The sequence below is a fragment of the Echinicola rosea genome (genome assembly GCF_005281475.1).
GTDB lineage: Bacteria > Bacteroidota > Bacteroidia > Cytophagales > Cyclobacteriaceae > Echinicola > Echinicola rosea.
In genome coordinates, this window is the sequence record NZ_CP040106.1 from 6,000,001 (window position 1) to 6,057,671 (window position 57,671).

The 57,671-nt window shown below is 43.9% G+C and carries 48 protein-coding genes and 1 tRNA gene (2 of these 49 only partly in view); 18 read left to right on the forward strand and 31 right to left on the reverse strand.

Annotated features, from left to right (window positions below; all coding sequences use genetic code 11):
* From FDP09_RS23390 to FDP09_RS23405, 4 genes are all read right to left on the reverse strand, one after another.
* Nucleotides 1–465, reverse strand: partial view of an adenylosuccinate synthase gene (locus tag FDP09_RS23390; protein ID WP_137404850.1) — the beginning only. The gene continues 807 nt to the left of window position 1, outside the view; only the first 465 of its 1,272 coding nucleotides appear in the window; the start codon lies at nucleotides 463–465; its stop codon lies beyond the left edge, outside the window.
* Between the two features lie 126 nt (nucleotides 466–591).
* The gene (locus FDP09_RS23395) at nucleotides 592–936 is read right to left on the reverse strand and encodes an STAS domain-containing protein (protein WP_137404851.1); all 345 of its coding nucleotides are present in this window, start codon (nucleotides 934–936) and stop codon (nucleotides 592–594) included.
* Nucleotides 937–1,051: 115 nt separating this feature from the next.
* The gene (locus FDP09_RS23400) at nucleotides 1,052–1,519 is read right to left on the reverse strand and encodes a Fur family transcriptional regulator (RefSeq protein ID WP_137404852.1); all 468 of its coding nucleotides are present in this window, start codon (nucleotides 1,517–1,519) and stop codon (nucleotides 1,052–1,054) included.
* Nucleotides 1,520–1,590: 71 nt separating this feature from the next.
* On the reverse strand, nucleotides 1,591–3,813 hold the full coding sequence (locus tag FDP09_RS23405; protein ID WP_137404853.1) for a RelA/SpoT family protein: 2,223 nt from the start codon (nucleotides 3,811–3,813) through the stop codon (nucleotides 1,591–1,593).
* Nucleotides 3,814–4,099: 286 nt separating this feature from the next.
* Between FDP09_RS23405 and FDP09_RS23410 the strand changes: the two genes are divergently transcribed.
* The 4 genes from FDP09_RS23410 to clpX all read left to right on the forward strand — a co-directional run bounded on the left by FDP09_RS23410 (nucleotide 4,100) and on the right by clpX (nucleotide 7,617).
* A tRNA-Leu gene (locus FDP09_RS23410) sits at nucleotides 4,100–4,181 on the forward strand.
* Nucleotides 4,182–4,310: 129 nt separating this feature from the next.
* The gene (gene tig / locus FDP09_RS23415; protein ID WP_137404854.1) at nucleotides 4,311–5,639 is read left to right on the forward strand and encodes a trigger factor; all 1,329 of its coding nucleotides are present in this window, start codon (nucleotides 4,311–4,313) and stop codon (nucleotides 5,637–5,639) included.
* 80 nt (nucleotides 5,640–5,719) lie between these two features.
* Complete coding sequence (locus tag FDP09_RS23420) at nucleotides 5,720–6,388, forward strand: ATP-dependent Clp protease proteolytic subunit (protein WP_137404855.1); 669 nt, start codon at nucleotides 5,720–5,722, stop codon at nucleotides 6,386–6,388.
* Nucleotides 6,389–6,393: 5 nt separating this feature from the next.
* Nucleotides 6,394–7,617 carry an ATP-dependent Clp protease ATP-binding subunit ClpX gene (clpX, locus tag FDP09_RS23425; protein WP_137404856.1) on the forward strand — a complete coding sequence of 408 codons (1,224 nt, stop codon included), beginning with the start codon at nucleotides 6,394–6,396 and terminating at the stop codon, nucleotides 7,615–7,617.
* A 43-nt stretch (nucleotides 7,618–7,660) separates the two neighbouring features.
* On the opposite strand, the gene lpxB is transcribed toward clpX, so the two are convergent.
* The 9 genes from lpxB to lepA all read right to left on the reverse strand — a co-directional run bounded on the left by lpxB (nucleotide 7,661) and on the right by lepA (nucleotide 20,792).
* The gene (gene lpxB, locus FDP09_RS23430; protein ID WP_137404857.1) at nucleotides 7,661–8,776 is read right to left on the reverse strand and encodes a lipid-A-disaccharide synthase; all 1,116 of its coding nucleotides are present in this window, start codon (nucleotides 8,774–8,776) and stop codon (nucleotides 7,661–7,663) included.
* Between the two features lie 73 nt (nucleotides 8,777–8,849).
* Nucleotides 8,850–9,269: a 6-pyruvoyl trahydropterin synthase family protein gene (locus tag FDP09_RS23435; RefSeq protein ID WP_137404858.1), complete on the reverse strand. Its 420-nt coding sequence runs from the start codon at nucleotides 9,267–9,269 to the stop codon at nucleotides 8,850–8,852.
* Between the two features lie 335 nt (nucleotides 9,270–9,604).
* A complete protein-coding gene (locus FDP09_RS23440) occupies nucleotides 9,605–11,041 on the reverse strand; it encodes a RagB/SusD family nutrient uptake outer membrane protein (RefSeq protein WP_137404859.1) in 1,437 nt (478 codons plus the stop codon).
* A gap of 12 nt (nucleotides 11,042–11,053) precedes the next feature.
* Complete coding sequence (locus FDP09_RS23445; RefSeq protein WP_137404860.1) at nucleotides 11,054–14,041, reverse strand: SusC/RagA family TonB-linked outer membrane protein; 2,988 nt, start codon at nucleotides 14,039–14,041, stop codon at nucleotides 11,054–11,056.
* 698 nt (nucleotides 14,042–14,739) lie between these two features.
* Nucleotides 14,740–16,650 (reverse strand): OmpA family protein, encoded by a 1,911-nt coding sequence (locus FDP09_RS23450; RefSeq protein WP_137404861.1) that lies wholly within the window; start codon nucleotides 16,648–16,650, stop codon nucleotides 14,740–14,742.
* A gap of 5 nt (nucleotides 16,651–16,655) precedes the next feature.
* Nucleotides 16,656–17,282, reverse strand: a complete 627-nt coding sequence (locus tag FDP09_RS23455; RefSeq protein WP_137404862.1) for a 7-carboxy-7-deazaguanine synthase QueE — start codon at nucleotides 17,280–17,282, stop codon at nucleotides 16,656–16,658.
* Between the two features lie 166 nt (nucleotides 17,283–17,448).
* Nucleotides 17,449–18,333 carry a bifunctional 5,10-methylenetetrahydrofolate dehydrogenase/5,10-methenyltetrahydrofolate cyclohydrolase gene (locus FDP09_RS23460; RefSeq protein WP_137404863.1) on the reverse strand — a complete coding sequence of 295 codons (885 nt, stop codon included), beginning with the start codon at nucleotides 18,331–18,333 and terminating at the stop codon, nucleotides 17,449–17,451.
* Nucleotides 18,334–18,558: 225 nt separating this feature from the next.
* Nucleotides 18,559–18,705, reverse strand: a complete 147-nt coding sequence (locus FDP09_RS24395; RefSeq protein ID WP_187328763.1) for a four helix bundle protein — start codon at nucleotides 18,703–18,705, stop codon at nucleotides 18,559–18,561.
* Nucleotides 18,706–18,998: 293 nt separating this feature from the next.
* The gene (gene lepA, locus FDP09_RS23470) at nucleotides 18,999–20,792 is read right to left on the reverse strand and encodes a translation elongation factor 4 (RefSeq protein WP_137405148.1); all 1,794 of its coding nucleotides are present in this window, start codon (nucleotides 20,790–20,792) and stop codon (nucleotides 18,999–19,001) included.
* Between the two features lie 265 nt (nucleotides 20,793–21,057).
* Between lepA and FDP09_RS23475 the strand changes: the two genes are divergently transcribed.
* Complete coding sequence (locus FDP09_RS23475; protein WP_137404864.1) at nucleotides 21,058–21,579, forward strand: DUF4924 family protein; 522 nt, start codon at nucleotides 21,058–21,060, stop codon at nucleotides 21,577–21,579.
* Between the two features lie 5 nt (nucleotides 21,580–21,584).
* Here FDP09_RS23475 and FDP09_RS23480 read toward each other — a convergent pair whose 3' ends face one another.
* Nucleotides 21,585–23,522 carry an AAA domain-containing protein gene (locus tag FDP09_RS23480; RefSeq protein ID WP_137404865.1) on the reverse strand — a complete coding sequence of 646 codons (1,938 nt, stop codon included), beginning with the start codon at nucleotides 23,520–23,522 and terminating at the stop codon, nucleotides 21,585–21,587.
* A gap of 72 nt (nucleotides 23,523–23,594) precedes the next feature.
* On the opposite strand from FDP09_RS23480, the gene FDP09_RS23485 reads away from it, so the two are divergent.
* Together FDP09_RS23485 and FDP09_RS23490 are read left to right on the forward strand one after the other, a co-directional pair.
* Nucleotides 23,595–24,200 carry an acyl carrier protein phosphodiesterase gene (locus tag FDP09_RS23485; protein WP_137404866.1) on the forward strand — a complete coding sequence of 202 codons (606 nt, stop codon included), beginning with the start codon at nucleotides 23,595–23,597 and terminating at the stop codon, nucleotides 24,198–24,200.
* Nucleotides 24,187–24,636: a hypothetical protein gene (locus tag FDP09_RS23490; protein WP_137404867.1), complete on the forward strand. Its 450-nt coding sequence runs from the start codon at nucleotides 24,187–24,189 to the stop codon at nucleotides 24,634–24,636. Before FDP09_RS23485 ends, FDP09_RS23490 begins: the two co-directional genes overlap by 14 nt.
* A gap of 169 nt (nucleotides 24,637–24,805) precedes the next feature.
* Here the strand turns inward: FDP09_RS23490 and FDP09_RS23495 are convergent, their stop codons facing one another.
* The 3 genes from FDP09_RS23495 to murI form a co-directional block, all read right to left on the reverse strand.
* Nucleotides 24,806–25,858, reverse strand: a complete 1,053-nt coding sequence (locus FDP09_RS23495) for a M42 family metallopeptidase (RefSeq protein ID WP_137404868.1) — start codon at nucleotides 25,856–25,858, stop codon at nucleotides 24,806–24,808.
* Between the two features lie 98 nt (nucleotides 25,859–25,956).
* Entirely contained in the window at nucleotides 25,957–27,840 is a 1,884-nt protein-coding gene (locus FDP09_RS23500) for an amidophosphoribosyltransferase (protein WP_137404869.1), read from the reverse strand.
* Nucleotides 27,841–28,102: 262 nt separating this feature from the next.
* Nucleotides 28,103–28,909 carry a glutamate racemase gene (murI, locus tag FDP09_RS23505; RefSeq protein WP_137404870.1) on the reverse strand — a complete coding sequence of 269 codons (807 nt, stop codon included), beginning with the start codon at nucleotides 28,907–28,909 and terminating at the stop codon, nucleotides 28,103–28,105.
* A 508-nt stretch (nucleotides 28,910–29,417) separates the two neighbouring features.
* Here murI and FDP09_RS23510 point away from each other — a divergent pair.
* Nucleotides 29,418–29,801, forward strand: a complete 384-nt coding sequence (locus FDP09_RS23510; protein WP_137404871.1) for a hypothetical protein — start codon at nucleotides 29,418–29,420, stop codon at nucleotides 29,799–29,801.
* Between the two features lie 364 nt (nucleotides 29,802–30,165).
* Nucleotides 30,166–31,548: a sigma-54-dependent transcriptional regulator gene (locus FDP09_RS23515; protein ID WP_137404872.1), complete on the forward strand. Its 1,383-nt coding sequence runs from the start codon at nucleotides 30,166–30,168 to the stop codon at nucleotides 31,546–31,548.
* Between the two features lie 20 nt (nucleotides 31,549–31,568).
* Here the strand turns inward: FDP09_RS23515 and FDP09_RS23520 are convergent, their stop codons facing one another.
* The 7 genes from FDP09_RS23520 to FDP09_RS23545 all read right to left on the reverse strand — a co-directional run bounded on the left by FDP09_RS23520 (nucleotide 31,569) and on the right by FDP09_RS23545 (nucleotide 39,568).
* Complete coding sequence (locus FDP09_RS23520; protein WP_137404873.1) at nucleotides 31,569–34,115, reverse strand: hybrid sensor histidine kinase/response regulator; 2,547 nt, start codon at nucleotides 34,113–34,115, stop codon at nucleotides 31,569–31,571.
* Between the two features lie 44 nt (nucleotides 34,116–34,159).
* A complete protein-coding gene (locus tag FDP09_RS24140; protein ID WP_229683475.1) occupies nucleotides 34,160–34,576 on the reverse strand; it encodes a hypothetical protein in 417 nt (138 codons plus the stop codon).
* An 18-nt stretch (nucleotides 34,577–34,594) separates the two neighbouring features.
* Nucleotides 34,595–34,801: a hypothetical protein gene (locus FDP09_RS24145; RefSeq protein ID WP_229683474.1), complete on the reverse strand. Its 207-nt coding sequence runs from the start codon at nucleotides 34,799–34,801 to the stop codon at nucleotides 34,595–34,597.
* A gap of 117 nt (nucleotides 34,802–34,918) precedes the next feature.
* A complete protein-coding gene (locus FDP09_RS23530) occupies nucleotides 34,919–36,289 on the reverse strand; it encodes a cystathionine beta-synthase (RefSeq protein ID WP_137404874.1) in 1,371 nt (456 codons plus the stop codon).
* A gap of 79 nt (nucleotides 36,290–36,368) precedes the next feature.
* Complete coding sequence (locus FDP09_RS23535) at nucleotides 36,369–37,292, reverse strand: aspartate carbamoyltransferase catalytic subunit (protein WP_137404875.1); 924 nt, start codon at nucleotides 37,290–37,292, stop codon at nucleotides 36,369–36,371.
* 2 nt (nucleotides 37,293–37,294) lie between these two features.
* Complete coding sequence (pyrR, locus tag FDP09_RS23540) at nucleotides 37,295–37,846, reverse strand: bifunctional pyr operon transcriptional regulator/uracil phosphoribosyltransferase PyrR (RefSeq protein ID WP_137404876.1); 552 nt, start codon at nucleotides 37,844–37,846, stop codon at nucleotides 37,295–37,297.
* A 111-nt stretch (nucleotides 37,847–37,957) separates the two neighbouring features.
* Nucleotides 37,958–39,568: a transcriptional regulator gene (locus FDP09_RS23545; RefSeq protein ID WP_229683473.1), complete on the reverse strand. Its 1,611-nt coding sequence runs from the start codon at nucleotides 39,566–39,568 to the stop codon at nucleotides 37,958–37,960.
* Nucleotides 39,569–39,681: 113 nt separating this feature from the next.
* On the opposite strand from FDP09_RS23545, the gene FDP09_RS23550 reads away from it, so the two are divergent.
* Both FDP09_RS23550 and FDP09_RS23555 read left to right on the forward strand, forming a co-directional pair.
* Entirely contained in the window at nucleotides 39,682–41,388 is a 1,707-nt protein-coding gene (locus FDP09_RS23550; RefSeq protein WP_137404878.1) for a helix-hairpin-helix domain-containing protein, read from the forward strand.
* Nucleotides 41,389–41,396: 8 nt separating this feature from the next.
* Nucleotides 41,397–41,684, forward strand: a complete 288-nt coding sequence (locus FDP09_RS23555) for a hypothetical protein (RefSeq protein ID WP_137404879.1) — start codon at nucleotides 41,397–41,399, stop codon at nucleotides 41,682–41,684.
* Nucleotides 41,685–41,753: 69 nt separating this feature from the next.
* On the opposite strand, the gene FDP09_RS23560 is transcribed toward FDP09_RS23555, so the two are convergent.
* On the reverse strand, nucleotides 41,754–41,945 hold the full coding sequence (locus FDP09_RS23560) for a cold-shock protein (protein WP_137404880.1): 192 nt from the start codon (nucleotides 41,943–41,945) through the stop codon (nucleotides 41,754–41,756).
* An 85-nt stretch (nucleotides 41,946–42,030) separates the two neighbouring features.
* Here FDP09_RS23560 and FDP09_RS23565 point away from each other — a divergent pair, with 85 nt between their 5' ends.
* Complete coding sequence (locus tag FDP09_RS23565; RefSeq protein WP_137404881.1) at nucleotides 42,031–42,516, forward strand: SixA phosphatase family protein; 486 nt, start codon at nucleotides 42,031–42,033, stop codon at nucleotides 42,514–42,516.
* A gap of 51 nt (nucleotides 42,517–42,567) precedes the next feature.
* Here FDP09_RS23565 and FDP09_RS23570 read toward each other — a convergent pair whose 3' ends face one another.
* The 6 genes from FDP09_RS23570 to FDP09_RS23595 form a co-directional block, all read right to left on the reverse strand.
* Complete coding sequence (locus FDP09_RS23570; protein WP_137404882.1) at nucleotides 42,568–43,293, reverse strand: SDR family NAD(P)-dependent oxidoreductase; 726 nt, start codon at nucleotides 43,291–43,293, stop codon at nucleotides 42,568–42,570.
* Between the two features lie 19 nt (nucleotides 43,294–43,312).
* Entirely contained in the window at nucleotides 43,313–44,719 is a 1,407-nt protein-coding gene (gene hslU, locus FDP09_RS23575; protein WP_137404883.1) for an ATP-dependent protease ATPase subunit HslU, read from the reverse strand.
* 190 nt (nucleotides 44,720–44,909) lie between these two features.
* Entirely contained in the window at nucleotides 44,910–47,393 is a 2,484-nt protein-coding gene (gene lon / locus FDP09_RS23580) for an endopeptidase La (RefSeq protein ID WP_137404884.1), read from the reverse strand.
* A gap of 384 nt (nucleotides 47,394–47,777) precedes the next feature.
* Nucleotides 47,778–48,089 carry a hypothetical protein gene (locus FDP09_RS23585; protein WP_137404885.1) on the reverse strand — a complete coding sequence of 104 codons (312 nt, stop codon included), beginning with the start codon at nucleotides 48,087–48,089 and terminating at the stop codon, nucleotides 47,778–47,780.
* A 579-nt stretch (nucleotides 48,090–48,668) separates the two neighbouring features.
* Nucleotides 48,669–49,988 (reverse strand): RIP metalloprotease RseP, encoded by a 1,320-nt coding sequence (gene rseP / locus FDP09_RS23590; protein ID WP_137404886.1) that lies wholly within the window; start codon nucleotides 49,986–49,988, stop codon nucleotides 48,669–48,671.
* A gap of 3 nt (nucleotides 49,989–49,991) precedes the next feature.
* Entirely contained in the window at nucleotides 49,992–51,158 is a 1,167-nt protein-coding gene (locus tag FDP09_RS23595; RefSeq protein ID WP_137404887.1) for a 1-deoxy-D-xylulose-5-phosphate reductoisomerase, read from the reverse strand.
* Between the two features lie 308 nt (nucleotides 51,159–51,466).
* Between FDP09_RS23595 and FDP09_RS23600 the strand changes: the two genes are divergently transcribed.
* The 6 genes from FDP09_RS23600 to FDP09_RS23625 form a co-directional block, all read left to right on the forward strand.
* Entirely contained in the window at nucleotides 51,467–52,927 is a 1,461-nt protein-coding gene (locus tag FDP09_RS23600; protein WP_137404888.1) for a S1C family serine protease, read from the forward strand.
* 94 nt (nucleotides 52,928–53,021) lie between these two features.
* Nucleotides 53,022–53,438: a nucleotidyltransferase substrate binding protein gene (locus tag FDP09_RS23605; RefSeq protein ID WP_137404889.1), complete on the forward strand. Its 417-nt coding sequence runs from the start codon at nucleotides 53,022–53,024 to the stop codon at nucleotides 53,436–53,438.
* A 103-nt stretch (nucleotides 53,439–53,541) separates the two neighbouring features.
* Complete coding sequence (locus FDP09_RS23610; protein ID WP_137404890.1) at nucleotides 53,542–54,795, forward strand: LVIVD repeat-containing protein; 1,254 nt, start codon at nucleotides 53,542–53,544, stop codon at nucleotides 54,793–54,795.
* A gap of 77 nt (nucleotides 54,796–54,872) precedes the next feature.
* Nucleotides 54,873–55,424 carry a hypothetical protein gene (locus tag FDP09_RS23615; RefSeq protein WP_137404891.1) on the forward strand — a complete coding sequence of 184 codons (552 nt, stop codon included), beginning with the start codon at nucleotides 54,873–54,875 and terminating at the stop codon, nucleotides 55,422–55,424.
* A gap of 82 nt (nucleotides 55,425–55,506) precedes the next feature.
* A complete protein-coding gene (locus FDP09_RS23620) occupies nucleotides 55,507–56,676 on the forward strand; it encodes an ABC transporter substrate-binding protein (RefSeq protein ID WP_229683472.1) in 1,170 nt (389 codons plus the stop codon).
* 10 nt (nucleotides 56,677–56,686) lie between these two features.
* On the forward strand, nucleotides 56,687–57,671 hold the 5' portion of the coding sequence (locus tag FDP09_RS23625) for an iron ABC transporter permease (RefSeq protein WP_137404892.1). It continues 68 nt past the right edge of the window; only the first 985 of its 1,053 coding nucleotides appear in the window; its start codon is at nucleotides 56,687–56,689; its stop codon lies off the right edge, out of view.

Genomic DNA, 57,671 nt, shown 5'->3' on the forward strand with positions numbered 1-57,671 from the left:
ATCGGGACTCAGAATATCCCCTACCCTCAAGGCTACACGACCTACCTTATCTTGGTAAGTTGGCCCAATGCCTTTTAATGTGGATCCGATCTTTTTATCCCCTTTGGATTTCTCGTACGCCGCATCCAACAGCTTGTGTGTCGGAATGATGATCGTGGCTTTTTTGGAAATAAACAGGTTTTGCTGATAGGTGATGTTAAACTTTTTAAGCCCTTCGATCTCCTTTCTCAAGACCACTGGATCCAGCACGACACCGTTTCCGATGATATTCTTTAGGTTTTCCCTGAATATACCACTAGGGATTTGATGAAGTACATGTTTGATCCCATCAAATTCCAGTGTATGACCTGCATTAGGACCTCCTTGAAACCTGGCAACCATATTATATTTAGGCGCGAGGAAATCAACCACTTTGCCTTTGCCTTCATCCCCCCATTGTAGGCCTAAAAGAACGTCCATTTTCATTGTATAATAAGTATATGTCTATTTTAGATTTGTCAAATTCCGCGTGAAGTTTGCAATAACAAAAAAAAATAGCAACTCAATGCTACTTTTTTTATGCAAATCCCTTCAAAACTGGCTAGTTTAAGTTTATTTTATGGCTGACCTGGCCGCTTCCATAGAATCAAAAACCGTAAAAATATTGTTTAGCTTCGTAATGACCAACAATTTCTTCACATGTTCAGATGGTGAAGCCAAATACACCTCTCCGCCCACATTCCTCATTTTTGTAAGCATAGTGATCAGCACCCCGATACCACTGCTGCTGATGTACCTAACTTCTTTTAGGTCAATAATACAGTTTTCTACTTTTTCTTGTATAGCATCAGAAATGATCTCTACTAATTTTGGCCCGGCCTCATCTCCTATAAGATCTCCTTTTAGGGACAAAATGATATTCTTGGCTTCTCTCTGAGCGCTATAACTTAACTTCATATGATTTGAATTGTTTATTAACAGTCAATATTTCCCTTTGCTTTACTACGAAAAGAAATGGATTGTGTTGTAAATGGCCAAACGTTTCACAGACCATAACCGAAGGCCTGAGCAGCTATACGGCTATTTTATTCTCACAATCTTTCTTGTTACAATTCCCATACAAAATCAAGGAATGGTGAAGAATATCGAAATTCAAAATCTCCCCAACCGTATTTTGGATGTTCTGTATCCTCGGATCACAAAACTCCACCACCTTATGGCACTCTGTACAGATCAAGTGATCGTGCTGTTTGTATCCATAGGATTTTTCGTACTGCGCGAGATTTTGCCCAAACTGATGCTTGGTGACCAAATCACACTCTACCAATAAATCAAGCGTATTATAAACAGTGGCTCTACTAACCCGGTAATTCTTATTTTTCATACTGATGTAAAGCGACTCTACATCAAAATGCCCATCACGACCATATATCTCTTCCAGGATAGCGTAGCGCTCGGGTGTTTTTCTAAGCTTTTTATTCTCCAGATAAGCAGTAAATATTTTTTTTACCTCTTCAAACAGCTTTTCGTTCAAGGCCATCTTTAATCATTCTTTGTTTCTACAAATATACGCTTCTTATTTAGAAAAGATTCAAATAAGAACACACTAATTTAGTCAAACCGAGTAACTTTGATCACTCCTTGGACCTCCATCAGGTTATGGATCAAATTATCCAAATGGTTTGTACTGTGTACATAAAGCTTAATGGATCCTTCAAAAAGGCCGCTGTCCGAATCCACTGTGATCGAACGCATATTCACTTTTAACTCACTGGATATGACCCGGGTAAGGTCATTTATCAGCCCTACTCTATCGGTACCGACAATCTTTAATCCTGCCAGAAAAGCTATCTCCTGCTGGCTGGTCCATCGGGCCTTGATGACCCTGTTACCATGATTGGAGAGCAATTCGAGGGCATTTGGACATGAGGTCCGGTGGATTTTTATTCCTTCATTCACGGTCACAAAACCAAAGACATCATCACCAGGGATCGGGTTGCAGCATTTGGCCAAAATATAATCCACCACGTCCATGTCCTCACCTATCAACAACTGGTCATGATCAGGCCCTTTTAAATTCTTGATTTCTTTGGTAAAGGAAGACTCATCGGTCACATGCTGCATGGGACTTTTGGTCTTCTTCTTTTTGATCTGTTTAAACTCTTTGAAACTTTTGATTGACGTAGGGTCGATGATGCCTTTTCCTACTTTAAAATAAAACTCCGTGGCGGTCTTGGTCTCAAAAAATGCCCGCAATTGCTCCACTACTACAGAAGAAAAATCCATTTTCATCTGCTTCAACTTCCGCTGCACAATCTCCTTACCATCCAGTATAAGGCTTTTCTTTTCCTCCTTCAGGGCATCCTTGATCTTGGCTTTTGCCCGAGAGGTAATGACAGATCGCAGCCAGTCCTCGGAAGGCTTTTGTTTTTTGGAAGTGAGGATTTCGACCTGATCGCCATTTTTGAGCTTGTGATTGATCGGTACCAGTCGCTGGTTGATCTTGGCACCGATACATTTCTCTCCCACTTCAGAGTGGATTTCAAAGGCAAAATCCAGCGCAGTGGCACCGTAAGGGAGCACCTTCAGGTCGCCCTTTGGGGTAAACACGAACACTTCATCCTGGAAGAGATTTCCCCTGAAGTCATCCATAAACTCTATAGCTGATCCGTCATTAGACTCCAATAGCGTCCGGACTTGGGTGATCCATTCATCCAATCCTGAACCACTTTTGCCAGGGCTGAGGTCTTTTTCTTTGTATTTCCAGTGTGCGGCATAGCCCCGTTCAGCGATATCATCCATCCGGGAAGTTCGGATCTGTACTTCCACCCATTGGCCTGTATTGCTCATCACAGTGGTGTGCAGTGACTCATATCCATTGGCACGGGGAGTACTGATCCAGTCACGAAGACGGTCTGGATTAGGACGGTAAAAATCCGTGACTATTGAATATACCTGCCAGCAATCTGCTTTCTCATTTTCATCCTCTGAATCAATGATCACACGAATTGCAAACAAATCATACACTTCTTCAAAAGGTATGTTTTGCTTTTTCATTTTATTATAAATGGAATAAACTGACTTTGGTCTTCCCTTGATCACAAACTCAAAGCCCTGGGCTGTCAGCTCTCTTTCTATAGGCGCCGTAAAGCTTTTGATGAACCGATTCCGGGACAGCCTGGTTTCTTTGATCTTGCCGACAATAAACTGGTAGGTCTCCGTATCCGTATATTTCAGGTAGAGGTCCTCCAGCTCAGATTTGATGCTGTAAAGCCCTAGCCGATGGGCCAGCGGCGCATAGAGGTACATCGTCTCGGATGCAATCTTCAACTGCTTATGCCGCGGCATACTTTGCAAGGTCCTCATGTTGTTTAGCCTATCGGCCAACTTGATCAGGATCACCCTGACATCATCGGAAAGGGTCAGGAGCATTTTCCTGAAGTTCTCTGCCTGCTGGGAACTGCCGTACTCAAAAACCCCGGATATCTTCGTAAGCCCATCAATGATCTTGGTGACCTTGGGCCCAAACTCCCGTTCGATATCCTCCAGCTCCCATTCGGTATCTTCTACCACATCATGGAGAAGTGCCGCTACGATACTGGTAGTTCCCAGTCCAATCTCCTCCACACACACCAACGCCACCTCGAGTGGATGGTAGATATAAGGCTCACCAGATTTCCTGCGCATCTCCTTGTGTGCATCACTTGACACATTAAAAGCCTTTTTGATTACCTTGGCATCCCCATCTTTAAGGAGTGGTTTTGCCAATCTCAAAATCTTCCGATACCGTTTCAGTATTTCCTTTCTTTCTACCTCCAGATCTACGTTAATCATATTTTTTGTATGAAGTTTTCCTAAACTTCCGATTAGCTTTATGAAGTTATTTAGGTTTCGCTTATTCAATCACTAATTTGGACTTTTTTTCCCAAAGCCCCATCCCTCTTGATGCTGTTTATTCATATAAATAATAGCATTAAATAAATGCGCTTGATTTTGAGAGAGTTATAAATTTCATGCATTTTTTAACCACTTTTTATCAAGCATCTATTGCAGATTAAAATTTCCTTATTACCTTTGCATCCACATTACGGAAGCAACACGGCTTCCAAACATTCAAAAAGCGGATGTGGCGAAATTGGTAGACGCACTAGACTTAGGATCTAGCGCCGCGAGGCATGGGGGTTCGAGTCCCTCCATCCGCACTATTCAACCAGCCCTCAATCCCGAAGCAATACCCTCGATTATTCCAAGCAGAAGTTTGGAAATCAAAAAGGGAAAAGGCGTCGAGGTTGAGGGTTTTCAGTTTATAGGAAAATTTAATCAATATAGCCTTGGAAATCAAACTAGACAAGCAATCCGCCAATCAAGCTTCAATTAAAATTAACTTAAATGAAGCAGATTATCAACCAAAAGTTGATGCCAAAATAAAAGACTACGCCAAGAAAGCCAATATTAAAGGCTTCAGACCTGGCAAAGCCCCTATTGGCATGGTGAAAAAAATGTATGGAACGTCTGTTTTGGTTGAAGAAATCAATGACATCCTTTCCAAATCTTTGAGTGATTATATCAAAGAACAGCCGTTCAAACTGTTGGGAGAGCCCCTTCCTGCAGTCGAAGATGCTGATGCTATTGACTGGAAGAACCAGAAGGAATTTGAGTTTGAATATAGGATCGGTTTCGTTGAAGATGTTAACATTAAGCTTGACAAAAACATCAAAGCTATCGATTACAAACTGAAGGTTGACAAAAAAGCCATTGATGATGCCATTGCAAACCTCAGAGGCCAGTACGGCAAAATGACCAACCCTGAGGTAAGCCAAGAAAATGATTTTCTATACGGTGACCTGAAAGCAGCTGACGGCTCATTTGAGCAAGCCCTTTCCCTTCCTCTTTCCAAGTTTGACGGAAGGTCCGTAAAGAAATTTATCGGCGTGGAAAAAGGAGCAGAGATCGAATTTGATCCCTCCAAGGCCATCAAATCTGACCTTGCCGAAGTATTGGGCGTAAGTGAAGAAGAAGCAGAGAAAGTGTCAGGCAACTACACCTTCACGGTACAAAACATCAACCGCACGGAAGATGCAGACCTGGATCAAGAATTCTTCGACAAAGTATTTGGTCCTGACCAGGTAAAAACAGAAGAAGAGTTTACCGCCAAAATAGAGGAGATCCTAGGCGACAACTATAACAAAGAGACCAAGGTCTTCACTGAAGAAAAAATTAAGGAAGCCCTTACCGAAAAAGCCAACATCGAATTGCCGGAAGCATTCCTTAAAGAATGGCTGATCAAAGCCAACGAAGGGAAAGTATCCGAAGAAGATGTAGAGAAAGAGTTTCCTATCTATGCGAAACAATTGACATGGTCATTGATTTCCAATAAACTGGCCGAGGAGAACGAAATCAAAGCCGAGCATGAAGATGTCATTGCCAAAACACAGGAAATGGTAAGAGAGCAATTGGCCGCATCCGGACTGGGTTCGCAAATGGAAGACAACATGGACATGTTTGTCAACAATTACCTCCAAGGTAATGAAGGACAGAATTACATGCAGATGCTTACCGCCGTTCAAAACGACAAAGTACTCGAACTGGTGAAAGAAAAAATCACCCTAAAAGAGGAAAAAATAGACGTAGAGAAGTTTAAGGAATTAGTACAAAACTAATTCACTGAATAAATCGTTATTAAAAAGTCCTTTTCTAAGGGCTTTTTTTATTTTTGTACTAATTCAAAAAAAACGATAGCATGATTAACAAAGATGAATTCAGAAAATACGCCATTCACAACCAAGGAGTGAGCGGTACTGCTTTTGACCAATACACCAGCCATATAGAAAACATGACCAGGTCGGTCATCGAAGAACGCCCTACCAATTTCAGGGAGATTGATGTGTTTTCCCGATTGATCATGGACCGGATCATTTTCTTGGGCACCCAGGTAGATGACCATATCGCCAACATCATCACCGCCCAATTGTTGTTTTTGGAATCAGTGGACAGTAAGAAGGATATCTTGCTTTACATAAACAGCCCAGGAGGATCTGTCTATGCCGGACTTGGTATCTACGACACGATGCAGTATATTAACCCTGAAGTAGGCACCATTTGTACTGGACTTGCCGCTTCTATGGGGGCTGTATTGCTCGCTGGCGGAGCAGCAGGCAAAAGGGCAGCCCTTCCCCACTCAAGGGTAATGATCCACCAACCCCTTGGCGGTGCACAAGGCCAAGCTTCTGACATTGAAATTACGGCAAAGCAAATTTTGCTATTGAAGCAGGAGCTTTATGAAATCTTGGCACACCACTCAGGAAAAGACATCAAAGAAATCGAGCAAAACTCTGACAGAGACTATTGGATGAGAGCTCCAGAAGCCAAAGAGTATGGCTTGATCGACGAAGTATTGACTAGAAAATAACAATCATGGCGCAAGTTACTTGTTCCTTTTGCGGGAGAAATAAAAAGGATGTAGATCTGATGGTTTCAGGGATTTCAGCCCATATCTGTAATTTCTGTATTGACCAGGCCTACCAAATCCTAGGTGAAGAGGAAAAAACCAAAAAACAAGATAAAAAACCGAAGTTTAAGCTCAGAAAGCCCAAAGAACTGACCGAATACCTAAACAATTATGTAATCGGTCAAGACGAGGCAAAAAAAGTGCTTTCCGTAGCTGTGTACAACCATTACAAGCGGCTTCTCCAAAAAGACAACAAGGATGATATCAAGATTGAAAAATCTAATATCATCATGGTGGGAGATACCGGAACAGGTAAAACGTATCTGGCCAAAACACTTGCAAAAATACTGGAAGTACCTTTCTGTATCGCAGATGCCACCGTTCTGACAGAGGCCGGCTATGTAGGTGAGGATGTCGAAAGTATCCTTACCCGACTGCTCCAATCTGCTGACTATAACTTGGAATCCGCCGAGCGGGGCATTGTCTATATCGATGAGATTGATAAAATAGCACGAAAATCGGACAATCCATCCATTACTCGTGATGTCAGCGGTGAAGGGGTACAACAGGCCATGCTGAAGCTACTCGAAGGCACCACAGTCAATGTACCGCCCCAAGGTGGCAGAAAGCACCCTGACCAGAAAATGATCGCTGTAAACACGGAAAACATCCTGTTTATTTGCGGCGGTGCCTTTGACGGCATATCCAGGCACATTGCCAACAGGCTAAACACCCAGCCCCTAGGGTTCAGCAAAAAGACAGATAGTGATGTAGTGGACAGAAACAACCTGCTTCAATATGTCACTGCACCTGACCTGAAGTCCTTCGGATTGATCCCTGAACTGATCGGTCGTCTCCCTGTGCTGACCCATTTGGATCCATTGGATAAGGAGGCGTTGAAAAGCATCCTTACAGAGCCAAAAAATGCACTCACTAAGCAATATGTAAAGCTAATGGACATGGAAGGTGTAAAACTTCATTTTGAAGAAAGCGGCATCGACTACATCGTCGAAAAAGCTGTTGAGTACAACTTAGGTGCTCGGGGGCTGCGCTCCATCTGTGAAGCCATCATTACCGATGCCATGTATGAATTGCCTTCGGACGATGAAACAAAAGAATTGGTAGTTAACCGAAAATATGCACAACGGCAATTTGATAAATCGAAATTCAAAAAGCTACAAGTAGCGTAAATGTCAAAAGGCTCAGGATTAAACCTGAGCCTTCTTTTTTGTTTTATTCTTTAGCAGCATTTAAGCTTTCATAAATTAATGCTGCTGTTTTTTCGGAAGCTTTACTATCACCTACCTTTTCCCTTACCAATCTATACCCCTCCAAAACATCGGCTTTATGTTGGCTACTTCCCAGTAAACCTTGGAGTTCCTCTTGAAGCACCTTTTTATTGTAATCCCCTTGGATCAATTCTTTGACCACCTCTTTTTCGGCAATCAAGTTTACCAGAGAAATAAACGGCACCTTGATCAGCCTTTTGCCAATCATATAGCTTATGGCGCTGGTTTTGTACACCACCACTTGAGGGACATTGAACAAGGCCGTTTCGAGGGTTGCCGTTCCAGAGGTGACCACAGCAGCATTGGCGTAATGCAGCAAGTCATAGGTCTGGTCAAAGACCACCTTTATCCCATGCTCCCTCGCAAGGTCATAGATTCCGTTGGGAAGATTCTTCACTCCTGCTATTATAAACTGGACATTAGGAAAGGCAGCAATGATTTCCACCATATTTTCCAGCATATTCTCCACCTCCTGCTTTCTACTCCCCGGTAGCAAGGCCACAATCGGCTTATAACTGATTTCGTTTTTTTGATGGAAAAAATCATGTGGGGCAAACTTCTTGATTTCATCCAGCAAGGGATTTCCCACATAATTCACCTCCCAATCAAATTTCCTGAAAAATTTAGGCTCAAATGGCAGAATGGAATAGAGGTGATCTACATACTTTTTGAGTTTATATGCCCTCTTTTGGTTCCAAGCCCACACTTTTGGAGGAATATAATAATGAACAGGAATACCATGGAAGTGGGCAAATTTAGCGATCTTCATATTGAAACCGCCGTAGTCCACTAGGATCAATGCGTCCGGTTGATAATCCAAGATATCCTTTTTCACAAGCCGAAGGTACTTGAGCACCTTTCTGAACCCAAAAAGAACCTCGGCAAAGCCCATCAACGCCACTTTATCATAATGGGCTACAATGGAAAGTCCCTCGTTGATGCTATAATCCCCACCCATTCCACGGAAATCGGCCTGCTGATCGGTTGTCTTTAAAGCGTGAAGCAAATTCGCCAAGTGCATATCTCCTGACCGTTCACCGGCGATCACATAATATTTCATGAGGGAGGAAGGTTATACTGTTAGTAAAGTTATAGGTGGAAAAGTAAAGGACTACTTGTCACCTTTATTCCACTCAATCTCCGTAATATTCCACAAAATTACGTGGGGTTTCATAAAGCTTCAACTTATAAAGACCACCATGTGGGGTGATTTTGTCCACAGCAGGTTGTAGGATTTTCCAAAACTCCATCACTAGGTTTTCACAACTGGCCATTTTCCCTTGCATAAAATCCACATCCACGTTCAGGTTTTTATGATCCACTTTATCAATTACCAAACTCCGGATCAAGGTGCTTAACGCTTTCAAATCCACCACAAAGCCCGTATCGGCATCAGGCAGCCCTTTTACGGTCACGATCAGCTCAAAGTTATGCCCGTGCCAGTTGGCATTGGCACATGGCCCAAACACCTCTTTGTTCTTCTCTTCTGTCCAATTGGGATTCCATAATTTATGAGCGGCATTAAAATGCTCTTTTCTAGAAACGTGTATCATGACTGTTTTCAGATTTGAGAGTGCAAAGATACGAAAAAAACAGGATTCCTAAACCCGTTTAGGTATTAGGAATTATAGTGATTGCTTGAAGAGAAATAAGATCAGTTAGTTGGTAGGGGTAAACATAGACACCGCTGCATTAAGGCCGAAAATTAATGAAAGACAGCTGATTTTATCGCAACGGATCAGGATCACGTCACGACAAACAGACTAATGAATACCTCCGTCATATGTGTCTTTAGTTGGTTGATTTAATTAAATTCGAAAAAAATTGAAAGCCCCCCAACATCATGTCAGGTGGCTTTCATTGCTAAGTAAATTAAAGACAAATCCAATTATGGATTTGGTTCCAACTCAGGATTAATGTTTAATTGTGATTGAGGGATTGGCCATATAGCTTCAGGATCTCCAGCCATGACTCCTACACCAGCATTTTCAACTGCTACACTAGGAGGAGCCACAGTTCTTAAAGGTTTCCCTGTTCTTAACAAATCCATTCTTCTATGTCCCTCGAAGCACAATTCCTTACGCCTTTGATCATATATAGCTTCCAGTAGCTCTTCTGCATTAGCAAAGTCACCTACTGCCCATGGGGTAGTAAGCCCCGCTCTTTCCCGAATTTCATTGACCAAACTGATCGCTTCAGGATCTACTGTTTGGTCTAATTGTACGAGTGCCTCTGCACGATTTAACATTACTTCCGCGATACGGATGGCGTGATAATCACTCGAATTATCATTACCATTATCATACTTGAGCGTATAAACCGCAGGATTTCCATTAAAATTGACATCCTCTACCTTAAATGTTCCCCTTAAGTCATCCGGCTCTTCATCAAATAACGCTACCAAGTTTGGAGAAAACTCCCCGTCCCCTCTACCTCCTTGGTCTCTACCAGTATAATAACCATCCCAAGAGCCACTGCTTGTTTCTGCATCACTATCACTCTGAGGGTCAGTTGCACTATTTTCAACAGAAAAGATAATTTCATCGTTAACGGTATTATAAAAGCTAAGGTCACTATTCAGCGAAAATCCTCCTTCACTAATTACCAATTCCGCTGAATTGGCTGCATTTTCCCAATCTTCCATATACAAATAAAGTCTTGATAATAAGGCCGTAGCTGAATAAGAAGAAGCAAACCCTTGCATTGCAGAGGGTGGTAAATTCTGTTCTGCAAACATTAAATCAACTTCTATTTGTGCATACACTTCTGCTAAGGTGTTCCGAGGCAAATTTAACACCTCCCCTGTAAATGGTTCTAAATATAAAGGAACTGACAGATTTCCCCCATTACTAACATTATACGGTTGAGAATATAAGTTAGCCAATAAAAAATATACCATTCCTCTAATATACCTTGCCCCAGCAATCAATTCAGCTTTTTCTTCATCTGTGGCATCCTCAATACCAGGAACGTTAGCAATAATCGCATTTGTTCCTAGAATCACTTGATAACTATCTCTCCATACTTCGTCCACCGTACTATTTGCTGGTTGTACGGAGAAATTGTTAAAGTCCTGCAATGAAGGGAAAGATCCTGTAAAGTTTGCGTTATCAGTGATAAAATCTGAAATAAACTGGGGTTGACTTCCAAAAACATGTAAGTCCTGCATTAAATCATAGCAACCGATTAATACACCCTCGGCATTTGTATAACTTGCAAAAGCTACGTCTTCTGACAATGATTGCTGAGGCTTAATATCTTCTAGCCGATCTGCACAGCCTGTAAACAACAACGCGCAGCATAAAATTTTATATATAGTCTTCATTATTTCTCTATTTTAAAATCCTAAAGATACACCAAAGGTTATTTGTTTTGGATTAGGAGAAGTAAAGAAACTCTCTCCTGACATATTACCAGCTTCTGTACCGGAAGTATTCACTTCTGGATCAGAGCCATTATCGAAAGCATCACTCGCAAAAGTTGCCAGATTTTGTCCCATCACATAGACTCTAGCTGATCTCACTGCTCTTGTACGCTGAAGCAAACTCACAGGGAGCTGGTAGGATAAAGTTATGTTTTTCAACCGTATATAACTTGCATCGAATAAATGCCTTGTGGATTCATTATCCCAAAAGGACATCGTAGCACTGGAATAGGCTGGCGCAAACGCATCGGTATTTTCAGAAGTCCAAGAATCAAGTACTCGGGTAACATTATTGAATGACCCACTTGCCGCTATGTTTTCAGAAAACTCATTATCAGCTAGATAAACATGACCTCCACTTACAAAGTTAAAGAACACTCTTAATGAAAGCCCTTTGTATGAAAATGTATTCGTAAATCCACCTGTAGCCTTTGGTAAAGATGAACCGGCGTAAGCATACGGAGCAGCAGTATAATCTGTTGTAGCCTCTCCGTCTTCCCCTCTCCATTCTGCATCACCCGTTTCCGGATTAATACCTAAATACTCTTTCAGGAAGAATTCATTTGCTGTTCTTCCGACGGTAGCCCTCGCTTCATCGGTGAATGAACCAATCGGAACATACAAATTACCATCTGGATCTACTTGAGCAGATTCCGGTAGTTTTGTCACCTCATTTTTCAAAAAACCTACATTAAAAGAAGTTGTCCACTTAAATTCACTTTCAGCAAAAACATCACCGGATAAGGAAAGGTCTAGCCCGTTGTTTCTCATTGCTCCAAAATTCTGGGTTCTACTTGCAAACCCAGTAGTGTATGGCAAAGGAACATCCAATAAAATACCATCAGTATTTTTATTCCAATAACTAAAGTCAAATCTTAATCTGTTGGAGAAAAGTTCCGCATTTAAGTTGATGTCGAACTGATGGGTAGTTTCCCATGTCAAATTTGGATTAGATGGTTGTGAGTAGTAAAGTCCTGGAGAGCCGTTATAATTCACACCACTGTATAACCCCAGTGCACCGAAATTCGATATCCTATCATTGCCACTTGAACCGTAGCTTGAGGAAAGCTTAAGGAAATCCACCACGCCCCCTTTGGGAAAGAAATCCTCTGAGCTTATTAACCAAGAAGCTGAAACTGCCGCAAAAGTCCCGTACCTTTTATCTTCCCCAAACCTAGAAGATCCATCCCGTCGTACACTACCCTCCACAATATATCTATCGGCGTAATTGTAGTTTAACCTACCAAAAAAAGAGGCTATAGCCCATTCTGTACCCGTGTTGGAGGCCGTTACAGGCTCAGAGCCAGAACCTGTATTTGGGAGGTCATCAGAAATATATCCATTTGCTTCAGTAAGGATGAAATCCCTATCGGAAGTTTCGAAACTCTGCCCAACTAATGCATCAATCGTGTGGGCTCCATAGGTTTTTACATAGTTAAGGGTATTGGTAGTTAACCACTTATTATCTTGGTTAATCTCCTTGGAACCATATCCCCCAGGAGTAATGATATCACCAGACCTATACTCCTCTTCAACCTGCACATAATCCATACCCCAATCTGTTCTAAAGACCAAATCCTCCAAGATGTTATATTCAGCAAATACATTTCCGGTACTTCTTCTAGAAGTCAAAACGTAACGAATATCTCTATCCAAGAGTAGTGGATTATTGAACCCTGCCTGCTGTAGGTTGCCTTCTGCATCATAAGGCTGTCCAAATGGAGTGTTCAGGTAACTAACTGTCCATGGAGAGTAGGTATCATTTTCAGCCCCAACTCTATCATTTACTAAAGAGGAGGTAGCAAAATTAACCCCTACCCTCAATTTGTCAGATGCTTTATGGGTCAAGTTTAATCTACCATTTAATTTATCAACTTCGTTACCGATCACATACGCCTTACTATTAAAGTAAGTTCCTCCTACATAGAACGTCGTTTTATCACCTCCCCCACTTGCATTTAATGAGTACGAATTCAATGCTCCCGTTTGGCTTACGATATCCCTCCAATTGGTCCCGCTTTCTGGAAAAGAAGCAGGATCAGCACCAAGATCAGTCCTTAGTTTTGAGTATTGCTGAAAATCCAAGACTTCTTTCTCAACGGAAGCCTCGTTTACCCCCGTATAATAGTCGAAATTAATTTGAGTCTTTTCTCCTAATTTTCCACCTTTAGTAGTTATTATTATCACACCATTTGCACCTCTTGAGCCATATAGTGCAGTTGCAGCAGCATCCTTTAAAACAGTCATACTCTCAATATCATTAGGATTTAAATCCATTAAAGGATTAAGAGCTGTCCCACCTCCTCCTGAGGAATATGAAGTAGAGCCAGACGCATCATTCAATGGAACTCCATCGATAACAAACAATGGACTATTTCCAGATGTAAAGGAAGTAATACCCCTTACTCGTACAACCTGAGAAGAACCAATTAACCCGGAAGACGAAGTCGCCTGAACACCTGCAGCCTGTCCTTGAAGAGCTTCTTGGGGAGATATTACTGGAAAATTCTCAAAAGCCTCAGAATCAACCGTCTCTATTTGTTGTGTATTAAGTTTTTCAGACTGCATACCATATGCCTGCACCACTACTTCACTTAATTGCTTAGCATCTGCTTGCAAGGTCACATTTACAATAGACTTGCTTCCTATTTCAATTTCTTGACTGATCATTCCCATAAAGGAAAAAACCAAAACACTCCCTCCTTCTGGTACTTCAATGGAGTATTCTCCGTCCAAATCAGTAGCCGTCCCCATCGTGGTTCCTTTTACTAAAACAGAAACACCGGGCAACTCACCGCCGTCTTCACCGGAAGTAACAGTCCCAGAGACTGTCCGGCTTTGACCAAATGCCACAGCACTGGCCAATAGAATTGCTAATCCTAGCAGTAAAACTTTCTTCATAATTGGTTGATTTTGATTTAACGTTGTCAAGATAAACGTTCCCATCTAATAATCCAATAGTAGATTAATTTATTATAAAAGATACGCAATACTTATTTAAAGACTAAACACCCCAAAAAACATAACAATATTTTCAATTAAAATAAATACCATAAACAAAATGATTAATCAAACAAAAACTCAAAAACCGCACATGAATAAAGCATATTTGGAAACAAGTAATTTTAACAAGTTTTAACTAAACATAACCAATTTGTATTTTAAGACCTACTTTTTGAAATTAAACAAGATGGATTTTAGATAGTTTTTTCATTTAAACCTGCCAAAATAGTATTATACACATAAATTAAGTGATTTAAAACACACAAATACAGGCAGCTATTTCAAAACCTATATGTTATGAGAAAATTATTTTTTTAGTATTTTTATTTCAAAAAAAACCTGTTCAGTGTTCATTTTTGGACAAAAAAAGTCCTTCATAGCCCTTTGTAAGAAAACATCCTTCCCCCCAACATCAGTACGGAAAAAATTGACAAGTACCCCTCCCTACCGGTATCTTAACGAGCCCCAACAGTAGTATTTTTAAAGAAAAAAATGGTGGTTTGCCTTCACCAAAAAGCTGATCAAAACCCCTTGCCCCTTGATTCCATGAGCACCAACCATGTTTGGTAACGTTGGTCTGGCAGCACAGCGACATATCAATCAATGACAATCTCAATCCGGCGGTTTTTGGACCTACCTAAAGCGGTATCATTAGACATAAGGGGCTTGGTATCCCCAAATCCCTCGACGGCCAATCGCCCACTGGCCACTCCTTGATCCAGTAAATAACGCTGGACACTCTTTGCCCTACGAAGGCTTAAATCCAGGTTATAACTCCCTTCTCCCACATTGTCGGTATGCCCTTCAATTACAATATGAACCTGGGGATTTTCATCCAGAAACTTTTTTAACCGTAACAGGGAACTCTTGGAGGAAGGTTTTAAATCGGCTTTATCAAAATCGAAGAAAACATTCTCAAAAAGAAACTCTTCACCTGGCGCTACAGGCTTTAGTCCTATTTCCATGTCCTTGATATCCTTAAGACTGTCCTTTTCTACATTATAAATCCTTGGCAAAAACCCTCTTTTCTCGACATAAAGGCCTGAGGAAGCTTTGTCCGGATAAATCATCATAAACGTCCCCGAATCCCCTTCTGACCTAAACTCATACAAGGTGCTGTCATTCTCCAAGTCCACCAGGGAAAGGGTGGCCACAATCGGCTCGCCCGTCTTTTCATTACGCACCTTTCCTCCCGTAACGATCAAGCGCTCTCCAAGATCTATCTCATCAGGAAAAGCAAAGCGATAGAGATATGACCTGTCCAAGGCACCATCTTTCAGGCTGTTTTCGGTATAATAGGCATAATCCTGCTGGGCAGTGATAAACAGAGCCAACTGGTCCAAGTGATCATTAATGGGATAGCCCAGGTTTACGGGCTCCTGAAAAGCCCCATGGACAATCTTCGAATTGAACAAGTCCATGCCCCCAAACCCCATATGACCATTGGAAGCAAAAAAGAGCAGTTCATTGTTGAAGTAAATAAATGGGGATACTTCATCGTATTCGGTATTGACCGTCTCTCCTACATTGACCGGATCAGACCAGCTATTATCCCTTTGGCGAACAGTATAATAAATGTCGTTTCCTCCAAATCCCCCTCTTCTATTGGAAGAAAAAAACAGGATGCTTCCATCCGCAGAAAGTGACGGCTGCGAATCCCAGTACCGGGAATTAACCTTTTCGCCCATATTCTTGGGCTCTTGCCATTTCCCACCCACCTTATAGGCAATGTATAGGTCACAGCTCCCAAACGAATCCGGGGCATCGCAGCTGGTATAGATCAAAATATTGCCATCCGCCGAAATGGTACAGGTACCTTCATTATGGACGGTATTGATGGATTGGGCGAGTGCTTCTGGCTGGCTCCAATTTTCGCCATCCCAAGTGGATGTAAAAATATCTTCATGCTTCATCCGCTCTACCCCATCCCGCTTGGTGAAAAGCAGCCGCTTGCTATCGGCTGTCAAAACCGGAAAATACTGCAAATAAAATTCATTCAGGGGACTCGGTAATTTCTCTTTGTTTATGGACTTTTTTTTGGTCAACTCTTCTTCCACAAACGCTATTTTGTGTTTCATCGATTTGAAAGAGCCAGAAGATTTTACCTGATTGGAATACAGGCCTTGACTTTGGGAAAACTTCTTCACCGCGGCGTCAAAATCACCGGATTTCAAATAAATATTGGTAATCAACCAGCTAAAATCGGCCATAAACTTGGGCCGGCCACTACTCTTGAGTTCTCCTGCAGAGGCCACCTGAAGGGATTCGTCCACTGCACCTTTGTTCAGTAACAATTGGGCCCATTTTTTATAGGCCTCCAAAAAACCTTCGTCCTTATTTACCGCATCGGCATATTTTTCCAAAGCTTGGTCATACCTTCTCCGCATGGAAAGATCCTCTCCCTCTTGGTAAAGCTTGATTGCTCTCCTGTTTTCACTGGTATAATCTTGGCCAAGTGCCTGAAAACTGATAAAAATAAAAAAGAAGACTATCTGGGCTACTCTCATTTAGTTTATGGGATATCCATAAATTTATGAGTTTGTAGCGAAATATTCCAATTAGGATGATTTTTTATATACTCAATGATCTCTCCAGTAAACTTGTCGGATTTGCTCCATTCAGGCTGGAGCAACTTTTTGCAGGTTGGAAGAACGTTCTTTGCATGTTTTTCAGCAAAGTCAAAATCGCTTTTATGAAAAACGATCACCTTAAGTTCATCGGCCTTTTCAAAAATACTGGGGTGAGGTTCTTTGAACTTCTTGGGAGAAAAACAAACCCAGTCAAACTGGCCTGAAAAAGGATGTGCTCCACTGGTCTCGATATTAGTGGTAAATCCCCTTTCCTTTAAAAGTGCCGTAAGCGGCCCCAAATCATACATCAGTGGCTCTCCCCCTGTGATCACCACTAATCTTCCGGGATACTGGAGCGCCCCATCCACAATCTCTTCAACAGAAAGTACGGGCCATTTTGCTGCTTCCCACGATTCCTTCACGTCACACCAAACGCACCCTACATCACATCCGCCCAAACGGATAAAGTATGCTGGGTGTCCCGTAAATGTCCCTTCTCCTTGGATCGTATAAAAAGCTTCCATTACAGGAAGCTTAAGTCCTTTTTCTACCGCTTGCTTTATTTCCATGATTTAATTTTTGATGGAGCGGGTGATTGAACCGCTGTGTAATTAATTATAACTTAAGTAAGGAATGGACACCAATAAAATACCGATCAGAAACCTGATCTCCATCACCCCAATTATGCTACCAACCCTTACATGGCAAACTTCAGTTCCATGTATGAGCTAAAATTTACGGATAAACCTTCCGCTCTGCCGAAAGCAGTGTATTGTACAGCAATGAGGCGATGGTCATTGGACCGACTCCGCCTGGCACTGGCGTAATGGCTGAGGACTTTTCTGACACTTCATCAAATTTCACATCTCCAATAAGCCTAAAGCCATTTTTTTTGGAAGCATCTTCAATCCTATGGATCCCTACATCCACGACCACAGCTCCCTCTTTCACCATATCTGCCGTTACAAACTCCGGCTTACCGATGGCCACAATCAGGATATCAGCGGTTTTTGCGATCTCCTTTAGGTTCTTGGTCCTGCTATGTGTCAAGGTAACCGTGCTATTACCTGGGTAATCATTCCTGGCCATCAATATGCTCATCGGAGACCCAACAATGTGGCTTCTACCAATCACCACACAGTGCTTTCCAGAAGTATCAATCTCATAGCGCTTCAGCAACTCCACGATCCCATAAGGGGTAGCGGCCACGTAAGTAGGCCAGTTCAATGCCATACGCCCGACATTGGCCGGAGTAAACCCGTCCACATCCTTTTCAGGCTTGATCTTGGCCGTCACCTTCTCCACGGAGATATGCTTCGGAAGCGGCAACTGAACGATCAATCCATCAATATCCGGATTTTCATTAATATCTTCCACGGTTTTGAGCAACTCCTCTTCGGACACATTATCCTCCAGCCTCACCAAAGTCGATTCAAACCCTACAAACTCACAGGCCTTTACCTTAGCTCCCACATAGGTCTGGCTGGCCCCATCATTTCCCACCAACACCGCAGCCAAATGCGGGATCTTACCTCCCTCGGCTTTGATTTCCTTTACACGGGCTGCAATTTCATTCTTGATATCAGCTGATGTCTTTTTTCCGTCTATTATTGTTGGCATGATTTCTTAAAGTTGGAAGTGAGAAGTACGAAATACGAAGACTCCGTTTAGCTGCTCACATTTACACTTTTTTTTGATTACTCTTTACTTTATTAATTGATGCTACCATAATGGATAACAACTCATTTCCTTCACGATGCAATCCTTCAATATCCCGTATCAAGTCTTGATTGACTTCTCTTAATAACTCCAAGAAGTAGAGACTCTCATCCGTTTCTTCTTCTACTATTTTAATTTATTCAGAAAATCAGCGGTAGATTTTGCTCGTTGAGCAGCCCTGTAATTGGCTCCTACCGAACTAGAGCATCTTATCAACTGATTTGCGTACGCATTATACTCCCTGGTTTTTGGAAGTTTAGAACAAAAAACCATGTTTGTACCGCATATTTTTTTGTTCTTTCTACAAGATTATTTTTCATATCAAAAAGCTTTTAGTTAACTACAACAACTTAAAAACCTTCTAATCCAAAAACATCCATCTAATTTTCCAAATCCAAGGCTTTGCCAGTGTACTTCCCTGATTAGTGTTGACCGGATTAATATTAGTTTTCATTGTCAATTATTGTAATCGCTAGTCATTTACTAAAATCCTATCGTGTTTACCCCACCTAACCTCCCCGCCGCGGCGGGGAGGACTTCGTACTTCTACCTTCGTACCTCTAACTTTAATCCAGCTTAAGCACTGCCATAAATGCCTCCTGAGGCACTTCCACATTCCCCACTTGCCTCATACGTTTCTTACCTTTCTTCTGCTTGTCAAGCAACTTACGCTTACGTGAAATATCACCCCCATAACACTTGGCCAGTACGTTTTTGCGCATGGCTTTCACCGTTTCCCTGGCGATGATTTTCGTTCCTATGGCTGCTTGGATTGCAATCTCAAACATCTGTCGAGGCACCAATTCTTTCAGCTTCTCACAGAGCCTTTTGCCCCATTCATAGGCTTTGTCCCTATGGACCACCGCCGACAACGCATCCACCACTTCCCCGTTGAGCATGACATCCAATCGCACCATTTTGGAAGCTTTATTGTCACGCAGATCATAATCCAACGAAGCATATCCTCTGGAAATGGTCTTTAGCTTATCAAAGAAATCAAAAACAATCTCTGCCAAAGGCATGTCAAAGATCAGCTCCACCCTATCAGCTGTCAGGTAAACTTGGTTTTTGATCTGTCCCCGTTTTTCCATACACAACTGGATCACTGGCCCGACATAATCGGACTTGGTAATGATCGATGCATGTACATAGGGTTCCTCGATATGCTTGAAAAGATTCGGATCCGGCATGTCGGATGGGGCATTGATCAATTTGAAGGTATCATCGTTCATCAATGCCTTGAATTGAACGGAAGGTACCGTCGTGATCACCGTCATACCAAACTCACGCTCCAGGCGTTCTTGGATAATTTCCATGTGCAGCATTCCCAAAAACCCACAACGAAAGCCAAAGCCCAAGGCAGCGGAAGTCTCTGGTTCCCAAACCAAGGAGGCATCATTTAGCTGGAGCTTCTCCATGGATGCCCTCAATTCTTCAAACTCCGTGGTATCTACAGGATAAATCCCCGCAAAAACCATCGGTTTTACATTCTCAAATCCTTTGATGGCATTGGCGCATGGCCGTTTGATATGCGTGATGGTATCCCCCACTTTTACCTCTTTGGCCACTTTGATACCAGAAATCAGGTACCCCACATTTCCTGCACTGATGGTATTCTGTGGATGCTGGACAATACCAAGGACGCCGATTTCATCGGCATCGTATTCCCTGCCTGTATTGACGAATTTAATTTTATCTCCTTTGTTAATGGTTCCGTTAAACACACGGAAAAGCACCTCCACACCCCTAAAAGGATTATACACGGAATCAAATATCATGGCCTGTAACGGCTCGTCTGCATTCCCCTTAGGAGCTGGAATCTTCTCCACTACAGCATTCAGGATATCCTCGATTCCAGTGCCTTCTTTGCCGGAGGCTAAAATAATATCCTCCCGGTCACATCCAATAAGGTCTATCACCTCATCGGCGACCACTTCTGGCTCGGCACCCGGAAGATCGATTTTATTCAGCACAGGAATAATCTCCAAATCATGCTCCATTGCTAGGTAAAGATTGGAAATCGTCTGCGCTTCCACCCCTTGTGAAGCATCTACGATCAGCAAAGCCCCTTCACAAGCAGCTATGGATCGGGACACTTCGTAGGAGAAATCCACGTGCCCGGGCGTATCGATCAAATTCAACGTATATTCCTCTTCCTGATAGGTATATTTCATTTGGATCGCATGAGACTTAATGGTAATTCCCCGCTCACGCTCGAGATCCATATTATCCAACAATTGATCCTGCATCTCCCTTTCAGTTACCGTATTGGTAAATTGCAGAAGACGGTCGGCCAACGTACTCTTCCCATGATCAATATGGGCAATGATACAGAAGTTTCTTATTTTTTGCATATCCATTCTGTGGGCAAAAATAGTAAATAGTCTTTGCAAAACCGCACATTTGCACTCCAATAGATAGAAGTAGTTCTCCCAATCATCGAATAAAGCAGATCGAATCCCTTAACAACCTAGAGAATCAATCTCATTAGATGCCCTAATACGATATTCCTACCAAAATAGCGTAGGGCAAAAGCCGCAGAAATGCTTGCGCAACTTTTTAAAAGCCTAGGGAATTATATTACAGCATTTGTATCTTTGCCTTTCTCAAAAAGCCTATACACTCATGAAACAACTGGCAGAAAAGAAAAAAAAACAAAATATCGGCGAATATATCGTTTACATGTACCAAATGGAGGACCTGCTCCGCTCCTATCAATTCGATATGGATGAAGTCCGTCAGTACGTCGTCTCCCATTACCCTGTATCTGAAGAGGAAAAAAGTGCCACTACAGACTGGTTTGGTGAATTGGCAGAGAAAATGGAAGATGAAGGCATCAAAGACGCTGGGCATCTAGCATCCACACAAAAGGAAGTGCAAAGGTTAGCCGAGATCCATTGGGACTTGTTAAAAAGAGACAAGGAATATTTTGCCATTTACCATGAAGCAAAGCCCCACGTCATCGAGTCGATCATGTCTGCGGAAGGACAGGACATCGGTCATGAAATCCAAATCTGCATAAATGGGGTTTATGGACTTCTGCTATGCCGGCTAACAGGCAAAAAGCTCAGCTCCGAGCAAGAAAATGCAGCAAAAGCTTTTGGCAAGGTATTGAGCTATCTTAACCTTGCCTACATGGACAGCTGAACCATTCAATCCCCCAACTCCATGTACTCATAAACACTCTTATAAAGCCCGTTCTCAGATACAAAGTCCAAAAACTGTTGGTAAAAAGGATGACTGCTTAATGTACCACTATCCCCAATCACCATCAATTTCCGCTTGGCCCTGGTAAGGGCGACATTCATCCTTCTGGTATCTGCCAAAAAGCCGATTTCCCCCTCTTCATTTGACCGTACCAAGCTGATCAAGACCACGTCCCGCTCTTGGCCTTGGAAACCATCTATGGTACCAATGGTCACCGCATCGGAGAGCTGCCTCAGCCCTTCATACCCTGCCCCCTCTTCCATCAATTCCCTCAACTTTTTCACTTGGGCTTTGTAGGGTGAAATGATCCCAATGTTGAACCGCTGTTCCTGAAAACTCCCCACACCAATTCGCTCGACCAGTTTCTCCAGCAGCCCCAAACCAAAACTGCCCTCTTCGGTATTCAGCTTACTTAATGAATCCTTTTCCAGGTGTTCTCCAAAACCACTGCCGGCCGTATCGATGAACTCCATCACCGGTTCTTCTTTGTTCAAGCAATGGGCATCAGTCAATGCTGCCGCTTCCAGGTGCCCATGATAGAAATATTCACTTGAAAACCGCATGATCAGCTCAGGCATACGGTATTGCACCTTAAGCATCCAACTGGCAGCCGGCTGACATTCGATGACTTTTTCAAACAATGTTTTGCCTAACCCTTCCTGACTTGCCTCATACGATTTTATGGTCGGTGGGAGTTGGCAATGATCTCCGGCCATCACTATTTTTTTTGCCTTCATGACCGGTATCCAAGTGGCTGGCTCTAGGCCTTGCGCAGCTTCATCGATAAACACCACCGGAAATTCCATTCCTTTCAGAGCAGTATGATTGGCCCCTACAAGCGTGGTAGCGATCACTTGGTTTTGCTGAAAAACATCATAAAAGATATAATCTTCCAAATGCCTAGCGGCCTCTTTAACCTTTGATGCTTCAGCAAACAATCGCTTTCGTTGCTGACGTTCCTCCACTCCAAAATTCCGCTTGTACTTCCTTCCCAAGGCACGGTACTCCTCAGCATCCTTCCGCAATTTCTTTAAATCCTTAAAACCACTGTGCTTTGCTACCTTAGCATCCAGCGTCTGCTCGAGTATTTGATCATCCACTCTTGCCGGATGCCCTATTCGCAAGGTCGAAATACCCTTTGCCAAGAGCTTTTCCACCAACAGATCTACTGCGGCATTACTGGGCGCACAGACCATCACCTGACGATGCTGCTGGAGCGTTTCTTGGATCGCCTGCACCATCGTAGTCGTCTTGCCAGTGCCTGGAGGACCGTGTACCAAGGCTACGTCTTGCGCTGCCAGCACGTTTTTTACCGCTTCCTCCTGACTGTGATTCAGATGAGAGGCCTCCAAAGCCAAGGGTAATCCAGCAGAAAATGAAGCCGCATCCTGTCCCAACAGGACATCCCTTAGCTGTCCAAGCCTTCCGCCTCCTGCCTTGATCACCTGCTGCATCGCATAGTCCATTTCGCGATAACTTGCCTCATCGAAATGCAAGTCAACCCCCAATTTACCATCATGCAGCCAGTCCGGCCATTCATTCCCCATCAAGGTAATGACCATGGTGTTTTTCTTTACCAAATTGACCACGCCATTTGTCCGTGAGGGCACCCCCTCCGAAAAATTAGAAAACAAGGAGACCGTCTTTCCGGACTGAAAACCATGCGAAAGCCGGCTATCTGCTCTTTCTACCTCTACGATCAACCGATCTCCCAGTCCTACTTTGGTCTTCATCACCTGTACGGGATACCAGCAAATCCCTTCTTTCTGCTTATCGGCGATAGAAGCACTGAGCGTCTTGAGCCGGTACTGCTCCAAGTCTTCTTTCCACTCTTTCCTTAAAAGTTGTAAAGTTATTTTTAATTCTTCCTGTATTTTCGACATCAATGGTTATTTTTAGTATTCAAAACTAATGTATTTAAACCGAGTTTTCAGGCTTCAAAACGTTTTTCAATATTGAACTTTTTAGCACACGCATATCTGTCATTTGACCACCCTAAGGTTTTGCTCGGAAACTTTATCGGAGATTTTGTACGTGGCAATCTGAAGGAACAGTTTGATCCGGGGATCGCTCTGGGCATCCATCTTCATCGTGAAATAGACCACTTTACCGATACCCATCCAGTGGTCAAAGAAGCCCAGAAAATGTTAAAACCCACCTACAAACGCTATTCCCTGGTGATTACAGATGTTTATTTTGATTATTTTTTGAGCAAATACTGGAATGAATACGATGATAGAAGCATTCAGGAATTTTCGCAGCAAGTATATGCCATCATAGATAAAAACAAGGAAAAACTTCCCAAGAGCTTTCTCCAGCTCTTTCACCATATGAAAAAGGGAGACTGGCTCGTGGCATACGGAACCATGGACGGTATGAAATCCACCTTGACAGGCATCTCCAAACTTACTACTTTTGACTCCAAAATGGGATCTGCCCACCTGTTTCTCCAACAACATGAGAAAGCACTGAAGGGGTATTTTGATCGCTTCTTCCCTGATTTGATCACGTTCTCCAAGTACAAGCTGGAGGAACTAAGAAAAGAATATGATTCACTGTAAACCAAAACGATCCACCTATATATCATTAGGAATAGTGGTATTGATCCTCTTTGCAGGCCTGAGCTATATACTGCATGATTTCAGCACTGTCAGAACGTATGGGTTGATCTTTTACCTTGCCAGCGCCAGCATCCTTACGGTAGTACTTCTTATGCTATTGGTAAAAATGATGGCCGGTTACCGCTTTCTTTCTGTAGGCAAAGGCAAAATCACTGTAAGGCTGCCCCTTAGGGGAATGAAAAAACACTACACCTTGGCTGATATCTTAGCTTGGCAGGAAGAAATTGTCCATGCCAATAAAAAGGAATTCAGACAATTGACCATTGTTTTTGATGACAAAAACTCCATCAGCCTCAGCAACCACGAACATGTCAACTACATCGAGCTGTACCAATACCTGATCAAAAAAGTCCCGAAAAAAAAGGTTAAGGCCTGAGAAAGCACCAAGTACGAGCTAAAAAGTACGAAGATGAAAGAGTGGCAAAATAAAGGATTGAATATCGAAAAAAATGATCGGGACAATGGCAGGATATTCCATTTCATTGTCCCGACCCGTGTCATTGTCTCAAGTCTCCTATCTCACTTATTGACACTTACCTCTCTTTTCAATGCTTCCAGTCGTATTGGTCAAGGTTTTCCAGACAGGCATTTAGGAGCTTTATACTAGCGGCAATATCCTTTTTATTGGCCATTTCGATGACTTGGTGCATGTGCCGTGTAGGAATGGATATAGCTCCAGCGATAGCGCCTTGCTTGCCCATTCGCTGTACCCCTGCGGTATCCGTACCTCCGGCAGTAAGGATTTCCGGCTGCCACTTGATTTGGTTGCTGTCAGCGGTCTTTTTCATAAAATCTACCATTCGATAATCACAGATGGTCATGGCATCCATTACTTTGATGGCAGTCCCCTTTCCGAGTTCTGTCACCTTCTCATGTGGAGAAGCTCCCGGTACATCAAATGCGATAGTCGTATCAAGGGCTATCCCAAAATCCGGATTGACACCATGGGCGGCCACATTGGCACCTCGAAGCCCTACTTCTTCTTGGACGGTAAAAGTGGCATAAACATCATAAGGAGGGTTTTTTATGGTTTTCAACGCCTCTATCAAAATAAAAACAGCTACCCGGTTATCGATGGACTTACAGTTTACACAGTCCCCCATTTCGATCAGCTCACGGTCTCTTGTCACCGAATTCCCCACTTGGACATACTTCTCCACCTCATCCTTTGGCATCCCCAAATCAATAAAATAATCAGTAGTCTTGGGAAGTTTGTTTCGCTCCTCCGGCGTCATCACATGGATCGGCTTGCTGCCCATTACCCCGACCAAATCTTTCTTACCATGCACAATTACCCTTTGGGCAGTCAGCGTCTTCGGGTCAAACCCACCCAAGGTGTGAAACCTCAAAAAACCATTGTCATCGATGTGCGTAACCATAAATCCAATCTCATCCATATGTGCCGCTACCATCACGCGCTTCCCATCAGGATTTTTACTTCCTTTTTTGATCGCAATGACATTGCCTATATTATCTACTTTCACCTCATCTACCAGAGGCGTCACTTCCTTAATGACCAAGTCTCTGATCCTTTTTTCAAAACCAGGCGCACCGGCCACCTCACAAACTTGCTTTAACAGTCCAGTATTGATACTCATATTTTTATGGTTTGATTATTTAGCTTTTAATTTGGCAGGCCTGAAAATACAAAAAGGCCATCATAACGACGGCCTTTTTCTTATAATTTAAATTTTATCTAGTAGGCCCTTACGACCTTTCCTTCCATAAAGTTCACAAAGGATTTGTTTACCACTTTCATTCCCCCTTCCGTGGGAAAATCGCCGGTGAAGTACCAATCTCCCAAATGCTCCGGACAGGACTTATTGAGGTTTTCCACTGTTTGGTAGATCACCTTGACCTCCGCATTGATCTGGTCCATGGTGATGATTTCGGCAATTTTATCAGATATCTGCTGCGGGGTAAATTTACCGTACACTTCCTTGACGAAGTTTTCTTCAGCATTGGGATTTGCCATACACTTGTCATACACCTCATCCAAAATATACTGCTGACCGGTTTCTTCCAATAGCTTTAACGCTGCCCTGAAGGCGATGAACTCCCGCATCTTGGACATATCGATCCCATAGCAATCAGGATAGCGAATTTGTGGTGCCGATGATACGACGATAATACGCTTCGGCTTCAGCTTATCCAAAGTCGTCAGAATACTCTTCTCCAACGTCGTACCTCTCACTATACTATCATCCAGCACAACAATGGTATCCACACCGGAGCGGATGACCTCGTAGGTAGTATCATAGACATTCGCCACCATGACGTCGCGATCATTGTCGTTGGTAATGAAGGTCCGAAGCTTAACATCCTTGTTCACCAGTTTCTCTACTCGCGGCCTAAAACTCAGCAAGTCTTCGATATTTTCCAAATGGGGCTTCCCTTCCAACAGGATCTCACGTCTCTTGGCGCTCAAGTAGTCCTCAAGACCTTCTATAAGTCCTAAGAACGCAGTCTCTGCAGTATTCGGAATGTATGAAAATACGGTGTTTTTTAGATCAAAGTCGATCGCTTTGAGAATTTGGGGGATCAGGGCTTTTCCGAGTTGTTTTCTCTCCCTGTAAATATCCGGATCGGTACCCCTTGAAAAATATATTCTTTCGAATGAACACGACTTTTTCTCCAGGGCAGAAAGGATTTCATGCTCTCCATATGAACCGTCCTTATTGACGATCAGTGCATGACCTGGCTTGATTTCATGAATAGCATTGTAATCGATATTAAAAGCAGACTTAATGGCCGGCTTTTCTGAGGCAATGACGACGATTTCATCATCGGCATAGTAGTAGGCAGGCCTGATCCCCGATGGATCCCTTACCACAAAACTAGCTCCATTCCCGATGATTCCCGCCATAGCATAACCACCGTCAAAATCCCTGCAGGACCTTCTCAGTATCCTGGCCACATCAAGCTCCCGTTCGATCACCTCAGTGATCTCATTATTGGAATATTCTCCTTTGTATTTATTGAAAATCCGTTGATTTTCCTCATCTACAAAGTGCCCGATCTTTTCCATCACCGTCACGGTATCTGTCTTCTCCTTTGGGTGCTGTCCCAACTCCACCAACTTTCCAAACAGCTCCTCCACGTTGGTCATGTTGAAATTCCCTGCCATCACCAAATTCCTGCTCCTCCAGTTGTTTTGCCTCAAGAAAGGATGGCATGTCTCTATGCTATTTTCCCCATGGGTACCATACCGTAAATGCCCTAACCAAACTTCACCGGAAAAGGCGACATTGTCCTTGATCCAGTCGGCATTTTTAAGTCCTTCTTCACCACCAAGTTTCTTTGCTTTTCGAAACTTCTTGGACACTTTTCCGAAGATGGAGTTGACTGCTTGCGGATCCACTGACCTGTACCGGCTGATGTACCGTGTACCGGGCTTGCTGTTTATCTTAATGTTTGCAATTCCTGCACCATCTTGGCCCCTGTTTATTTGTTTCTGCATTAGCACATAAAGCCGGTTTGCAGCATACATTGGCGTACCATATTTATCAATATAGTATTGAAGGGGCTTGCGGAGCCTGACCATGGCTATGCCGCATTCGTGTTTGATTTGATCACTCATCGGGTATTTGCAAGTAGTATTTTAAGCAACAAAGTTAAACCTTTTTTATCACTTTCTCCCAAATGTCTCGGGGCTTTAACAACCCTTTTTTAAAAAGAAAAATTCATTTTTTCAAAATTTGTCCTTAAAAACAGTTTGCTACAAAAAATAATATTCTACACAAAAACACATCATCTAGCAATAAGCCTACAATCAAAAGACTAACCTAAAAATAATTATCCCTTAACGTACTTTTCTAAAATAGTAATTTAGACCAGCGTTATTACTCCCAAAGTGGATACTTCTCCAAGTTTACTTCTCGACCAAAAAACAATTTCGTCGTATTTTCGAATGAAGCGGTGTAGTCAGAGACCAGGAAACGATCCTTGCCTTTTGCCCCTGTGTTCAGTAAGCCTTCCGTCTCCAGATATTGTCTCGTAGCTTGGGCAATCATCTCCGAACTGTCAATCACTTTTACCTTTCCTTCGTAAAATTCATCTATCTGGGGCTTGATCAATGGATAATGGGTACACCCTAAAATCAAGGCATCGATAGCCGTCAGCTCTTCGTCATCCAAATAGGACTTGATGATTTCCCGGCTGATGCTGTTACTGTGAAATCCCTCTTCTATCATTGGTGCCAAAAGGGGCGTGGCCAAGGCAGTAAAAGAAACCCCTTTGTCCAAACCTTCTATTTTCTGGCGATAGACCCCGGAATTGACTGTCTGTTTAGTCCCGATCAGCCCAACCCGTTTATTGGAAAGCTCACGACCAACATAATCCACCACCGGCTCGATGACATCAAAGACTGCCGCACGCGAAGCCACGTATGCCTTGACCAATTCAAAGGCTGCCGTAGAAGCTGAATTACAGGCTATCAATACCATTTTACAATTGGCCTTTAGCAATACATCGGCAATCTTTACCGCATATGCCTGAATAGCTGCAGTGCTTTTATCACCATAGGGCAAATGGGCCGTATCACCAAAATAAACCAATTGCTCATCTGGCAGGAGCTTCTTTACAGCCCTAGCGACGGTCAAACCGCCAATTCCACTATCAAAAATCCCAATGGGAGAACTTGCCTGCATAAAATCAAAATGCTAATAAACAAATGCTAATTTTCTACAAAGCTATAAAAAAAGATCCCTCAAGCGCACGTGCCTGAGGGAAAATTGCAAGCAAAGAGTTATAGATTTAATAATTATTGGCACTAATATAAAAGAATTGCAAAACAACTGCAAGCCTCAACACAATCGTTCCCCCTTCGATCCCATGCACAACCGGCGGATTCATCCGAATGGTACTGGCCAACCTCCAGAAGTAATAGCAGCAGGAACAGTACATGATTACCCAAAATTAGCAGTGAAACAAAATATTCAGGGAAATTGCACCATACCGACCCAATACCCTTTCGGAAATCTACATTATGTGGATTTGCACCTCAACCCATCGCCAAATATTGGCATAAACAAGCTAAAAACATGGCTTTCAATACATTTGAAGGGGAATGGTCTGATTTTGGCTCCTGCTTTACAAGCGCTTTAAATCTGCGAAGTATTTAAATCCAGGTCGATCAAAGCACTAACCACTGAAATCATGAAATTGCCAATATTTAAATATCTCTTGTTCATTCTGCTCGTGGCGGGATGTGCAGACCCCACTACAGATCCAAAACCTGCCGTTTCGGAACAGAAAGAAAACTGCCTGCCCCAAGGCCTAGCGGACACTAAAATTGTCGAATACAGAAATTTGCCAAATCCCATCATCAAAACCTTAAATCAAAACAGTGTCTTTGCAGAAATGAAATTGATCAAGGCCACCAAAGTCTCCAACGGTACCGGAGGATTTTACAGCTTAGCTTTTGAAGATGAAGAGAAGTTCATCATTAGGGCCAAATTTAACAATGCAGGTCAGCTGATCCCGTACGACAGCCAACCCATCGAGGTAGCTCAACCCCTTACGAAACAGCCGAAAAAGTAATTATCGGCTGTTCAAGAATTATTTGAGCGGTTCGCAGGATACACCAATAAAATAATTTTAACATCAATAAAAATAATTTACTAGGAACATTTCTTTAAAAAAAACAAATTTCAAGCTATAAAAAGCAATATTCAATACAAGTATAAAAACAGCCATTTTCCCGTAAAAAAAGCCATATTTTTTTATTAAAAGCTTATAAAAATATTAATTACTTTAGCAGATATAAACGTTGCCAATAGAAATCACACAAGCCCTGCCTTGGGCTATTTACTGACGCTATACTCACCAACAAAAGCGAAAAAAGGCAATATTTAATTTATGGCACAGTTTCAGCTGTGTTTACCTGTTATAGAATATTTGACTTATGGCAAATGCAAAAATACTTCTGATTGAGGATGATTTGACCTATTCCAAAATCATTAAGAATTTTCTGGAGAAAAACGAATACGAGGTGGACCAAACCGCCAAGATCAATGAAGCATTTTTGATGCTGGACAAGAAATCGTATGACCTGATCATTACTGATTACAGATTACCAGACGGGACGGGAATGGAAGTACTGGAGAACGTTGTTCATAATAAAAAGAATACCAGGGTCATCCTGATCACCAATTATTCTGATATTAGGACAGCTGTCCGCTCCATGAAACTCGGAGCAATAGAGTATATCACCAAACCGATTAATCCAGATGAACTGCTTACGACAGTAAATGAAGCACTGAAGTCTCCTCCTACCAGAGGAGTTCCGGAAGACCAAGCCCCAAAAGCTGAAAAAACCGTAAAGAGCTCCTCCAAAAGCCAGGTAAATGACGCATATGTGGTCGGAAAAAGCCCCGAATCCTTACAGCTTGAGCAGTACATTTCGCTCGTAGCGCCTACGGAGATGAGCGTGGTAGTATTGGGCGAAAGCGGTACGGGCAAGGAATTCATTTCAAAACGTATCCATGAAAAATCTAAACGCTCCAGCGGTCCCTTTGTGGCCATTGACTGCGGCTCATTGTCCAAAGAACTCGCGGGAAGCGAATTGTTCGGCCACGTAAAAGGAGCCTTCACCGGTGCCCTTGACAATAAAACCGGCCATTTCGAAATGGCAAACGGCGGAACGATATTTCTCGATGAGATCGGTAACTTGAGCTATGAAGTGCAGATAAAGCTGCTCAGGGCTATCCAAGAAAGAAAAATCCGTAAAATCGGAGGCACTAAAGATATCCCCATAGATGTAAGAATCATCGTGGCCACCAACGAAGACTTGTCCAATGCTGCCAAGAATGGTGAATTCCGCGAGGATCTTTACCACCGTTTGAACGAATTCAGTCTCAAGTCAACGCCGTTACGAGAAAGAGGTGAAGACCTCTTTCACTATGCTGCCATCTTCCTTAAGGATGCCAACCAGTCACTTGGAAAGGAAATCCTAGGATTCAGTGACGATGTCAAGGAAATCTTCAATACCTATAGCTGGCCTGGAAACTTGCGGGAACTTAAAAACATCATCAAGCGGGCAGTACTCCTGACAACAGATGACTATATCCACAAGGAATCGCTCCCCGTGGATCTTTTATTGCCGGAAAACTCTAGTTCGCAAAAGAGCAATACCAATGACTTAAAATCCTCCTTTGAAGTGCAGGAAAAAGCCATGATCATAAAAACGCTCAACGAGGTGAAGCACAACAAGTCAAAGGCTGCTAAAATCCTTAACATCGACCGTAAAACACTTTATAACAAAATCGAAAAATACGGTATCGATTAAAAAAACTAACCAATACACCATCAAGATACCCTTGTGAACAACTGGAAATCTGCCAAGATCTGATCCAGCACCACAAGGGTTTCTTTTTTTATCCTATCTACCATAGCGGGAGCACTAGCAGTATTACCTTCCTTCAGGTCATATTCCAACCCTCTCGCCAAGGTACTTGACTTGATCTTCAGCTGTCCCAATCGACTACCAAGCTTATGGGCTATCTCCAGCAATTGCTCCCAATCTTCGCGCGCACAAGCCTGGCCCAGATCGACGAGGTCCATGCTGGTACTTGAACAAAAATCAATCAATACCTCCTTCAGCATTTCCTCATCGTTCATACAGAACTTGGCGATGTCCTCCACCGAATACGGTTTGGTAGATGGAAGGTCATCTTGATTGACATTCGCATGTTTCACATCATGGGGAACGGACTCCAGCTTAAGCACTTTCCCGATCCTTTTGACCAAATCCTTCTCCTTGAATGGCTTGAGAACGATCGCATCAAACCCAGCATCTGAAAGCTGATCCTTTTCTTTGGCAAATACATTGGCCGTAATAGCGATAGAAGGCAGGTCCTTGTATCCATACTTTCCCCTTATCAGCCGCAAAGTATCATATCCTGTTACTTCTGGCATCTGCACATCCAACAAGGCAAGATCCAAAGGTACTTGCTTAAACTCATCCCTGACTTTTATTCCTCCAAGGTAGTCATAGACGTTCGCACCATTGCTTTCAAGTAAGAGCTTCGCAAATTTCAACCCTACCGAATCGTCATCCACTAATAGCACATTCAATCCACTCAGGTCATACCAACTGCCGACCTCTTCTTCTTTTACCGCTGCCTCAGTAGGTCTTACGGGAATTTTCACCTTAAATTCCGTCCCTTCTCCCGGGTGGCTCTCCAATGAGATTTTACCTTTCAGCAAATCAAGCATCCGCTTGACAATTGCCAACCCCAGGCCGGTCCCGCCATAGCGCCGATTGATCGAGCCATCGCCTTGGTTAAATTCCTTGAAAATATTCTCCTTGAACTCGGCAGTCATACCAATACCGGTATCTTTGACATTGACCAGTAGAAAATCCTTTTCATAGGCAATTTTCACGGCCACCATCCCTTCTTCTGTAAACTTCAGTGCGTTACTTATCAAATTATTCAGGATCTGTCGAATCCTGAGTTCATCACCCAACAACCATTTTTCTTCCGGCAGCTCTATCGTCCACACAAAATCTATCTGCTTTTCCTTTGCCTTCAACTCAAAGGAATTCTTAATGGCCTTAAAAAGTACCTGGGGATCAAAAGGTGCATTTTCCACGGTGATCTTTCCCGCCTCCAATTTGGAAAGATCCAATATATCATCGACGATTCCAGAGAGGGTTTCGGCAGCAAACCCCACCATGTTTACATAATCTTCCTGATCCTTGGTCATTGAAGTCTTCCGAATAGCTTCATTATAGCCCTGGATGGCATGGAGGGGATTCCTGATTTCATGGCTCATATTGGCCAAAAAGTTCTGCTTTGCCTTTGCCAATTTATCAGACCTGACTTTCGCACGCTCGAGTTCGAAACGCTTGCTCTCGTCCTTGTTAATTTCAGTAAGAATGCTGTAGATAAAGGCTGATGAGCCCACAATCCCCACAAAAATAATGACGCCCAATAAAATGGCCACGTCAAAGGCCAACGCGTAGAGGGAAGCGTTTTTCTGCTCCACTTCGGCCAGTGCATCATACTGGAGGTTTGAAATAACCGTCTGCGTATCTTCGATTAGTGCTCGGTTCTTTTGGTTCAGCTCTCTTTCGAGTTCTGCCAGATTGGAGCGGAGGTGCTGCTCCTCATAATTGATGTTTACCAAAAACTGCTTTACCGCATATAAAACAGAATCAGAATAACTGGAATTGGCCTCACTTATGGTATCCTGCTCATCTACTTTTGGCCTAAACTGCTGAAACATATCACGCAGGTTTTCCACTTCTGCCTCTGTCATGAGGTTACCGTCCTTGAAGTTCTCCTCTACATTGACTTTCTTTTGCGCGGGAGAGTCCAGCCTTCCTTTTGCCCTTCTTATTTTGTGGTCAAAGCGAATTTTCCCTAAATTCTGCAACCGGTTGATCTCCTCCTGTCGCTTTATTTTAGTTTCCAGGTTTTTGAGTGCTTCGCGGCTAAAATTCCTGTTGATCAGGTTTTGCTTCACCTCTCGAAGCCCGTTGTACACAACCACAAGCTCATTTATATTATAGTTGATTTGCTTTAAATGGTTGATTTCAACAGTGTCATTGGCAAATTGCTCAAGATAATTCAGCTTTTTCTCGATCTTATCCAAGTAATTGACCGCAACAGAAGTGTCGTTCTCAGGCTCGAAGTTTCCCTTCACCTTATCCAATTGATAAACATCGGCGAGAAGGGCATTGAGCTCTTGCATCCGGTCACTGGGCTCGGAAAGGGTCTCCACCGTGTCAAGCAACTTATTAAGGCTGAAATAAGTCACTGCCCCTACACTCAGCACCAGCATTATGGCGAGCATAAACCCAATGATTACCTTTTTTCTTGCTTTATGAGTGGTTTCTGTTGATTTCACAATACCCTGAATTTCAGCAAAGTTTTACACAAAAACAATACCAGCTAAACTTCCGTTGGCTCTTCGGCCAAAGCTCCTTCCGTAACCGTCTCGAAGGCACAATAGGCGACATAAAAAGATAACGGAATGGTGACAAACACCCCAACGAATATCATTGCCCCAAGGACATTGAGAACAATTAACGAAATGACCAAAAGGAAAAACTTCCACCAATTTTTGGTCACCACCTTTCTACTATATTCCAGCGAGTCCCAAAAATCCAGCCCCGCAAAAATATGCAGCAAAATGGCCAGGAAATAACCCACCATCAAGTAAACACCCGGTACGATGAGCAGTATCAATCCCACAGAAACCAGTATCTGGCCGATCAACCAAATCAAAATGATCGGAATATAGTAGGAAAACCCCTGAAAGAAATCAGTATAGGCGATTGCTTCATTGGCCTTGAGCTTATTGGCCACTAAGTAAAATCCGGAAAATTAAGGCCCCGCCAAAAACACACTGAACAGCAGCGCATATTCCTTTAGGTATAGTAAAAACAACAGTTCTAATGAGATCACAAATCCAGTGTAACCAATAGAAAAAACGGGCTGCTGCTTAAACAGTGTCCATCCTTCCATGAAAACTGTCTGAATATCAAAATCATAGCCTCTTTCTATAAGCTTATTAAGCTGTAACTTCGTCATAGGTGATAGGTGATGGATCAAGTATTAAAGCACAAATCTCTAATAAAAAATTAAATATCACCATTTTACCCCATATTTCCTACGTTACATTTATGGCCAAATAAAATGACCCATCGCCTATCCTTTAGTTATGGCCTCCAGTATATCATGCTTGGTGATGATGTGGATTTGGTGCATGTCGTCCCTTACCAAAACGGCCTTATCCTTGTCCACCATAGAAGACAGTACATCCAGCGTACTGTCCAATGCCACAAACTTCATCGAATCTTCCATCACCTCCTCTACGGATGCATCTTTTAAGGCTGGGTTTTGAATGATCTTGGTTAACAACTTGGTATCGGTAAGGCTTCCTATGACATTACCGTCCTCCACTACTGGAATTTGGGAAACAGATCTTTCGTTCATCACATGAATCGCAGCTTTTACTTTTTCTCCTTTTATTGCCACCACCAGTTCATACGCTCCATTTCTACTGGAAATAATATCACGTGCCGTTCCGAAGGTATTATCCTCCAAAAACCCGTGGTTTTTCATCCAATCGTCATTATACACCTTACCAAGATATCGGGTACCATGATCTGGCAAGATAATGACCATCGTATCATCCTCCTTCAGGTTTTGGCGGGCATACTCCAAGGCACCGTGTACCGCCGAACCACATGACCAACCTACAAAAAGCCCTTCCTCCCTGGAAAGCCTTCTGGTCATCACGGCCGAATCCTTATCGGTCACCTTCACAAAGTGGTCAATCACTGAAAAATCAACATTGGCCGGTAGAATATCCTCTCCTATGCCCTCCGTAAGGTAGGGATAGATTTCGTTCTCATCAAACTCCCCGGTCTCCTTGTATTTCTTGAATACAGAACCATAAGTATCGATCCCCACTGAAACAATGGATGGATTCTGTTCTTTGAGGTACTTGGCCGTACCGCTCATGGTACCTCCAGTGCCTACCCCTGCTGCAAAATGGGTGATTTTGCCTTCTGTGTCCCTCCAAATTTCCGGCCCGGTGGTTTCATAATGTGCTTTCCAGTTGGAGAGGTTATCGTATTGATTGGGATAGAATGAATTGGGAATATCATTATTAAGCTTTTTGGCAACGGAATAATAAGAGCGTGGATCATCCGGTGCCACATTGGTAGGGCAGACCACCACCTCTGCCCCCATGGCTTTGAGGACGTCTATTTTTTCCTTGGACTGCTTATCCGCCATCGTAAAAATACACTTATAACCCCGGGCAATCCCCACCAAAGCCAATCCCATTCCGGTATTGCCGCTTGTCCCCTCGATAATCGTTCCCCCAGGTTTTAGGATACCCGCTTTTTCGGCATCATCAATCATCTTGATCGCCATTCGATCTTTCACCGAGTTGCCGGGATTGAAATATTCTACCTTCACGTAAACCTTTCCTTTGATGCCTTTATTGAGCTTATTCAGCCTTATCAAAGGAGTATCGCCAATAGTGTCGATGATCGAATTGTATATCATTTTTTGCTAGGATTAATTCTTTACGACAATTTACAAATATTTTTCAGTTGGGACGATCGTATGGTATTTTCTAACACTATTATTTCACCCCTGCCAGCAAGTACAAGACGGCCATCCTGATCGCTACACCGTTTTCCACCTGGTTGAGGATAATGGAATGCTCGCTGTCCGCTACATCAGAATTAAGCTCTACTCCCCTATTGATGGGGCCTGGGTGCATGATGACAATTTCCTTGTCCAACTGGTCAAGGAGCTTTTTATCCACGCCATAATAAAGGGAATATTCACGGAGAGAAGGGAAATACTTGATCTGCTGTCTTTCCAATTGAATCCGCAGTACATTGGCCACATCGCACCATTCCAAGGCTTTTTTGACATCAAGTTCCACCTTCACGCCAAGACTGGAAATGTATTTTGGCAATAAGGTAATGGGGCCACAGACCATCACTTCCGCTCCTAGCTTCTGCAAGCAGAAAATATTAGAGAGAGCCACCCTAGAATGAAGGATATCGCCAATGATTGCTACTTTTTTACCAGCCACATCTCCAAGTTTCTCACGGATAGAAAAAGCATCCAATAAGGCTTGGGTCGGGTGCTCATGGGTACCGTCCCCAGCATTGACTATATTGGCGTTGATATTTTGCGAAAGGAATTGGGGGGCTCCAGGGCTGCTATGGCGCATCACCACCATATCCACCTTCATGGAGAGGATATTGTTCACCGTATCCACTAAGGTTTCCCCTTTCTTTACGGAACTGTTACTGGAGGAAAAATTGACCACGTCTGCTGAAAGCCTTTTCTCTGCCAACTCAAATGACAGCTTTGTTCGTGTGGAGTTTTCGAAAAATACATTAGCAATGGTGATGTCTCGTAGCGAAGGAACTTTCTTGATCGGTCGGTTGATAACCTCCTTAAAGTTATCCGCAGTCTCGAAAATCAGTTGGATATCCTGTTCATTCAGTCCCTTGATACCCAATAAATGTTTGGTACTTAGCTGTTGCATTCTTAGCTTTTAACTTCTTTTTCGGTTATCCAAATCGCATCCTCCTCAAATCCATTCAACGCCCATTCCACACTGACATACTGGCTTTCCAAGGTATTGACCTCTCGACCACAATAATCTGGTTTTATGGGATAATCACGTGTATATTTCCTATCTATAAGCACCATCAACTCGACTTTTTTGGGTCTTCCAAAGGCGATCATGGCATCCATCGCGGCACGTGCAGAACGTCCCTTAAAAAGCACGTCATCTACTAGCACCACATGCTTGTTCTCTATTAAAAAATCAATTTTCGTCTCGTTTGCCTTGAGAGGGATATTCCTCCTGCGAAAATCATCACGATGAAAGGTGGCATCCAAATAACCGGACGGTACCCTCACCCCACTGATTTCCTCAAGCCGCTTCTCCAACCGGTCCAACACCAACACTCCTCTAGGCTGCAATCCCAAGAGCACTGTATTGTCAAAATCATCATGATTTTCAATCAACTGGTAGCAAAACCGGTCCAGTATGATTGAAATTTGTTTTTGGTCTAAGACAAGTCTTTTTTGCATAACTGTGATTTGAGCACAAATATAGAAATAAATTGTCAGCCTTGACCGCTTCACTACGAGAATTACAGGACAATGGACCTCCCCAATTGGCAAGCCACACCTCCATCTTCCTTATTGCGCTTCCTCGTCCTCCTTCATTAGGCTGGCATCTGCACGAATTTTGGTCATAAAAAAAACTTCTCGGATCTCCTCTTTACCTGATTCACTCAGGTACCTGATCCGCTGCTTCCCTGAGAGCAAAAAATAATCTTTGTACCACCAGCTAAGTGAAAGGCTTTCACCCTGTGTGTCTTTTATCCTCTCATCCTCATCGATCAGGACAAGGTCAACTTCTTCATTTTCCAGCTCAATTTCCCCATTATGCAAATAGCTCAATTGCAGTTTGGTATCATCCAAATAGAGATAATAAAGATTGCTTCCGTCAAAACTGACTTCACCATATTTCCCAGGATTGGTCGTGGTCACATCTTCCAGCGACAGGGAATTGTCCCACAGCAATTTACCCTCCCTATCCAATAGCAAAAATTGGGCGGCCATAAATTTATATTCGTTATTGGACATCACATCCGTCCCGGGATAATACCACGGATATCCACCGGGAACCACCCTGTTTCGCATGCTCAGTGGAGCATAGCGGTAAAAATCACTGCTATACATCATATCCCGTGGCGAAAACCTCCCCGAACTGGTCAGATAATAGTCATTGTACACCAAAAAATAATTTTTACCCGCCACTATTTCCCGGGTCACCAATGTATTTGGCAGTACCAAATCCCTTTCCTTTTCGATGTCCCTGGCCAGTTTTCGTTCCCTTCGTTCTTTTTGCTTCTCCGGAAGGTAATTATAAAAGTGCTGAAAATCCGCCAAGGTCAAAAATTTGTTTTCATACTCACCAAATTCATTGATTCTTGAAAAATACACGCCCATATTGGGGTCTCTTTTTCGCTGCCCATAAGGTCCTATGAGCACTTGGCTGTAATCATCCATCGGCGTCAGGATGCCCTCGACGATCTCCAAGTCAGGCCTATTTTCCGGCTCCACCTTTACTTCCCGAAGCTTATTCCCCTCCATATCAAAAGTCATGATCGAAAGGCTCCTTTGCTTATAGCGATCCCGCTTGCTCACCAACACATCAAACACTTTTAATTCGGGATCCTTCCTCAATTGAAGGATACTCACTTCATTGGCATACACTCCCTGTACCGTCAGTACACTTCCCGTCTCGGTATCCAACAGCTGGATGGCAGGGCGATAGTCCATCATGCCCATCAAAATGGCCTTTTTGTCCATGATCAAAAACTCCTGGAGTTCCATTTCGAGGATATTGTCCAACTTCACCTCCCTCACTTGGTGATTGGTCAGGTTGATCTCATAGACGATCTTTTCGTTGGAATAGCTTTCCCCTTTCTGAAATAGGGTATAAAGGTATTCGTCATCCAGATCAAACCCGATCAAGTCAAAATAATCTTTCACTGGCACTTCATACACCTGGGTACCACGGAGCTCCCGATCGGTGAAAAAATACTGCAGCCGTTGCTCCAAACTGAATCCTTTTTTGGCTTTTACCCGAAAGGCAATGGTACCATCCTGCGTGGGCAAAACCAGATAGTCACGATCGTCCCACTCTGAGGGAACTTCCGCCCTGCTGACGAACTGCACTTGGGCACTGACATAAATTGGCAAAACCGCCATAAGAAAAAATACCCCTAAGATTTTATTCATTTCTATCCTCATCTTTCTAACTTGATTGTACCTTAAGATAAGGCTAAGTATTTTATTTTAAAACAATAATTACGGACATTTGTCCTTGTATCAAACCCAAACCGACAGAAGCTTTGGACAATAAAAACATTACCAAAATCCTCAAACTCACTTCCCAGCTGATGGAACTCCATGAGGTGAACTCCTTTAAAATAAGAAGTTATACTTCTGCTATCTACTCCATAGACCAAGGCAATGTAAGCCTCGAAAAGTTGGACAAAGAGGCATTGCAGAAAATCAATGGCATTGGAAAAAGCATCGCCGAGGTCATTGTACAGTTACAGGAAACGGGCACTCACGAATACCTGGAAGAACTGCTGAAAGACACGCCCAAAGGGCTCTTGGAGGTTTTGGAAATAAAAGGTCTGGGCCCAAAAAAGATCAAAGTGCTCTGGAAGGAACTAGACATCACCTCAGTCCATGAACTGCTGGAAGCCTGTCAGGCCGGAGAAGTGGCCAAAATAAAAGGATTCGGCCAGAAGACACAGGAAAGCATCATTCAGTCCCTTGAATTCATGGCTTCCAACCAAGGTAAATGGCACTATGCAGATGTGGAAGAACCAGTGGAAACACTCCACAAAGAACTGGTGACTATTTTTGGCGAAGATGCTGTCTCGCTCACGGGAGCATATGCCCGTAAGAACGAAATCATCGAACAGGTAGAATACCTCATCAAAACCGATGACCGCAAAAAGACACTCCAAAAGCTCTCTTCGCTGGATGTCCTCCATCAAGACAAAAAATCCTCAAGCCCCTTCACTTGGCGAGGAAAACTCGGGGAGCGGGACTTAAGCGTAATTTTCTTTATTACATCCCCCTCCAATTTTGTAAATGAACAATTGCTTCGCAGCTCAAGCCGTGCCCATTTGTTATCGCCAATGGATGATGGCAAACCCCTCGGCAGCTTTTTCAAAACCGGAAATTTCGATAACCAAGAAGCCGCTTATAAAGAGGCAGGACTGGCATATGTGCTTCCCGAGCTGCGTGAAGGACAATTCGAAATCCCCCTTGCCAAAGAAAATAAATTGCCGACCTTACTTGAAGAAAAGGATCTCAAGGGAATCCTACACAACCACTCCACCTACAGTGACGGCAAACATACCTTAAAAGAAATGGCACAATACTGCCAAGAACTAGGCTATGAATACCTTGGAATCTCCGATCACAGCAGGACGGCCATGTATGCTGGTGGCCTGGACATTGACAAGGTGGCGCAGCAGCAAAAAGAAATCACCAGCCTTAACAAGGAAATGGCTCCCTTTCAGATTTTCAGCGGCATCGAGAGTGATATCCTTGTGGACGGTAGCCTTGATTATCCTGACGACGTACTGGACTCTTTTGACTTTATCGTTTCATCCATCCACAGTGGCCTGAGCATGACGCGAAAAAAAGCCACTGCAAGGCTGATCAAAGCCATTGAAAATCCCTACACCACCATTTTGGGACACCCTACCGGTCGTCTGCTGCTACGAAGGGAAGGCTATCCAATCGACCATAAAGCCATCATAGACGCCTGCGCCGAAAACAATGTCGTCATCGAGATCAACGCCAACCCGTGGCGGCTGGACTTGGACTGGAGGTGGGTCCATTACGCCATGGAAAAAGAGGTCATGCTCTCCATAAATCCGGACGCCCATGAAAAAAACGGCTATTTCCATATGAAATACGGAGTACTGACAGGCAGAAAAGGCGGGCTGACAAAAGCCATGACACTAAATGCCTTGAGCGGAAAAGAAATCGGGGAATATTTCGCTAAAAGAAAAGAGAAAATCAATAAATAACCGGTTATATGAGTTGGATGGATAAAGACCCCAGCAAGCTGCTCCAGCGATGTTTCATCATTGGATTGATAGGCATCATCTTATGTATCGTCCCCCTAGCCAATAAGGTCATGGCCGTTTTTGACCCAGCAAAGCTGGCCTTCCTCAACGGCTTCGGACTTTTGGCGCAGCTGCTTGCCCTCAGCATTGCTGTGTATGTTTTACGCATGAGAAAGATCGCCGAAGGCCCAAAGGACAAAGCAAAAAGCCTGATCATCGTCTTGGCAGTGTCCTTGATATTTTTCATCTTGCAATAGCCACTGGGACAAAAAGAAAAGGGAGCCTCCGAACAAGACTCCCTTTTCATTAAAAAAATGACTGAAATACTATGATTTTCTCACATTTATAGCGTTCAATCCTTTTTTTCCTTCCTTGACATCATAAGACACCTTGTCATTTTGAGCTACTTTTTCTTCTAGTCCAGTAGCATGGACAAAGACGTCATTTTGAGACTCGTCATCAATAATGAAACCGAATCCTTTGGCCTCATTATAAAATTTCACTTTTCCGGTAAGCATAATAATCAATTGTTAGTGGTTAAATGAAACAACAAACTATAAAATTTCACCTAAAAATCAAACTGATTTTTCGTATCTTTTAACAATGAAAAGTTTAATTATTTATAGACACGCCAAGTCATCGTGGGACGATCCCTATATGGACGATCACAAAAGGCCGCTTGCCATTAGAGGGTTGAGAGATGCTCCCCGCATGGCACAAAGACTCAAAAAACGAGGAGTTTCACCAGATTATTTCCTCTCTTCCGATGCCGAAAGAGCAAAGGCCACCGCATACATCACAGCAGAACACCTCCATTTTTCCAAAACGGACGTGATACTCTCTTCCTCCCTTTATCACGCCACTGCCAACACTATCCTAAAAGCCGTCCGTAAAATCCCAAACGACAAACATACCGTCTTGGTCTTTGGCCATAATCCCGGCTTCAATGAACTCATCGAAAAACTGGGTGGTGAAATCGATAACCTCCCTACCTGCGGACAGTTTGGGTTTACATTTGAGGTGGATGACTGGATGGCCACTGGTCCTGATAATGCGGAAATTTGGTTTGTGGACTATCCGAAAAAATAAGTGAATTTCAATTGTGGTAATCTTGCCTTACGCATCTGGAGATCAAAAAAGCTAAAACATCCTCACATCCTGCAGCACATCGCCAAAATCACCCTCATGATCCAATAAGTACATCACCTTTTGGGCCACCGCATCAGGGGACGTCAGTTCTTGGTTTTCCTTAAAAGATTTGAACTTGCTCAAATTACTAAAATCTTCCTCTTTTGCAGCCCTGATATCGGCCTGCATGGGAGTGTCAACTATGCCAGGAGAAAGGGCAAAATAACGAATACCGTAGCCCTTAAGGTCACTTTCCTCTTGGGCCACAAAGGTCAAGCGGTTAAGCGCAGCCTTCGAACTGCTGTAACCAGACCAGCCATCCATATTCTTCTCCGCGGCTCCAGAAGAGATGTTCACAACAGTTTTCTTCAACGACCTGCCCCCAAACGTATGGACAAATGCATTCATCAAGATTGCCGGGGCGACCACATTGACGGCATGGATGGTAGCTATGCCAGTTGGATCCAAACGGCCAATGGGTGCAATCTCCCCTATCCAGCCGGCATTGTTGATTAATACTGCTTTTTCAAAATCTCCCTCTGGGAAGACCGCTGCCAACTTACCGGACAGCTCCTCAGAATGGGCGAGATCCAAACTATGGTGCTTAAAATTACCTGTTTCTTCCATAGGTGATCGGGAAATTCCGACCACCATATTTTCCTTATCGGCCAAGAGCACCTCTAAAAGAGTCTTGCCCAATCCTTTGCTACATCCAGTCAAGATATACAGGTTTTTCATTCCTTCTGGGATTTTATATTTAAAGGATATATTGTGACAAGTCCTTGTTTTGGGCCAAGGAGCTCAAACGTTCCCCGACCATGTCCTTGGTCACCATGATCTTGGCATTGGCTTCGATGGTGTCCGGAACATCAAACAGGAAGTCATTGAGCAAATGGCTCATCACCGTGTGTAATCTCCTGGCACCAATATTCTCCACGTCTTCATTGATTTTAAAGGCGATCCGCGCGATTTCTTCGATTGCATCATCGGTATATTCCAGTGACACATCTTCTGCTTCAAAAAGCGCCTGATATTGCTTGGTCAGGGCGTTTTTGGGCTCTCTCAGTATCCTACTGAAATCCTCCTGCGTCAGGCTGTCCAGCTCTACACGAATCGGAAAGCGTCCTTGTAGCTCAGGAATAAGATCGGAGGGCTTGCTGACATGGAAAGCCCCCGCAGCGATAAACAGCACGTGGTCGGTATGAACGAGTCCGTACTTGGTATTGACGGCACTTCCCTCCACAATGGGCAACAGATCCCGCTGGACACCTTCCCTGCTGACATCAGGTCCACTTCCATTTTTACCGCTCTTGGCCACCTTGTCGATCTCATCGATAAAGATGATGCCGTTGTTTTCTGCCAAATGGATGGCCTCTTCCTTCACTTCATCGAAGTCGATCAATTTGGAAGCCTCTTCTTCCATCAATATTTTCCTGGCTTCGGCAATGGTCACCTTACGTTTTTTGGTCTTCTTGGGCATCATGCCATTGAGCATGTCCTGAAGTCCCGCCATGCTGGCATCATCCATCATGCCATTACCGATCATGCCCACTCCCACGGGGTTTGACTGCTTGACATTGATCTCCACTTTACGCTCCTCTAGCTCACCATTCCTGAGTTTCTCCCGAAACCTTTCCCGGGTCTTTTCATTGAGTTCTTGCTCAGAAGCCTTTTCAGGGTCAAAATCCCCATTACTGGAAGTCGTTTTGGCTCGGCTAGTGCTAAACCCAGGTGACTTCACCGGTGGAATCAAGATGTCCAGCAGGACATCTTCTACATTTTCTGCGGCCTTTTCCTTTACCTCCTCATTTTTGGCTTCTTTGACCAGGTTGATGGATTGCTCTACAAGGTCCCTGACCATACTTTCCACGTCCCTGCCCACATAGCCTACTTCTGTAAACTTGGATGCTTCCACCTTTGTAAAGGGCGCATTGGCCACTTTGGCCAGCCTGCGGGCGATTTCTGTCTTGCCCACCCCTGTGGATCCGATCATCAGGATATTATTGGGAACGATATCCTTCTGCAGGTCACTCTTTACCATCATCCTTCTGATTCGGTTTCGCAGGGCTATGGCCACATTTCGCTTGGCTTCCCGCTGACCAATGATGTATTTGTCCAGTTCTTGGACGATTTGTCTTGGTGTCAAATCATTAATTTCTCTCATAAATTGTCCGTGTCAAGAAATCAGGTCTTGATTCCATGGTTAACATTTATTTCGTTTGCCGTACTACCTCATAAAACATTCAGGTCTTTGTATAGTTCAAACGAACCTGTACTTCGGCTCATTGCCAAACTATCAGCAACAAAAAATAAATCGGCGGGAGCTATTGACCGATCCCGCCGAAATTTCATTATCAGGTGTGTACTGATTTATGGTTTTCCTCGAAGGTAAACTTCACAGGATTGTCCACTTTTTGGTTAAGGAGTGCCAGGTCCAGCACTTCATTTACATTGTCCACAAAATGGAAATTCACTCCTTTCACATAACGCTCGTGAATTTCTTCGATGTCTTTTTGATTACGCTTACACAGGATAATATCTTTGATTCCTGCCCTTTTGGCGGCTAGGATTTTCTCCTTGATCCCTCCCACTGGCATCACCTTGCCCCTAAGGGTGATCTCTCCGGTCATGGCCAGTTTTGCTTTCACCTTTCGCTGGGTGTACAGTGAGGCCAATGCCGTCAGCATCGTGATTCCAGCTGATGGACCGTCTTTTGGCACCGCTCCGGCCGGCACATGGACGTGCAAGTCATACTGGTCAAAGACCCTATTATCAATATTCAACTGATCAGCCTTGGACCTTAGGTAGGACATCGCAGTCATCGCTGATTCTTTCATCACATCTCCCAATTGTCCCGACAGGGTCAGCTTGCCTTTTCCTTTGCTAAGCGAAGATTCCACAAAAAGAATCTCGCCCCCCACGGAAGTCCATGCCAAACCAGTCACTACTCCAGCAACGCTATTGTCTTGGTAGATTTCCTTGTCAAACAGCTCCCCGCCGAGGGTTTTTCTTACCATTTCGGCCGTGATCTTTTTCTGATAATCTTCTTCCATCGCAATGGATTTGGCCACATTCCGGATCACCGTACCTACCTGTCTTTCAAGGTTACGGACACCGGATTCCCTGGTATATCCTTCTATGATTTTTACAATGGCCGCTTTGTCAAAGTTGATATCTTTCGCCTTTAGCCCATGCTCTTTCCGCTGTTTTGGGATCAAGTGCTTTTTGGCGATTTCCACCTTTTCCTCCATGGTATAGCCGGTTACTTCGATCACTTCCATCCGGTCCCGCAGGGCAGGTTGAATACTTTCCAATGAATTGGCAGTAGCGATGAACAGTACCTTGGAAAGGTCATATTCCACCTCGAGGTAATTGTCCACAAAGGCATTATTCTGCTCAGGGTCCAGTACCTCCAAAAATGCCGAGGAAGGATCCCCCCTGAAGTCAGCACTTAATTTATCGATTTCATCCAACACATAGACAGGATTGGATGTTTGTACTTTTTTCATGTTTTGGATTACCTTACCGGGCATCGCACCTACATAGGTCTTCCGGTGACCACGGATCTCTGCCTCGTCGTGCATCCCACCAAGGGACATCCTGATGTACTTTCTGCCCAAGGCTTTTGCGACAGACTTGCCCAAGGAAGTCTTGCCCACACCGGGAGGGCCGTACAAACAAAGGATCGGTCCTTTAAGATCATTTTTCAGCTTGAGCACGGCCAAGTATTCGATGATCCTATCCTTTACTTTTTCCAGACCATGGTGGTCTTTGTCCAGGATTTCCTTGGCACGCTTCAGGTCGAAGTTGTCTTTGGTGAATTCATTCCATGGCAAATCCACCATCAGCTCAGCGTAATTCAGCGCGATAGGGTATTCTGCCGCGGATGGATTGACACGGAGGATCTTGTCAAGCTCTTTTTCAAAGTGCTTGCCCACTTCTTCCGGCCACTTTTTCTTTCGGCCCTTCAGACGAAGTTCCTCCACTTCCTTCTCGGGACCTTCTTCACCAAGCTCCGTCTGTAGGACTTTCATCTGCTGACGCAGGAAATAATCCCGCTGCTGCTGGTCAATGTCGGTATGAACCTTCTTGTGAATCTCACTCTTCAGCTCCAGCATCTGGATATCCTTCATCATAAACTCCAAAAGCAACGTCGCCCTGTCAAGGCCATCATTGATTTCTAGCAGCTTCTGCTTGGCTTCTACAGGAGCATTGATATTTGAGGAAAGAAAATGGGTCAGGAAGGCCGTGTTGTCAATATTGTCCAAGGCTACCTGAGCTTCCCGTGGAATCTCAGGATTGAGCTGTAGGATCTTGGCCGCAGCCTCTTTGAGGGATTCCTCCAATGCTGTGATCTGTTTATTGCCTTCGGGAAAGGTCTCGTCCAGATAATCTACCTTTGCCTGAAAATAAGGATCTTCCGTAATGGTCTCACGGATCTTGAAACGCTTCTTTCCTTGGATAATTATGGTTGTATTACCATCCGGCAAGACGATCATTTTGATGATCTTGGCAATGGTACCCACATGATAGATATCATCCCATCCTGGATCATCGTTGTTTGGATTGGTCTGTGCGCAGACGCCGATCATCTTGTCACCTTTATGGGCTTTTTTGACCAACTTAATCGATCGCTGCCTTCCCACGGTGATGGGGATCACTACCCCTGGGAACAACACCGTGTTCCTTACGGACAGGATCGGAATGTCTTCAGCATAGTCTTCAAGGCGCGACTGCTCGTCCTCCTCATCATCTGTGATCAATTGGATCAAATCTCCTTCTCCCGCAAAATCACCCACGATCAGAGATTGGTATAAGGAACTGTCATTTTTCTTCATATATACAGAATGACTGTTATTTTGTCATAGTTAAACTTACAATAAAAGAACGACCTTTCTACATTTTAAGGCCTATCTATTCAACTCAATGGACATGCCAATAAAAAAAAAGGTACAAATTGGCAGGTTTTTTATCCAAGCGCACATGAATTATCCTGCATTCCTTTAACCCGCATTATGCATTAGGAATCGTCATGAGAGCTGAAACTACAAGAAAATCAGGCTGTTTGGAGATTGAATCATAGCATCGCAATGGTGAAATCGAAAACAGCAGCGAAGCGATTGATTTTGTCCGCCGCGGCGGATCAGGTCGCAATAGATAGGCTAGTGCATAATGCGGGTTCAATGCCGTTTAGTTAAGGGGATTTCCTTCTTTTCATATACCTAAAAGTCCTTTTTTTGATTGACTTTGGCTGGGGAAACCTGATCATCCTGGTGGATTTTATCCTTTTCCTTTTTTCCATTGATGAAAAAAGAAAGAAAAAAATCTAGGCCGGTGGTCTGCCCTTTAAAATGGGACATGGATTTCCCCTGCGACGTGGATCCGTCACCCATTTTAATTTCCACCCGATGGCTACGGCCTAAAAGCGAGTGGGTCTCGCTGTTCCACGACGCGAGCCAACTCACTTTCTTAACGGCCTCCACCATCGGCTGGAAAACAGGCATACCAAGGGCCGTCAAAAGGAAGCGATACATTTTTGGGACTTATTAACTGAATCCGCCTTGCAGGTATTGGACGTTAAGAAATTAAAAAGCGGGTGGGCAAGAAGGCAGGCTTGTTTGACGAAATACTAGCCAAAAAGAATGTTGGCAGCTAAAGAAGGTTTACCTGGCTTTAGATAGGCCTGCTTGGCTTTCGACAGGAGGAGTTTGCCTGCATGAGGGGAGGTTTTAATTTTAGGCCAATACCTGCACACCTGTGCGCCGTGGCGTAGCGGCGGGGTTTTTTGGTTCCTTTTTTGACCTGAAGCAAAAAAGTAACAAAGGTAAAGGGATGAAAACCACCTAGGGATTTAGCTAGAAAAATAACTGCCCAAGGAAAAAATATAGAACCCATATTTTCCAGATACACACTAACTAAACGGCATTAAATGCGGGTTTAACGCAAAAAAGAGGCTGTCTCATCATTGAACAATCCGTCATCATGAGCGGAGCGATCTCGATATGCTTTCAATGCACGTGTGACGAGATTGCTTCTTCCAATATCCATCGGAATCGCCATGACGAGGACTTATGAGACGGCCTCTTTATAGATTTTTGCTGATAGGGATTAAATCAGTCTCCCGTAAATAGCTTCAAGATATCGTTTCCGATTGCAAACACCATTAAGGCCAGCAACAATACCATGCCGACCTTTTGGGCATTTTCGAGGAATTTTTCGGAAGGGCTCCTTCCAGAAATCATTTCATAAAGCAAAAACACCACATGGCCACCGTCCAATGCAGGAATTGGCAGTAGGTTCATAAAGGCCAAAATCATAGAAATCAATCCCGTTATGCTCCAAAACTTCACCCAATCCCATCGACTTCCGTAAATCTTTGCCATCCCGATCGGTCCACTGACATTTCTGGTGGACACCTCACCGGTAAACATCTTGCCCAAGGCTTTGGCATTCACAATCACTACGCTAAAGGCCTTTTCTGTTCCTTTGAAAATCGATTCGTTCAGGCTGTACTGCTTTCTTACCGGCTCGATGAGGTAGTTAACCTGAATGCCTATGATGCCGTCCTTAGGAATATCCGCATTTGCTTGCATCTGCTGTCCATTTCGCTCATAAGTCAAAGAAACCGACTGCCCGGCGTTTTCCTCCAGCATCCTATGAAAATCCGAAAAATACCGAACCTTATTTCCATTTACCGCTACAATTTTATCTCCATTCCGAAGGCCTATTTCAGCGGCCGGGGTTCCCTTAAACGATTCATCCACCGTAAAAGGCAGTCCTATATCAATGAAATTTGACATGGCTTCCTGATTGGAGAAGGAATTGATAAAACCCCTTGGAATGTCTATCTGGATGATTTCACCATCCCGCTCCACGGTATAATATCCGTTTTCACTCAGTAACACATCTCCACTTGACAGGTCGGAAAGGCTTTGATAGGTATGGCCATTGACATCCAATATCTTATCGCCATCTTGGAAGCCGATCTGCTTGCCAATATCGTAGGCCACGATACCATGCTCGATCACCTGATCTCTCGAGAAATAAGTCTCTCCACGATCGTAGGTCAGCGCAATAAAAATCAGCACTCCTGTGATCACATTGACAATGATACCTCCCAGCATCACAATCAGACGCTGCCAAGCTGGTTTTGCCCTGAACTCCCATGGCTGGGGCTCGGAAGAAAGCTGCTCAGTATCCATCGACTCATCGACCATTCCTGTAATCTTCACAAATCCCCCCAAAGGAATGGCTCCTAAGGAATATTCCGTTTCACCATATTTGAACCCAATAATTTTGGGAGGGAATCCGATCGAAAATTTCTCCACCCTCATGCCAAACATTTTGGCTGCCAACATGTGGCCTCCCTCGTGCAACCCCACAAGAATAGATAATCCCAACAAAAGCTGGCCTATCATTATCAAAGTATCCATACCTTATTCTTTAATCTTTATTAATTCTTTTGCTTTTATTCTTGCCACCTTGTCGGTTTCTACAAAATCCTCCAATTTAGGAGAACGGACAAAATCGACTTTTGACATGGTTTCGGCGATGATATCGGACATTTCCAGAAATCCTACCCGATCGCTCAAAAATGAGGCCACTACGACTTCATTGGCTGCATTGAGAACACAAGGTGCATTCCCTCCCCGTTCCAGGGCATCAAAGGCCAGCTGGAGATTTTTAAACGTCCCCATATCAGGCTTCTCAAAATCCAAAGAAGGATACTGCATAAAGTCAAATCGCGGAAATTCGGACACCAACCGGTCTGGATATGTCAAGGCAAATTGAATAGGAATACGCATATCCGGCAGTCCAAGTTGCGCCTTTATACTTCCGTCCTCAAATTGTACTAACGAATGGATGATGGATTGCGGATGTACTACTACGTCAATTTGCTCTGGCCGGACACCAAAAAGCCATTTTGCCTCGATCACTTCAAGTCCCTTGTTCATCAGTGAAGCCGAATCAATGGTGATCTTGGCCCCCATGTCCCAATTGGGGTGCTTCAGGGCCTGTTCCTTGGTGACACTTTCGAGGAACATTCGGTCTTTTCCTCTAAACGGTCCTCCAGAAGCGGTCAAAATCAATTTTTCAATTGGATTATGGAATTCGCCTACCAAACACTGAAAAATGGCCGAGTGCTCTGAATCCACAGGATAAATGTTCACTCCTTTTTCCTTTGCCAAGTTCGTGATCAGCTCTCCTGCCACCACCAGGGTTTCTTTATTGGCCAAGGCTATTTGCTTCCCGGCATTGATGGCACTGATGGTCGGCAGCAGTCCCGAGTACCCCACCAAGGCCGTCAGCACCACGTCAATGGAATCCATCTCCACCACCTGTGCAAGTGCCTGCTCTCCTGCATACACCTTGATAAAGTGCGGCTCCAAGGCTTCCTTTAACTTTGGATAGTGCGACTCATTGGCAATGACCACAGCATTGGGCTGAAACTCCAAGGCTTGCTGGATCAATAAATCCACATTATTCTGGGCCGTCAGCACTTCTACTTCAAAATGCTCGGCATGGCTCTTGATCACTTCGAGTGCCTGTGTGCCGATGCTGCCTGTAGAACCCAACAGGGCCACGCGTTTTTTACTTGACATTGATGTCTTGTTTCTCCTCTCTCAATAAGCTGACAAATTTACAAGCTTCAAAGACTTTTCCTTGGTTTTTTTGCCACTTTTTCAGCTTGGGTACCTTTGGCACTCTTTTGGCCAAAGGCTACGAGTAAAACCATCTGTCAACATAAAAGTACCTATTGCACCTATTAAATGTGATTTTGGCAAAAACCCAAGGCGGTACATGCTTGGATTTATCCGCCCAAAGGTACCCCGCGGGATTTATTAAAAATTGTTAAAGGGGTGACCGAAAACTGGATTTAACCGTAAATTGAAAAAAAACATATCATCTCATGCAAAAAAGCTTAACCACGTTCATTTTGGCCTTTGTGGCAGGATTGCTGGGCGCTTGGGCATATCAGCAACTCTTTTCACTTGATCTTTCCCTTGCCGAGCACCAATCGAGCAACACCGAACTCCTCTCCCATCAAGTGAATAACTTTACGGAATCAAATGCTGCCCCTCCAAGCAGGACTCCCGCCAATACGCCCGTTTCATTTGTGGAAGCCTCGGAGCGGAGCACCGAATCGGTGGTATTTATCAAGAACTTTTCCGGGACCGATTACCGTAGGTACAGTATTTTCGATTACTTCTTTGGCCCCCAGGGGGGCAGTCCACAGCAGGTAAGTACTGGTTCTGGGGTAATCTTCAGTGAGGACGGCTACATCATTACCAATAACCATGTCGTGGAAGATGCAGAGACCTTGGAGGTCATCCATCATAAAAAAACCTACAAGGCCCAACTCATCGGCACTGACCCGAACACTGATATCGCAGTACTGAAGATCGATGCTGGCGGACTTCCCGCCATCAAAAAAGGAAGTAGTCGCGACCTTGAGATCGGAGAGTGGGTCATCGCCGTGGGCAATCCCTTCAACCTTACCTCCACAGTCACTGCAGGAATAGTTTCTGCAAAAGAGCGACAGATCAACATCCTCGGCGGTGACTTTCCGCTGGAGTCTTTTATCCAAACTGATGCTGCCATTAACCCGGGCAACTCCGGTGGGGCACTCGTCAATATTAAAGGAGAGCTTGTAGGCATTAATACGGCCATTCTCTCCAGAACAGGCACCTATACCGGCTATGGCTTTGCTGTCCCTGTGGACATCGCCGCCAAAATCGCCAATGACCTTATCAATTTTGGGGAAGTACAAAAAGCCATCCCTGGAGTAGGCACAGAGGAAATCACCCCTGAAATAGCAGAAAAAATGGGCATCGAATCACTGGACGGTGTAATCGTCAACCACATCATCCGAAATGGAGCCGCCGAAAAAGCCGGCATGGAAATCGGAGACGTCATTATTGGAATCGACGACACCAATATCAAAGGAAAAGGGAGTTTTGAAGAAGTCCTTTCTTACCATTACCCTGGAGATCAGGTGACTTTGCATTACCTACGTGACAATCAGAAAAAGAGTGCCGACATCACACTCCAAAACCTTCATGGAGGCACTGGAGTCATCGAAAAGGCCTTTTATTCTTCGGGTCTGCTGGGCGCAAAACTTGAAGCAGTCAATACAGTGGACAAAGACCGTTATGAAATCGATTATGGGGTAAAAATCACTGCCCTTACACGTGGCTATCTCAGTGAATTGGGATTGGGAAATGGTTTTATCTTAACAGAGGTAAATGGAGAACCTGCCGAAGATCCGGACGAAATCGGTACCTTTCTGGAAGAATACAGCGGAAGGCTTGTCCTGGAAGGTATCACCCCAAGGGGCAGGGTATTCAGACAATCCTACAGCGTAAGATGACCTTAATTTAGACAGAAATTAAATTTGGAAAGCACCGGAAAAATCGGTGCTTTCTTTATTAGATTTTTGTAGATTTAGAAAAAGGACAGCCACTATGAAAACACAACCATTATCCAGCGAACAATGCTTTGAGAACTTTCAGGAATCACTTGGTGAATTGCATGATGTAATCGAGGAAATCAACCTGAAAGGCATCAGTCAAAAAAATGAGCAGCATTTACACCGGTCATTTGAGTTAACGCACGAACTTGCCCTTAATGCCATGACAGCATTTTTTAAGCAACAAGGCAGGCCGCCCTATACGGGCTCCCGGGACCTCACCTTGGACGCATTCAATGAAGAGCTCATCGATGATGGCAAAGGCTGGCTGGACATGATTATTTGCCGTATCAAGGCCACCCCTGTCTATACCGAAGACGTACAAAACAAGGTCACACAGAACATTCTTAAAAATTACATTCATCTGTTCGAAAATTTTGAAAACAAGATGAAACGCGCACTCGATATCTAAGAATGCCCTGTTTTTCCCATTTTTTTTCTAATCGCCTGTAGCACATTATGATTGGGCTGCGTCTAGGGAGGAAAATAGACTTTTAACCTAACATACTTTAGCCATGAAAAAGCCTTTACCCTCATCTGCAGCCATGCTTCGTATCCTGCTTATTCTTGTAATAGCCCTTGGCTTTAATTCCTGCCAAGACCAGGTAGAAAGCACCTATACCTATCAAGCAAAAATCCCCGTATCCCTCAAGACAGAGGTGTTCAGGGACATCTATGTCGGCCCTGTCGCCCCAAGGGATATCAATAAAAAAGGAAAGATTTATATTTTTGATGACTTCCTGTTTATCAGTGAACCCAATAAAGGCATCCATGTCATCGACAACACCAACCCTTCCAATCCCAAAAACATCAGCTTTATAGAAATTCCCGGGGCAGCTGATTTAGCCATTAACGACAATATCCTTTACGCAGACAGTTATATCGATTTGTTGTCCTTTGACATCAGCGATCCACGTGACATCTCTTTGACCAACCGGGAAGAAGACGTTTTCATGAACTATTACGTCGATCAGGTAGCGGGAATATTTACTTACCTCAAGGACACAGTCATCACTTCCGAAGAACCCATCAGGACTTGGAACGGAGGAGGGATATGGCTGGATGCCATGAACTTCTCCAATGCAGAAACCGGTGGTGGACAGGGAAATTACGGACAGGGAGGCAGCATGGCCAGGTTCACACTTGCCAATGGCCACTTGTACACCGTAGATGACTACGATCTTCGTCTCTTTGACATCAGCGAAAAAGCAGACCCTGAATTTGTCAAACAAATCCAATTGGGCTGGGGAATAGAGACCATCTTTCCCTTTAAGGACAAACTTTTTATCGGCTCCACTACAGGCATGCATATTTATGACATTTCGGCACCTGCAAACCCTCAGCAGCTATCCGTTTACTCGCACATTACCAGCTGCGACCCCGTCGTCGCCAATGATGATTATGCATTCGTAACGCTACGGTCAGGAAATTTCTGCCAACAAGGCGTAAACTTACTGGAAGTGCTGGATATCACCGACCCATCACTCCCCAAGTTATTAAAATCCTACTCGATGGAAAATCCACACGGCCTTGGGCTAGCAGGAGACTATCTGTATGTCTGTGAAGGAGAATATGGGCTGAAGAGCTTCAATGTATCGGATGTGCTTAAAATCGATCAAAACCAACTGGAACACCTCCAGGGGCTGAATGCTTTTGACCTCATCCCAGGGCCCAAATCCCTTATCGTCATTGGCAACAAACTCATCACTCAGTATGATTACAGTACCCCGAGCAAGCTCAAACAGTTAAGCACCATCACGATAGAATAAAACCATTAGTCCTTAACCTGCAAAACATGAAACTCACTTTTAAAACTACTAGTTGGATTGTTTTAACTTTGGTGATAATGCTTTTTCATATAGGAAGTGGCTGTGCGCAGTCACTTCCTTTTACCAATCACACCGAAATAGGCATCCTCCAAAACAACCAGGCAATTGGCCCGCACACATCCTTCACTTTTCAAACTTTTAATGGCGTCAAGGCTAACCGCTGGTTGAGCTTGGGATTTACCACGGGAGTGGACACCTATGAGCAAACTGAAATCATACCATTTGCCCTCGGCGCAAGAGCAGAACTTTCCTCGGACACCAAGTTTTCTACCTTATTTGGACTTGACACCGGCTTGGGAGCAGCCCTTTTCGAAAAGGACACTGATACAGAATGGACGGAAGGGGGATTCCTCATCAACCCAACCGTTGGACTGCTGATGAAGACTGGGGGAAAAGCCAAGTTGAGCCTAACCTTAGGATACAAAAGACAGGTCATATCAGAATTTACCGGTGTGCTGGATCCCACCAACATAACGGGCGAAAACGGACTTCCCTCTGGATACCATTCTATCAACCAGGACAAATTCACCTTTAACAGGGCCTCCGTCAGATTGGGAGTATTTTTCTAATTAGTTGGCAGATAAAAAGTGGTGGGTTATTTTTGAAGGATAATTTGAAGTAATATATCTCAAGTCCATTTTCATAACAACAATGGACTACACCTACCATTTTAGACATTACATGACCAAACAACACCTGTTCTTGGCATTTATGCTGCTATTGGCATGGGCCTGTTCAAGTCCCAAGAATGAAAAAAGCAGTCCTGAACTTCAAGAAATCAAACTTGATTACGCAGTGGGCTTCCGTCTATACCAGGGAGTTGGATATAAAGTGGCCGAAGTATCCAAGGGCTTCCCCGGAGACCATCAACCTTTCAGGTACCTGATAAAAGAGGATTCCTCCACCGACGTCCCAGAGGAAGACTATGATGCCATCATTAGCCCCTCTGTACAGGACATCATCCTGACCTCCACTACGCAGGTCCCTCATTTGGTGGCATTGGAAATCCCCTCACGTCTTATCGCATTCCCGAACCTGGACCTGATTTCTTCTTCTCCGATTCGGAAACGCATTGATAAGGGATTGGTGCAAGAACTCGGAAGTGGTGCCAACTATAACACCGAAAAAATCATTGACCTCTCCCCTGACCTACTGATGATCTCCACGCTCGGGGAAAACCTCAAAGAACTACAACTACTCACCAAAGCAAACATTCCTACGGTCATCAATGGGGACTACGTGGAGCAGCATCCCTTGGGCCGAGCCGAATGGATCAAGTTTACCGGAGCATTGACAGGCACCTTCGAACAGGCTGTAGTCAGTTTTGACGACATAAAGAACAACTACCTCAGCCTAAAGCGTGATGTTCAGGAGGCCTCTTTCACTTCCACCCCTACCGTATTGAGCGGTAACATGTACCGGGATATTTGGTACGCCCCTGCGGGCAATAACTGGGGTGCCATCTTTCTGGAAGACGCAGGTGCCGACTATATATTTAAAGACCAAGAAAGCACTGGGAGCCTCCAGCTCAACTACGAAGTAGTCTTGGACAAAGGACTAAATGCCGATATTTGGATCAGCACCGCTGAATTTGGCACCTTGAAGCAAATGGAAAAAGCCGATTCCCGCTACACACAGTTTAATGCATTCAAAACCGGAAATGTCTATACTTTTGCCAAAACGAGGGGGGCCACGGGCGGATTGGAGTATTTTGAACTGGGCTATACCCGCCCGGACATCATTCTCAAAGACCTGATAAAAATCTTCCATCCCGGTCTGTTACCCGATTACAAGCCTTATTTTTACCAAAAGCTGAACTAAACCAAGCGTTTTGGATAAAAAACCCATTTATACCGCCACAAAAATACTGCTGTCGATCGGATTGCTCCTATTGCTCTTTCTGATCAATATCAGCATTGGTTCGGTCCATATTCCCTTTGGCGATATTCTGGATGCATTGGCAGGGGGTGATATGGCAAAAAAAAGCTGGCAGACCATCCTGTTTCAATACCGGATACCCAAAGCCTTCACGGCTCTAGTTGCCGGTGTGGGGCTTTCGGTCAGTGGCCTTCAAATGCAATCGTTTTTCAGGAACCCTTTAGCAGGACCTTATGTCCTGGGCATCAGCTCAGGTGCAGGATTGGGTGTGGCCCTGTTGATCTTGGGAGGAAGTGCCTTTGGCTGGTCACTTACCAATAGCACGGGAAATTATTTATCATGGGGCATCTGGGGGGTGATCATTGCGGGAAGTGCAGGAGCCATCTTGATACTATTGCTAATGAGCTTCACCGCCTGGAAGGTGAGAAACAGCGCCACCTTGCTGATCATTGGACTGATGTTTGGGAGTGCATCGGGCGCCATTGTGAGTGTACTTTCTTATTTTGGCAATGCGGAAGATCTGAAGCTTTTCACCATTTGGTCCATGGGAAGTCTTGGTGGGATCAGCGGGGGGCAGCTACAGGTTTTTGCAGGGGTCACGCTTCTGGGCATGATCCCAGTCCTCCTCCAAATCAAATCCTATAATGCCATGCTGATGGGCGAACGCTACGCCAAAAGCATGGGAATAAACGTCAATGCGCTGCGGTGGACCATGATCTTAAGCACAGGTGTCATGGCAGGAAGCGCCACGGCTTTTTGTGGTCCTATTGCCTTTATCGGAATAGCAGTTCCACACTTGGCCAGAATTCTCTTCAGGACCAGCGACCACAAAGCCCTCTTCCCGGCCACTGCACTGATCGGCGCAGGCTTTTTGCTCGTCAGTGACGCCATTAGTCAATTACCAGGTTTTGCGGAAACCTTGCCTGTAAACATCATCA

What these genes read in the sequence shown, in the direction of transcription:
- FDP09_RS23395 (WP_137404851.1), bottom strand. Translation starts at nt 936, where the DNA reads ATGAAGTTAAGTTATAGCGCTCAGAGAGAAGCCAAGAATATCATTTTG.
- FDP09_RS23400 (WP_137404852.1), bottom strand. Translation starts at nt 1,519, where the DNA reads ATGGCCTTGAACGAAAAGCTGTTTGAAGAGGTAAAAAAAATATTTACT.
- FDP09_RS23405 (WP_137404853.1), bottom strand. Translation starts at nt 3,813, where the DNA reads ATGATTAACGTAGATCTGGAGGTAGAAAGAAAGGAAATACTGAAACGG.
- FDP09_RS23420 (WP_137404855.1), top strand. Translation starts at nt 5,720, where the DNA reads ATGATTAACAAAGATGAATTCAGAAAATACGCCATTCACAACCAAGGA.
- clpX (WP_137404856.1), top strand. Translation starts at nt 6,394, where the DNA reads ATGGCGCAAGTTACTTGTTCCTTTTGCGGGAGAAATAAAAAGGATGTA.
- lpxB (WP_137404857.1), bottom strand. Translation starts at nt 8,776, where the DNA reads ATGAAATATTATGTGATCGCCGGTGAACGGTCAGGAGATATGCACTTG.
- FDP09_RS23435 (WP_137404858.1), bottom strand. Translation starts at nt 9,269, where the DNA reads ATGATACACGTTTCTAGAAAAGAGCATTTTAATGCCGCTCATAAATTA.
- FDP09_RS23440 (WP_137404859.1), bottom strand. Translation starts at nt 11,041, where the DNA reads ATGAAGACTATATATAAAATTTTATGCTGCGCGTTGTTGTTTACAGGC.
- FDP09_RS23445 (WP_137404860.1), bottom strand. Translation starts at nt 14,041, where the DNA reads ATGAAGAAAGTTTTACTGCTAGGATTAGCAATTCTATTGGCCAGTGCT.
- FDP09_RS23450 (WP_137404861.1), bottom strand. Translation starts at nt 16,650, where the DNA reads ATGAGAGTAGCCCAGATAGTCTTCTTTTTTATTTTTATCAGTTTTCAG.
- FDP09_RS23455 (WP_137404862.1), bottom strand. Translation starts at nt 17,282, where the DNA reads ATGGAAATAAAGCAAGCGGTAGAAAAAGGACTTAAGCTTCCTGTAATG.
- FDP09_RS23460 (WP_137404863.1), bottom strand. Translation starts at nt 18,333, where the DNA reads ATGCCAACAATAATAGACGGAAAAAAGACATCAGCTGATATCAAGAAT.
- FDP09_RS24395 (WP_187328763.1), bottom strand. Translation starts at nt 18,705, where the DNA reads ATGGTTTTTTGTTCTAAACTTCCAAAAACCAGGGAGTATAATGCGTAC.
- lepA (WP_137405148.1), bottom strand. Translation starts at nt 20,792, where the DNA reads ATGGATATGCAAAAAATAAGAAACTTCTGTATCATTGCCCATATTGAT.
- FDP09_RS23475 (WP_137404864.1), top strand. Translation starts at nt 21,058, where the DNA reads ATGAAACAACTGGCAGAAAAGAAAAAAAAACAAAATATCGGCGAATAT.
- FDP09_RS23480 (WP_137404865.1), bottom strand. Translation starts at nt 23,522, where the DNA reads ATGTCGAAAATACAGGAAGAATTAAAAATAACTTTACAACTTTTAAGG.
- FDP09_RS23490 (WP_137404867.1), top strand. Translation starts at nt 24,187, where the DNA reads ATGATTCACTGTAAACCAAAACGATCCACCTATATATCATTAGGAATA.
- FDP09_RS23495 (WP_137404868.1), bottom strand. Translation starts at nt 25,858, where the DNA reads ATGAGTATCAATACTGGACTGTTAAAGCAAGTTTGTGAGGTGGCCGGT.
- FDP09_RS23500 (WP_137404869.1), bottom strand. Translation starts at nt 27,840, where the DNA reads ATGAGTGATCAAATCAAACACGAATGCGGCATAGCCATGGTCAGGCTC.
- murI (WP_137404870.1), bottom strand. Translation starts at nt 28,909, where the DNA reads ATGCAGGCAAGTTCTCCCATTGGGATTTTTGATAGTGGAATTGGCGGT.
- FDP09_RS23510 (WP_137404871.1), top strand. Translation starts at nt 29,418, where the DNA reads ATGAAATTGCCAATATTTAAATATCTCTTGTTCATTCTGCTCGTGGCG.
- FDP09_RS23515 (WP_137404872.1), top strand. Translation starts at nt 30,166, where the DNA reads ATGGCAAATGCAAAAATACTTCTGATTGAGGATGATTTGACCTATTCC.
- FDP09_RS24145 (WP_229683474.1), bottom strand. Translation starts at nt 34,801, where the DNA reads ATGACGAAGTTACAGCTTAATAAGCTTATAGAAAGAGGCTATGATTTT.
- FDP09_RS23530 (WP_137404874.1), bottom strand. Translation starts at nt 36,289, where the DNA reads ATGATATACAATTCGATCATCGACACTATTGGCGATACTCCTTTGATA.
- FDP09_RS23535 (WP_137404875.1), bottom strand. Translation starts at nt 37,292, where the DNA reads ATGCAACAGCTAAGTACCAAACATTTATTGGGTATCAAGGGACTGAAT.
- pyrR (WP_137404876.1), bottom strand. Translation starts at nt 37,846, where the DNA reads ATGCAAAAAAGACTTGTCTTAGACCAAAAACAAATTTCAATCATACTG.
- FDP09_RS23545 (WP_229683473.1), bottom strand. Translation starts at nt 39,568, where the DNA reads ATGAATAAAATCTTAGGGGTATTTTTTCTTATGGCGGTTTTGCCAATT.
- FDP09_RS23555 (WP_137404879.1), top strand. Translation starts at nt 41,397, where the DNA reads ATGAGTTGGATGGATAAAGACCCCAGCAAGCTGCTCCAGCGATGTTTC.
- FDP09_RS23560 (WP_137404880.1), bottom strand. Translation starts at nt 41,945, where the DNA reads ATGCTTACCGGAAAAGTGAAATTTTATAATGAGGCCAAAGGATTCGGT.
- FDP09_RS23565 (WP_137404881.1), top strand. Translation starts at nt 42,031, where the DNA reads ATGAAAAGTTTAATTATTTATAGACACGCCAAGTCATCGTGGGACGAT.
- FDP09_RS23570 (WP_137404882.1), bottom strand. Translation starts at nt 43,293, where the DNA reads ATGAAAAACCTGTATATCTTGACTGGATGTAGCAAAGGATTGGGCAAG.
- hslU (WP_137404883.1), bottom strand. Translation starts at nt 44,719, where the DNA reads ATGAGAGAAATTAATGATTTGACACCAAGACAAATCGTCCAAGAACTG.
- lon (WP_137404884.1), bottom strand. Translation starts at nt 47,393, where the DNA reads ATGAAGAAAAATGACAGTTCCTTATACCAATCTCTGATCGTGGGTGAT.
- FDP09_RS23585 (WP_137404885.1), bottom strand. Translation starts at nt 48,089, where the DNA reads ATGTATCGCTTCCTTTTGACGGCCCTTGGTATGCCTGTTTTCCAGCCG.
- rseP (WP_137404886.1), bottom strand. Translation starts at nt 49,988, where the DNA reads ATGGATACTTTGATAATGATAGGCCAGCTTTTGTTGGGATTATCTATT.
- FDP09_RS23595 (WP_137404887.1), bottom strand. Translation starts at nt 51,158, where the DNA reads ATGTCAAGTAAAAAACGCGTGGCCCTGTTGGGTTCTACAGGCAGCATC.
- FDP09_RS23600 (WP_137404888.1), top strand. Translation starts at nt 51,467, where the DNA reads ATGCAAAAAAGCTTAACCACGTTCATTTTGGCCTTTGTGGCAGGATTG.
- FDP09_RS23605 (WP_137404889.1), top strand. Translation starts at nt 53,022, where the DNA reads ATGAAAACACAACCATTATCCAGCGAACAATGCTTTGAGAACTTTCAG.
- FDP09_RS23610 (WP_137404890.1), top strand. Translation starts at nt 53,542, where the DNA reads ATGAAAAAGCCTTTACCCTCATCTGCAGCCATGCTTCGTATCCTGCTT.
- FDP09_RS23615 (WP_137404891.1), top strand. Translation starts at nt 54,873, where the DNA reads ATGCTTTTTCATATAGGAAGTGGCTGTGCGCAGTCACTTCCTTTTACC.
- FDP09_RS23620 (WP_229683472.1), top strand. Translation starts at nt 55,507, where the DNA reads ATGGACTACACCTACCATTTTAGACATTACATGACCAAACAACACCTG.